Here is a 57,671-nt window from a genome sequence, read left to right as displayed (position 1 = left end):
GTTGCTGACCTCTGACATCTGACCAGACTCAGCTTTGCCCTGTGCATCCACTTTATCTCATCATGGCAACAGTCCCCTGTGAATGTGCTCAGGACGTTTATCCCCATCTCCTCAAAGTATTTTTTCAGGACCCACAGGTCCCCATCGATATTGTACTCCCCTATGAGGTTCACGTCGTATTCTGTGGTTCTCGGGGGCTCCGCGGTTCCCACCAGCTTCTCAAAGAGTGTGTAGTTTGCAACCTGATGACCCTTTGACTGTGTTGGACCCGCAAAGCCCGGAGCGTTTATTGCAACAACATCCTTACCAATCTCCTCTGAGACCTCCCTTGAGATTGCATCAATATCGTCCCCTATGAGACCTGTTGTGCATGTGGCGTAGGTGTAAACTGCATTTGCCTCTGGAAATTCCCTGACCGCCTCCAGGATGCACCTTTTGAGTTTGTCCATACCACCAAACACCACATCAGACTCACTTAGATCCGTGCCGGTTATGTATTTGAGGTTGAAGTTTTCTATTGGGAACATGCTTCCATCAGGCATTTCCTGTGATGTGGGGTATCTCTTTGTACCGTAGCCATATGCTGTGCATCCAACAGGTGAATGGATAACATGAAGCGCATCCTTTATTGCCCCTGTTATCACACCCTTTGCACCTGCAAATGCGCATCCCCTTTCTGTCATGCAGCCGGGGATCGTTGTCGTGTTACATGCGGGTATGTCCTCCTGGGGATCCGCCTCATTCTTTACATAGATGTGCTTTTTTCTATCTGGTATTTCAGCATCGACATCAAACAGTTCAAATGGCATTTTCAATCATCCTTTGATTTATGAAATAACTAAAGCAGCACTTTATCCGCTCATTAACTCAGGATACAGTTTTAAAGCGCTTCAGTCCCTCTATCACCAGTCCTTATCCTCACTGCATCGTCAACCGGGCATACAAAGATCTTTCCGTCCCCAATTTTTCCTGTGTGGTTGACCTTCATTATGGCCTCCACAACCAGCTGGACGTCAGGATCCTCCACGGTTATCTGGATCATCCTCTTGGGAATGTACCTCATTGTTCCCCTCTCCTCCTGAACCTCAGCAGGGGGGGAGGGGATGGTGACCTCATCAATTATTGCCCTCTGCTTGCCCCTCCCGAGGACTCTGGTGGCGTTGAATGAGGGGAATCCCAGGGATTCAAGAACATCCCTGGTCTTCTTCATGCTTTTTGGTCTTATTATGGCGATTATTTCCTTCATTCAGACACCTAAAGGCCTTCTTCTCTTGTTCTGACGGTGTAGGCGTTTTCCACTGGGCTTATGAATATTTTACCATCCCCAATTTTGCCTGTGTATCCGCTTTCACTGATAACCGAGACCACCTTCTCTGCATCAGCATCGTCCACAACGATGAGCAGCATGGTCTTGGGTATCTCATCATAGTAGATTTCATCAAAGCGAATGCCCTTCTGCTTACCCCTCCCTATAACCTCCATCTTTGTGAGGGCCGGGAACCCTGCATCATCCAGAGCATCAGCCACCTCTTCGGACTTTTCTGGCCTTATTATTGCCCTTATCATCTTCATTTTTAACACCTAGTCCAGAACCCCGTATTTTATAACGAGGTCCTCCATTTCATCCATTGTCATGGGTTCTGGTATCACGAAATCCTTGTTTTCAATTATTTTTCTTGCGAGTTCCCGGTATTCCTGTGACTGGTTGCATTCAGGGTCGAATTCTATGACAGATTTCTTGTTGAATTCTGCCTTCTGTACAATGTTGTCCCTTGGCACGAAGTGTATCATCTGTGTCCCTATTCTATCACAGAATTCTTCAAGGAGTTCCCTTTCGCCGTCAACGTTTCTGCTGTTGCATATTATCCCTCCAAGTCTGACTCCGCTCTGTCTGGCATATTTCACCATGCCCTTGCAGATGTTGTTGGCTGCATAGAGTGCCATCATCTCACCTGATGCCACAATGTATATTTCCTCTGCCTTTCCGTCTCTTACTGGCATTGCAAAGCCTCCGCATACCACATCCCCCAGAACATCAAAGAATACAAAGTCCAGGTCATTTTCATATACCCCATGTCTCTCCATGAGGGTTATGGCGGTTATGACACCCCTGCCTGCGCATCCAACACCTGGTTCTGGTCCTCCTGATTCAACACATTTTATACCTCCAAATCCTGTTTCTATAACCTTGTCTGGTGTGCATGCACTCTCCCCAAGTTCACGCAGGGTGTCCATCAGTGTTGTCTGCATTTTACCACCCAGTATCAGGCGTGTACTGTCTGCCTTGGGGTCGCATCCATGGATCATGACGTTCTTTCCATGGAAGTAACTCATTGCCGCTGCAGTGTTCTGCTGTGTTGTGGATTTTCCGATCCCACCTTTACCATATATTGCAATTTTACGTACCATACACCAACCACCATCTCAGTCGGAAGTATGCTTCCTTCTTCCGACACTTCTATTATTGGAGGATACCCTATTTAAATTTTTTGGTGCATGGGTGAAAATTATGCGCTCAGCTATCCTAAACATGAACAGAAACCAAATCAAAAACAGAACTGGTGAAATATTTCAATGTACTTTAAGTATCCATAAAAATGAACAGCAACCAAATCAAAAATTTTAAAATAAATAGGAAAATTAAAGGCCTGAATTACTTTGAGGCCTTGTATTCTCTTACCTTTTCAAGGAGTCTCTCCAGGATCTCCCTGTCTGAGAGGAGGTCTGAGTCAACAACCTTCTTCATCCTTATGGGGACACCCTCCATACGGTAGGCTGTACCCTCAGCCTCCATGCCCACGATGGCCGGTGGAATTATGATATCAGCCATCTCGGTTGTGGGTGTCCTGTGGGGCTCGATTGCAATGACAGGTATCTCAGCCATCCTCTCAAGTGCCCTCTGTGGGAAGTGGGCGCCGGGGTCGGAGGCTATGACCATCATTGCATCGGCCTCCTTATTCTGGAGAAGGTCGTTTGCCCCGGTCTCACCAGGATTGTATCTTGGCTCCCCACCTGAGAAGTCAACACAGTATGGATATCCGCTCTCCCATGTGCAGACCTGGTTGAAACCTGTAACGTTGTAGTGTCCCCTCATGGGTATGAGGGTCCATTTTGCATAGTCATTGAGGTCCTCGACCATCATAATGGCCGTGTCAATGTTCCTGTGCTTACCACGGCTGTGGGTTATACCCATACCGAAGAAGAGTATACCGAACTGGGCCTTCTTGAGGACCTCAACGGCCTCCTCGATCTGCTCCCTTGGTACACCTGCAACCTCATCGTAGAGGATCTCGTTTCCAAGGAGGTATGCCCTCATTGCATCTAAAAGTTCATAGTCATGGTCAAAGTCCAGCTGAAGGTGTATGTCTGCAAGTTTTGCTGTGTCTGTTTTCCTTGGGTCAACCACTATGAGTGTCCTGTCTGATCTTCCCCTTTCCCTGAAGAATCCACGGGCAAATACGTTCCTTGATAGGTGCCTTGGGTGGGCGTGCATGGGGTTGCATCCCCAGTAGACCACAACGTCGGCCCTGTTCTTGACCTCACCGAAGGTACATATGGGGTATCCCACGTCCTGGAGTGCAAGTACTGATGGTCCGTGGCAGACTGAGGCTGTGTTATCTATTACTGCACCTGCCTCCTCCGCAAGTTCCATTCCAACGGCCTGTGCTTCACACTCTGTACAGCTCCACCCGTACATGAGTGGTCTCTTTGATTCTGCAAGGATCTTTGCGGCCTTGTCTATGGCCTCATCGTAGCTTACCTCAACGAATTCGCCATTCTTCCTTATGAGTGGCTTTTTGTACCTCACTGCACCCTCTGCATGCACGAACTTGCTGTGACCTATCCTGCATGCGTTGATGGTCCCGACAATCTCGTTGTCCTCAACCTTACAGATGATGTCATCACAGAGGGTTCCGCAGAAGGGGCAGACCACATTTTTCACGTATTCCATGATAATTACCTCCAGTTAGGGTTCTATGTGGCCGTTGCATCCGACAGCCGCATAGACTATACCCTTAGCTCCCTTAATTGCGTGATCTCCTTCAAACTTGTAGTATGCTCCGGGGAAGGTTTCCCCGTTAACCTCTATGTCCTTTTCAACACCAAGGTACTTGAATCCTGGTAGGAATTCCTGTATCATTCCCTTTACGATTATTGTTCCGCCGGCCATTTCGCCGCCTACCCTTGCAACGGCGTTGCCCTCGATGATTATGAGACCGTTGTTCATGTGTATTCCTGGCATTATGTTGACGTCGCCCTTGATGATGATCTTACCGCCGTTCATGTACTCTCCGATCTCGTTTCCGGCGTTTCCATGGACGGTTATTACGCCGCCACTCATGCCTCTCCAGTCACCACGGTAGGATGATCCAACATAGTCGGCCGCGTCTCCGAGGATTTCGAGTTCTCCTCCCCTCATGTCCTGTCCGGCCCATGATGCTGCGTTGCCTTCCACTGTGATCTTACCGCCCTTCATACCGGCTCCAACGTACATGTTCACGTTACCCTTTACCAGGATTTCGCCGGCTGTCATCTCCTGCCCTATCCTCTTGGTGTTGTATACATCACCGTCGATGATGATTTTGATATCTGCTGCAGACTCTGCTGGTTCTCCGCTGACGTCGAAGAAGTCTCCGAGTTTAACGACCTCGTTACCGTGCATTATCTGGATGTTTTTGATCTCGTCTATTGACTTTCCTGCGAATACATCGGGTTTGATGTTGGGTGCCTCCAGTGGCACTTCGGGCTGTTCCTTTGGAGTTAATATTATTTCACTCATAGCATCACCCCTTTAACTGGAGCGGATTTTGGCAGGTAATCGTCCTGCACAGGGTAGTTTGCAAAGTTGACAGAGTAGTACTGTTTGAATTTGCTCTCCACATTGGCAAGGACCTCACTGTAGATTGACTCATCAACCTGGGTGTCAACCCAGTAGGTTCTTCCGTGTGGTGAGGCCACTACCTCTCCGTCCTTAACCACTATTTCGCCGTCCTTGAGGACGTATGCTGCCCTTGAGAATCCTTCCTCAATTGCCATGTAATCGGCTGATGGGTCGACTGTTTCAGGGTTGATGTCGTATACTGCGATGTCTGCATCTGCACCGACTCCAAGGTGGCCCTTGGTTTCGCTGAGACCCAGGACCTTTGCTGATGTTGCCCTTGTGATCTGGGCTATCTCTGAGAATGTGTATTCCCTGTCAACTGTTGCTATGGTACTCTTCCTCTGGGCCCATTTGTGGAGTTCTCCCTCGATGAGGTTCATCCTGTACTTGTTGCTCATGAGCCAGGCTATGACCCTTGGGTACCTTGTGAATGGTCCGGCGTTTGGGCTGTCTGTTGTGAGACAGACCTTTCCTGGGTCATCGATGAGCAGGAATAACTCCATACCTATTGCCCACTGGACAGCGGGGACTGGTGCCCTTGCTGAGTATATGAATGGGACTACACCTGAACCTGTTTCGAGTTCCACGTCACAGTTTGCCCATTTGAGGCCGTTGAGTGAGTGGAGGTCGTATTCCATTGGACCGTCCGCTGTCATTGTTGTGGTCTCATCGAGGGTTATCTGACCAACGTCTATGACTATGTGGTCGTTTTTGTTGACGTAGTCTGCGATCTTTGGTGCCTCGGATACGAAATCCCTCCAGGTGGTTCCACCGTAGCTGTGGAACTGTACGTGTGTGGCGTATAGAACTGTATCCCTTTCACCTGTTGCAGGGTTTGGTTTAATGTTCTTTGGCACGTCAAAGGATGCCAGGGTTGTCTCGTAGTTTCCTGGGTGTCCCAGGTCGTTACAGTGGAGGTGTATTGAGTGTGGTAGCTGGAGTTTCTCGTTGACCTCTGCGAGTCCCTTTATGATTTCTGCAGGTGTTATGTCGAAGTATGGTGCAGGGTCATGGATGCCGTGGACGTTTCCACCCCATCCCCAGGCCTCTGTACCTGCCGGGTTAACTATCTTTATTGTGTAACCCTTAGTTGCTTTGAGGAGCCATGATGCGTAGGCTGCGCATCCATCCACGTCTCCATCCTTGAGGTACTCCATCACGAACCAGTTGTTACCGAAGAGTGGGTATGCTGCGTGGTCTATTATGGGTGTGTCGTGGAACTCCTCATGGGTGTGCCTTGCAAGGAGTGGTGGCATGGCAGCCTCCATGGCGGTGGTGTAACCCATCTGGGCGTACCTGTAACCTGTCATGAAGGTTGATGGTACTGAGAAACCGCTTCCGGCCCTTCCTGACTTGAACTTTTCAGCGTCCCTTCGGCTGTCTTCTGGCCTGTACATCCTTCCCACGTTGACCTTTGCACCGGCTATGTGGGAGTGTGGGTCGACACCTCCAGGCATCACCATTTTTCCAGATGCATCAATGACCTTGGCGGAGTCACTGACGCTCTCAACTATTTTACCATCCCTGACGCAGATGTCCATTTTTTCTCCATCGACGTTGTTAAGAGGACAGTAAACAAATCCGTTTTTGATTATGTATTCCATTTGAATCCTCCCGCTGAACTAATTAAATCTGACCTACTTTACCGTAGACCTTCATGAGGGTGGGCATGTCAGGAACCTCTTCATCGGTGGGTATGATCTCCACCGGTATGTTCTTAAAGCTGGGTGTTGCTGTTGAATCCGTATCTGGTCTTATGACCCTGTTGGCCCATGGACCCATTGGTATGTAGACCATTCCATCTGGTAGTGGTTCCTTTGCTTCAACAGCCTTTACAACCACATCACCATACTGTGATATGACCTTAACGTTGTCTCCTTCGCTTATTCCCAGCTGCTTCATCATGTCCGGGTTCATCTGAATTATTGCAGCTGCGTCCACGTACATTTTAAGATCCTTACCTGATTCTATGGCCTGTCCCTGCCATATTGTCCTTCCTGTGTTGAGTATGACCATCATTCTAATTCCTCCAGTCTTATTGCATCCACAGGGCAGCTCTCGACACATGTGCCACATTTTCCGCACAGTTCAGGGTTTTTTATGTTTACAACCCCGTCCTCAACTATCATGATGATCTCAACATCATCTGTTGGGCCCTTTCCACCGGCGACTTCCGGGCTTCTGAGGGCATTTACGGGACATGCGATTACGCAGTTTCCGCATCCATGGCAGAGTTCAGGGTATGCCTTAAGTCCAATTGCCATCTGATTACCTCCATTTATTTGAGTAGTGATTCAAAGGCGTTTTTCCATGCCTTTGATTTGATTGGAGTTGTATTTATTTTGCTCCTCTTAACCTCTATGGCGTTCACAGGGCATGATCTTTCACATGCTCCGCAGTATATGCAGAACCTTTCGTCCTTGTAGAGTTTGGTTGGTTTTTCACCGGGTTTCTCTGGTTTCGGGAATGAGAGAACGTTGCATGGACATACCATCACACAGGTTTCACAGGCCTGGCATGTATCCTGGTCAATTATCAGTTCTCCCTCGAATGGCTTCGTCACTGTTGCAGCATCGACAGGGCAGATCTCCTGGCACCAGCCACAGTTTACACAGAGCTCAGGGTCGATGTAGGATGTTCCTGTAACCTCAGGAACCTTTATCTCGTATTCGCCGTATGGACAAATTCTGCAGACCTCCATTATGGCGTCAACAGGGCAGATCCTCTTACATATTCCGCAGTGGACACATTTGTCCTCGTCCACGTTAATGTCAGTTGCTACGGTTGGGCTTGCTGAACTTGGTATCTGGTGTTCTATCTCTATGGCGTCAACAGGACACATTTCCTCGCACATACCACAGTAGATGCAGGTGTCCTTGTCTATTTCGATTTCACCTGTTATTAGGTCCTTCCTTTCTGGGAGTTCTCTTGTTATGGTTATGGCGTCCTGTGGACACGCTGTTTCACATGCCTTGCACTGTATGCATGTTTCATCATCTATCTCGGCTGATTTGAGTATTTTAGGATATTCTGCAAGGTCTTTTATTGATGTTCCGTCAATCTGAAGGTCAAGAGCTTGGAATGGGCAGATTGAGCTGCACATACCGCAGAGGACACATTTGTTTTCATCAATTAGTATCTTGGGTTCATCCTGTTCTGTTCTGACCATTGCACCTGTTGGGTTAACCTCAATTGCATTGACCGGGCATATCTCGCCACACAGTCCGCAAACAGCGCAGAGACAATCCTGGAAGGTCAATTTTCTGTTTTCTTCGCCGGTCCGCTCCACGGTAATATTCTTACCTTCAATTACTTCGGTCGTTTCCATCAATTTCTACCTCCTTTATTTCTATAGAATCAGTTGGACACATATCAACACAGATGAGACACCCGCAGCACCATTCGGAATCCACATGTGCCTTGAGGTCTCGGAGGGTTATGGCCTTCATGAGGCATGTGTCCACACATAGCCCGCACCCAATACATGAGTTCCTGACGTTTCCCTGGAATTTCCTCTGCTGGCATGTCTTCACTATCGTCCTTGTCATCTCCGTGCTCTGTGTAAGGGAGTGGGTGAGAAGAAGGAAATCCCTTGGACACATCTCTGTTATTATCCGTGCAATTTCTATTGACCTCCATGAGAGGTTTCGCCCGTTGAGGTAGTGAGAAACAGTTGATCTGTTTATCTTCAGAGCTTTGGCTATCTCTCTCTGTGAATGGCCCTGTTTTGTTAGGTTTACAGCTGCTATGTATTTGAGTCCAGAAACTATATGTTTCGGCATAGGGTCACCATGTGTGTTAATCACACATTTAACCGCTAGGTATATAATAATTTTCTACAAAAAACAAATAGAAAAATATATATATTAGTGTGTTGTTAGTACACATCCCTGGTCAAGTCAGCAATAGAGAAAATGTATAAATGAGTGTGCTGGTGGCACACATCTTATCTTTAGCTAGACGCGAGACACCTTGACCGGAGTGAACTTGAGTTCAGGCATCCCTGAAAGAGGGTCCCAGTCTCCGCCCGTAAGGACATTTGCGGGGGCATCTGCAAAGTGAAATGTCATGAAGACCACACCTCCCATAACCTCATCTGTAACCCTTGCCCTCATCCTGAGGGAGCCACTCTCTGATGTGACCTCAACGGTATCCCCATCCCTTATACCCAGAGAGGCGGCATCATCGGGGTTCATGAGAAGCTCATCATGGTCTGAGAACGATTCCAGTTCCCTCACCCTTGAGGTCATGGACCTTGTGTGGTACTGGTAGAGGTTCCGCCCCGTTACAAGGACCAGCGGATACTCCTCCGAGACATCCCTGAACTGGTAATCAGGCAGCAGGAACGATGCCCTTCCTGTGGGTGTTGGGAATTCTTCAGAGTGAAGATACCCTGTTCCCTCATTCTCCTCTGATGTGCAGGGCCACTGTATACCGCCATATTTCAGCCTTTCGTGGGAGATGCCAGCATATGATGGTACAAGTTCCCTTATCTCATCGAATATCCTGGACGCTGATTCATAATCAAAGTCCTCCCTTCCCATCCTCCCTGCAATCATGGAGATTATCTGCCAGTCAGGGAGCGCATCCCCCGGGGCATCCAGTGCCTTTCTCAGAAGCTGAACCCTTCTCTCGGTGTTGGTGAATGTGCCATCCTTCTCTGCAAAGGATGCTGCAGGCAGAACCACATCTGCAAGTTCGGCTGTCTCGGTGAGGAATATATCCTGTACCACAAGGAATTCAAGACCCTCAAGGGCCTCCCTGGTCTTTTCAATGTCAGGTTCGCTCATAAGTGGGTTCTCACCCATTATGTACATGCACCTGATTTTTCCGTCTCTTGCGGCATCAAACATTTCAGGAAGCGTCATCCCCGCGGGGGGGATGGGTGAACCCCATTTCTCAGAGAATTTCTCTGCAGCCTCACCAAGGTCCTGATAGCCAGGGAGGAGGTCGGGAAGCGCCCCCATATCACAGGCCCCCTGAACGTTGTTCTGGCCCCTCAGAGGGTTGATACCCCCTGATTTTACACCTAGGTTGCCTGTAAGAAGCGCCAGGTTGCTCAGTGCAAGCACATTGCCCGTCCCATTGACGTGCTGTGTGATGCCCATTGAATATATTATGGATGCAGGGGAATTCGAGGCGTACATTATTGCGGCTCTCCTTATGTCCTCAAGTTTAACACCGGTTACCCTCTCCACCTCATCAAGATCCAGGGCCATGACGGCATCCCTGAACTCCTCAAATTTCTCTGTGCGGGACTCTATGAATTCACCATCATGCAGACCATCCTCCAGTATGAAGCGGCACATTGCCATTAAAAGCGGGATGTCAGATCCCGGTCTATTCTGAAGATGGATATCTGCAAGTTCAGATAGCCGTGTTTTCCTTGGATCCACCACGACCAGCTTTGCACCAGACCTCACGGCACTGATTACGCTGTAGGAGGTTACAGGGTGCGTCTCTGTTGGGTTGGTCCCCACCGCCAGTATACAACTGGCACCCTCCAGTTCAGATATGGAGTTGGTCATTGCACCGCTACCCAGACTCATTCTAAGTGCTGTAAGTGATGGGGCATGGCAGAGCCTTGCGCAGTGGTCAATGTTCCCTGACCCCATAACTGCCCTTGTGAACTTCTGCAGCAGATAGTTCTCCTCATTGGTGCACTTGGCAGATGCAACAGCCGCAAATTCTTCTCCAGTATATTCAGAAAGCCTTTCAGCTACAACTGAGATGGCCTCATCCCATTCTACCTCTACAAACCTTCCATCAACCTTTATCAATGGTTTTTTGAGTCTTTCATGGCTGTTTACAAATTTAAGGGCGAACCTCCCCTTCACACATAACCTTCCCCTGTTAACAGGGCTGTCAGGGGCGCCCCTTGAACTCACAACCCGGTTCCCCCTCACCCCAAGGTAGATCTCGCAGCCGACGCCGCAGTAGGGGCATACAGTCCTCACCTCAGTTGATGGCCTCTCAGTCCTGGGTAGTAGGGCGCCCACCGGGCATGCCTCTACGCATTCACCACATGAGACGCAGCTTGAATCAAGTATATCCTTGTCCATGAAGGTGGCTATCCTTGTCTCATGGCCCCTGTATGCAAAATCAACCGCCTCTGCACCCACTACCCTGCAGATACGGACACATATGCCGCAGAGGATGCACTTATCATGGTTTCTCAGGAAAAACGGGTTGGATTCATCCACATCAATCCATGAAATCTCAGGTCTCATCCTCTCAAGGTCCTCTTCAGATACGTTGAGGTAGGATGAGACCTCCTGAAGTCTGCAGTCACCTGATGCAGGGCACGCAAGGCAATCCCTACTGTGTTCAGCTATTATCAGGGATAAGGTGGTCCTCCTGATCCTGTTTATCCTTTCAGACTCTGATATGAACTCAGCACCATCCTCTGCGGGGGTCTCGCATGCCGTTACCAGACGTCCCTCACTGTTTTCAACCAGGCACAGCCTGCAGCCCCCGAATGGTTCAAGTCCATCCCTGAAACAGAGGTTGGGTATGTAGATGCCGTTTGCAAGGGCTGCCTCGAGGACCGTCATCCCCCTGGCTGCCTCAACTTCCCTTCCATCGATCCTGAATTTTACAGTCCCCTTCATGTTATCTTCAGCTAATTTTTTATACTGAAAATTTATCCCCACATAAAATAAAGTTTATGAAGAGGTGAAAGTATGAGGATAGTAGGGGTGACAGGCACCAAGGACACCGGCAAAACCGTCCTGGTTGAGAAAATCGTCGGAAAACTCGTGGATGCGGGTTACCGGGTCGCGACCCTCAAGCATACTCATGGGGGATTTGATTTTCCAGGCAAGGACACCGACAGGCACCGGAGGGCCGGTGCAGAGATAGTTGCAGGAACTGGCAGGGAAACCTTCTTCCTTATCGACAGGGAAATGGACCTCCCTGAGGTTGTGGGTGTCCTTGAGATGCTGGATGACATCGACTTCCTTGTGGTTGAGGGCTTCAAGTCAATGGAGTATGCCAACATATCAACATCTACACCAGGAGAATTCACCTTGAAGGTTGTTGATCCATTCAAAATCGATGAAGTGGATGACCTGATTGAGCTCATAGAAAAAAGAAGCTACGGCCTCCTTCAGGACCTCAACTGCGGTAAGTGCGGGTTTGAATCATGCAGAGAGTTTGCAAAGGCAAAGGTTCAGGGTGATGCAGATGATACAAACTGTAAGAGCCAGCCTGATAGGGTTCTCCTCAGGGTGAATGGAAAACCCGTCCCCCTGAACCCCTTCGTCCAGAACTTCATAGCAGGTACTGTTCTCGGCATGGTGGGTGCCCTTGATACAGAAAGCCTTAAACATCAAAAGGTTGATCTCATCATAAAAAGACCAGATTAATATCGGGGTAGAGAATGCAGGTTCATGATAACCACAGAAGACCGCTGGTATCACTGAGAATATCTGTAACGGGGCGCTGCAATGTCAGCTGTATCTACTGCCACCGGGACGGAATCGTGCGTTCAGACGAGGAGATGAGCCCAGAGGATATAGAGAACATATGCAGGGTGGCCTCTGACCTTGGTGTGAAGAAAATAAGGCTTTCAGGTGGCGAGCCCCTCATAAGGGATGATATTGTTGAGATAGTTGAGAGGATAGACAGTATTGGATTCAGGGATATCTCCATAACAACCAACGGGACCCTCCTTGAGGATCTGAGTGTCCCCCTGAGGGATGCCGGGCTTGACCGGGTCAATGTCAGCTTCGACACCCTCAACCCTGAAACCTACCGGTTCATAACCAGGAAGGACTACCTTGAGAGGGTTAAGGCGGGGATAGAAGGTGCCGTTATGGCTGGCCTCGACCCTGTCAAGATAAACATGGTGATACTGAGGGGTGTCAATCACCACGAAATATGGGACATGTTTGAGTTCTGCCGTCAGCAGGGCGCGGTGCTGCAGATAATAGAACTCCTGAAAACCGACAGCTGCCCTGATAATGGAGTGGAGAGGTACCACTTCGACATAACCCCCATTGAGGCTGAACTTGCAGAGATGGCTGACCGTACAATGACAAGGAAGTTCATGCAGGACCGCAAGAAGTACTTCATCGGGGACGGGGAGGTGGAGGTTGTGAGGCCCATGGATAATACAAGGTTCTGTGCAAACTGCACAAGGCTTAGGGTAACCCCTGATGGGAAGCTTAAGCCGTGCCTCCTCCGTAACGACAACCTGGTGGACACCAGGGAAGCCCTCAGTTCCGGTGACCTTGAGGGTCTCCGTGAACTTTTTCTTGAGGCCATCAGAAGGAGGTCTCCCTACTATCAGTCCTGATTGGCCGGGGAATATGGCCCTGGAACCCTCAAAACAGCGTCCCTCTTACATGTTTCAAGGCAGGACCCGCACTTGAGGCAGCTCTCCTGATCTATAACATGCAACTCATCCTTTGAACCCTCAATGGCGTCCGCGGGACATGTCTTCAGACAGGCCATACATCCGTCACATTTTTCTGAATCTATGAGGTAGTGCATGAGCTGGCTGCATGATGCTGCGGTGCATTTTCCGTTTATGTGGTCATGGTATTCGTTTTCAAAGTACCTGAGGGTGGTTAGAACAGGGTTTGGGGATGTCTGGCCCAGGCCACAGAGGGATGCTGCCCTGACGGTTTCTGCGATGTCCCTGAGAATCTCCGGGTCCTCCTCTCTTCCTGAGCCCTCAACTATATCATTGAGTATCATGAGCATCTGCCTTGTACCCACACGGCACGGGACACACTTTCCGCATGATTCCCGCTGAGTGAACTCAAGGAAGTACCTTGCAAGTTCAACCATGCATGTATGGTCAGATAAAACCACGAGGCCCCCTGAACCCATTATTGCGCCGGCAGATGTCAGTGAATCATAGTCTATGCCTGTGTCAACAAGTTCAGCCGGGAGGCATCCGCCGGATGGTCCTCCTATCTGGACAGCCTTGAGCTCACCGTCCCTTACACCCCCACCAATATCATGGATGACCTCCCTCAGAGTTGTGCCCAGGGGAACCTCTATGAGGCCGGTTCTCCTCACATCCCCCACAAGGGAGAAGGTCTTGGTTCCGGGACTCCCCTCAGTCCCCAGGGTGTTGAAGTACTCTGGGCCCTCCTGCATTATCATTGAGACAGCTGCAAGTGTCTCCACATTGTTTATAACAGTTGGCTTCCCCCAGAGGCCGCTTGTTGTTGGGAATGGTGGTCTGGTACGGGGCATCCCCCTTTTACCCTCAATGGATGCTATGAGGGCTGTCTCCTCTCCACATACAAATGCCCCTGCCCCCTCCTTTATCCTTATATCAAGGCTGAACCCAGAGTCCAGGATGTCCTCGCCGAGGAGTCCTAGATCCCGGAGGTCAGATATTGCGGTTCTCAGTCTTTCAAGGGCAAGGGGGTACTCTGCCCTGCAGTAGATGTAGGCCTCCTCTGCACCCACAGCGTATGCTGCTATAAGTATCCCCTCCAGGAGGGAGTGGGGGTCCCCCTCTATGAGTGAACGGTTCATGAAGGCACCCGGGTCGCCCTCGTCGGCGTTGCATACCAGGTACTTCACATCGGATTCCTCCTGGCGGCAGAGGCTCCACTTGAGCCAGGTGGGGAATCCTGCCCCCCCACGGCCCCTGAGTCCAGAATCCTTCACCTCTTCAATGATATCCTCAGGTTCCATCTCCAGTGCCCTGAGGAGCCCCTGGTATCCCCCTGTCGCCAGGTAATGGTTGATGTTCTCTGGGTCTATGAGGCCGCATCTTCGGAGTATCCTCCTTGACTGTTTCTCCATGAAGTCAATGCTGTAGGAGGGTTCAAATGAGTCGCCACTGAAGGCCACGTTAACATGACCAATGGCTGAGGATTGCTCACCATCAGCGAGCTCCTGAATTATCCTCTTTGCAAGTCTCCTGTTCAAGGATCCGTAGATGGCTCCACGGGTATCACCGTTGAAGACGGTCACCATGGGTTCGGCATAGCAGAGACCCATGCAGCCTGTGTGTACGATGCGACATTCAACTGAGAGCTCAGAAGCCCTCTCAAGCAATACTCTCTCTATTTCATGAGCCCCCGCGGATCTTCCACAGGTTGCTGAACCAAGGAATATAACCGGCTCGTCCCTGAAGAGGGACATATATTCATCCAGTGCCCTTCCTGCAATATCTTCAAACATTTTAAACACTCTAAGACTTTTTTGGGAAAATTTTGCTTACCCTCGATGGCTTTATGCGTGATACAACATCATCGTTTACCATGGCACATGGAGCCAGGGAGCAACAGCCAATGCATCCCACCGATTCCAGGGAGTACTCCATATCCTCTGTGACGTCACCCTCACCGATGCCAAGGTGCCTCTTAAGGGCATCCAGAACCTGTTCAGCCCCACTCACATGGCACGCTGTTCCGGTGCAGACCATTATGTGCTTCCTTCCCTTCGGTTTGAACCTGAACTGGGCATAAAAGGTTGCAACCCCGTATACATGTGTTTTACTGACCCCTGTGAAACCAGCAACCTCCTCCAGGGCATGCTCCGGCAGATAGCCGTAGACATCCTGAATATCCTGGAGGATGGGTATGATCTCTGAGGCATGGCCAGTGTAGCCAGAGAATATCCTCTTCAATTCCTTATCCATCAGAAACCTCCACCTAAATGTGAGATCCATTCTAGTGTCGCATTCATATTAATTAGGATGAATGATTAAACATCTGTTTAACTGTTAAACCAGGGTGAATATATGTTTTTAGATGAGAGGTGTGGATGAATGTCACTTTACAGAGAGGTTGAAGCATTCCGTGTGGATGATGGGATGCGGAGGGTCCCTGAAAGAATCGTGAATGACCTTGAGGTGCGTATCCGAATAAATGGGGGCTTGGAACAGCGCTTCACCACAAGTCCCGCTGCCCTTAGGGAATTCGCAACAGGCTACCTTCTCGGCGAGGGACTCGTGGACTCGGTGGATGATATAATATCCATGGATATCACAGAGAACCTCATCGACGTTGAGATAGAATCAGAGGACCTTGAGATAAGGCGTGAGCTTGTGATGGGCTCTGATTGCTTCGGTGGATGGAGGCAGAGGGCTGAGATGGTGGAACCAGTTGACTCAGACTTCACGGTAAGGGCTGAGGACATATTCAATGCTTTCAGGCGTATGGTGAAGGCAGCGACAGTTTGGAGGATGACTGGAGGTACCCATGTTGCCGCCCTTGTGACCGGGGATGAATTCAGGGTATTTGAGGATGTCAGCAGGCACGTGGCGGTCGATAAGGCCCTGGGCTCCGGTGCCATGGACGGTGTTAACTTCTCCAGGAGCTTCATGGTCTACAGTGGCAGGATGCCCGCGGATATGCTTATAAAGGTTGTGCGTGCCGGGGTTCCCATAATAGCATCGAACGCCGCCCCAACATCATCAGGGTATGAAGCTGCAAGGAAGACTGGTCTTACAATGCTGGGATTTGTAAGGGGGAGGAGGTTCAACATATACAGCAACCCTGAGAGGATAATACTTGATTAGGGTATTGCCGCTGATTCTGATCATTTCAGATACCTCCTCAAAAGCAGATTTTATTCAAAAACGCTGTGCCTCTCGTTGAGGTCCTCCTCCCTCTTATCAAGCCTGTGCATGAGTTCAGCTATGAGGCCGTCCAGAAAGACAAGGGCTGATATCTCAAACAGTGTACCCAGCGGTGTCCTTGAGTGATGGTTGCCCCGTATCTGCCTCTTCATATAGTTCTTCTCGCCGTCGATCTTTGTCCTGCCCCTCACGGTTACGGTGAGGTCAGCTATCTCTCCAAGTTCTGATTCTGGATGTGAGGTTACAGCAACGACCTGGGCACCCCTTTCCTTGGCTATCCGGGCAGCGTTGACTATGTAACTTGTAGTCCCTGAGCCTGATATTGCAATCAGCGCATCACCCTCATTTATGGCTGGTGTTATGGTCTCACCCACCACGAAGACGTTTATCTCAAGGTGCATGAGTCTCATGGCGAAGGCCTTTGCAACAAGCCCCGACCTCCCCAGTCCAAGAACGAAGACGTTTCCTGCGGATGTGAGGGTCTCTATGAATCTGTCAACTGTTTCAGCGTCAATCTCATTTTCCATTTTCTGTAGATTATCCACTATATCCCTGATGGCCTCTCTCATTATCATTGCAACACCTGTAATCTAATATATGGGTCATGAGATATAAGAGTAAAAATTTCCTCATGTACTCATCGATTAATTAATAGACCTAGTCAAGTAAAGTAAAAATAATAATTCCAATAGTAGAGATACCCATGGATATTGAACCCCTCCCTGGAATGAAGATCAACGGCCATGAAATGGATCACAGATTCCTTGAGACCCTCCGTACAATCGGGGAAACCTTCTCCCAGAGGAAGGCTGCAAGGATACTTGGTGTGACACCACAGGTTTTAAACAGGAGGATTCTTAGGGCAGAATCCCTTCTGGGGGTTAAACTCGTAAAAAGCAGTGGTGCTGGATCAGAACTCACGCCTGAGGGTATGGATATCCTCAGAACCTACATGCGCCACCTGAAAATCCTCAGTGGGTCAGGAAGGCTCATGGTTGCTGCGGGTTATGTCTCATCAAACCTTGCCGAGGTCCTCATCGAGAGGTTCGGAGTGGAGGCATCCCTGTTTTCATGCTGTGATGATGACCTCTTCCACCTTGCAGAAAGAAGCATCCTTGATGTGATCTTCCTTGACGATCCCCTCCAGGCCTACCAGAGGGGCCTCGACTTCGTGCCGGTTGCATACGACCACCTGGTGCTTGTGGGTGGTGATGCGAGAACCATGAGGGAACTTGATGGCTCATCATTCGTTGGGGTTGAGGGTTCAGCTCAGAGGCTGGCCTGGGAGGTGCTCTCAGATTCGGGTGTCAGTTTTGAAATTGTGAGGAATGTCCGGTCCCCATACCATGCCCACAGGATAGTAAAGAGTGACCAGGAGCTCAGGACATTCCTCAGTGCAAGCCAGTTCAGTGGCTCTGAAATCCTCCAGAATGAGACCAGGCACGTTATAAGTGCCGTGGTCTGCCGGGAAAGGGAGGGGGTTGAGGAATTCATGGATTTCATAAGGGGGGAGGGCCAAGAGGCTGTCCTGGAGGCGGGTTTTGAACCATTACACCGATCTGTTTAACGAATAATCAATGGTGTTATAAGTCGCCGGGGCAGAGTTAATTTATATTTTCAGGGTGATTCCATGAATGAAGACAGAGACCTTCTTGCTGTTGGACATACCGCCTTTGACTACATAATACAGCTTGATAAATTTCCCGAACCCAACTCATCAACGGCCATAAAGAGGATGAGGAACCTTCATGGTGGAGCTGCCGCCAACGTCGCCCTCGTGGGGTCAAAGCTGGGGCTTAGAACATCACTTGTATCAGCCGTTGGCGGCGACTTTGAGGGATCAGAGTACAGGAGGATACTTGAGGCCAGCGGCATAGATATAAGTTCCATGATTGTTGTGAAAGCTGAAACAACACCAACCGCCTTTGTGATGACAGATGCCGAGCATAACCAGATAAGCTACTTCTACTGGGGTGCCGCGGCACACTTCCGGAAGAGTGAAATCCCGCGCAGAGTAATAGAATCTGCCAGGGCAGTCCACCTTGCAACAGGAGACCCTACCTTTAACTGCAGATGCGGTGAATTTGCAAGGTCGCTGGGGAAGATCATATCCTTCGATCCCGGACAGGACCTCCACATGTACTCCAGGAGCCAGCTCGAGAGGGCTGTGGGGATATGTGACATCCTCTTCGGCAACCACCACGAAATAGACCGCATATGCTCCAGACTGGAGGTTGATGTTGAGGGTCTCAGAGACATGGGCCCTGATGTGGTGGTTAAGACCTACGGCAGTGATGGAAGTGTTATCTATGCCGATGATGTGATTAAAATCGATGCAATACCCCGGGAGGCTGCCGATCCCACAGGGGCCGGTGACTCATACAGGGCAGGGTTCATGAGGGCCTACCTTGCCGGTGCAGATCTCATGAACTGTGGCAGGTTTGCATCGGCGGTTGCATCCTTCATAGTGGAGGAGGAGGGGACTCAGACAAAAATTCCAGATCTGGAATCTGCTTTGAGTCGCTTTAAGAGGCACTGGGGCTATGAACCCCCCATATAAATTTAGCAGGAAAGGACCCTCATCGGTTCAGATAAACTATGAATGTTCCAATATCTTAAATGAAGGATCCCCTGACATCAGAGGCCATGAATTTTTATTAAGAAAATTAAAACCCCATAGTTTTTATAACTGGATTGGACAATATAAAATGCGCATGAATCTCATTCCAGCTGATCCCAATCATACCCTTACGGGTTAAAGGGTCAAACCAGACGGTGATTGTATGACTCAAATGGATGAAGCTAAAAAAGGTGTTATAACAGAAGAAATGAAGGCGGTGGCAGAGGCGGAGAACGTCACCCCAGAATTTATAAGAAGAGGAGTTGCCAGTGGAAGAATAGCCATCCCAAGCAACCTGAACAGGGACGATGTTGCCCCTGTCGGTATAGGCGAGGGTTTAAGGACCAAGGTCAACGCCACCATAGGGACATCCACCGACATCGTGGACTTCGAAATGGAGGAAGAAAAGGCCCGTGTCGCCATTGAAAACAAGGCAGACACCCTCATGGAGCTCTCAGTGGGAGGGGACCTCGATGAGATAAGGAGGCGTATACTGGACCTCTCACCAATACCCGTTGGAAGCGTGCCCGTGTATCAGGCAGCCATCGAAACCATAAGGAAGAAGGGCGCTGCCATTTACATGGACGAGGACGTCATGTTCAAAGCCATTGAGAAGCAGGCAAAGGATGGTATAGACTTCATGGCCATCCACTGCAGTGTCAACAGGGAAACCCTCAGGAGACTCAAAAGGCAGGGCCGTGAGGGTGGCCTTGTGAGCAGGGGAGGGGCCTTCGTATCAGCCTGGATGGTTGAAAACGGGCTGGAAAACCCCCTATATGAGAACTTTGATTACATACTCGAGATAGCCAAGGAACACGACTTTGTCATGTCCATGGCCAACGCAATGAGGGCCGGTGCCATTGCAGACTCAACCGACCGTGCCCAGGTCCAGGAACTCATAGTGCTGGGTGAACTCATCGACAGGGCCAGGGAGGCCGGTGTCCAGACCATCGTTGAGGGCCCGGGCCACATACCCCTCAATGAGATAAAGGCCAACGTTATACTCCAGAAAAAACTCTGCCGTGGAGCCCCATTCTACATGCTGGGACCAATAGTCACGGATATAGGGGCCGGTTATGACCACATAGTCTCATCGATAGGAGCCGCTGCATCTGCGGCTGCAGGTGCGGACTTCATCTGCTATGTTACACCTGCAGAGCACCTTGCACTCCCCTACCCTGAAGATGTGAAGGAGGGGGTCATTGCAACAAGGATCGGAGCCTACGTGGGTGACATGGTCAAGGGAATCCACAGTGGGGAGAAGGACCTTGAAATGGCCAACGCCCGTAAGAAGCTCAACTGGGAGGCCCAGTTCGATGCAGCCATGTGTCCTGCAGAGGCAAGGCGCATAAGGGACGAGCGTCCCCCTGAGGATCCAGACACCTGCACCATGTGCGGTGAGTACTGCGCTGTTAAGATTGTCAACGAGTGGCTTGACAGTGCAGATACCAGGATCTTCGACTGAACCTCCACTCCTTTTTTAGAGAAGGATTAATATATTTTGAAGTTCACACACTTTTTTACTGCACTGATTCTATCACGCTTTTTACAGGTGATCTGCTTGAAGCACTGGATTGAAAGGATAGCCGATGAACTTAAGGACAGGGATGTTGATGAGCACGTTGTTGCAAGCGGAACATCCATATCAGGCTCAATACACATAGGGAACTCCTGCGACGTTTTCATAGCAAGCTCAATATCAAAGTCACTTGAAAAGGATGGGTTCAGATCAAGGACCGTCTGGATAGCAGACGACCATGACCCCCTCAGAAAGGTCCCCTATCCACTCCCAGAAAGCTACGAGAAGTACCTGGGAGTACCCTACTCCATGATACCCTGCCCTGAGGGCTGCTGCGAGAGTTTCGTGGAACACTTCCAGAGACCCTTCCTGGATGCCCTTGAAAGGTTCAGGATAAAGGTGGAACACCATTCAGGGGCCCAGATGTACAGCGAGGGCGTCTACAATGACTACATAAGAACCTCCCTGAGGAGGGCCGGTGAGATAAGGGAAATATTTAACAGGTTCAGGGAAAGGCCCCTGAGGGAGGACTGGCTCCCCTACAACCCCATCTGTGAAAGCTGTGGCCGTGTGAACACCACAGAGGCATATGACTTCAGCGGGGACACCGTGAGGTACCGCTGTGAATGTGGATTCCATGGGGAGATGGACATAAAGTCAGGGCTCGGTAAACTCACCTGGAGGGTTGAGTGGGCCGCTAGGTGGAAGATCCTCGGCGTCACCTGTGAACCCTTCGGTAAGGACCATGCCGCGAGCGGCGGCTCATATGATGTGAGCAGTATAATCTCAGAGGAGATATTCGATTACCCGGCCCCCTACCCGGTTCCCTATGAGTGGATAACCCTCAGGGGGGAGGCCATGTCCAAGTCAAGGGGCGTATTCTTCACACCAGGCCAGTGGCTTGAGATAGGACCCCCCGAGAGCCTCAACTACTTCATATTCCGGAGCAAGCCCATGAAACACAAGGACTTCAACCCCGACATGCCATTCCTGGACCTCATGGACCAGTTCGACCGGACAGAGAGGATCTACTATGGTATGGAGGAGGCTGCCTCAGAGAAGGAGGAGCAGAAACTCAAGAGGATCTACCGGGTCTCAATGATAGACGGCGCTGATCTTCCACTGAGACCATCCTACCGCTTCATGACCGTGGCCTACCAGATCGCCGGGGACGACCTTGAAAGGCTCTACGGTATCCTCAAAAGGAACTCACAGATTCCAGATGAGTTCATGGACAAGGAACTTGAAGATTTAACAGACAAACAGTTAACCCAGCTGAGGGAACGGGTTGAAAATGTTAAAAACTGGCTCAGACTCTATGCCCCGGACTTCTTGAAGTTTCATGTCCAGGACGAACTCCCAGAGGTTGAACTCTCAGAGTCCCAGAGAAAATTCCTCGGGGAACTTGCAGATGTCCTTGAGTCCACGGATATGAGCCCGGAGGAGCTCCACGACGAAATGTACATTATACTCAGGAGGCATGGGCTCAAACCCCAGAAGGCATTCCAGGCCATATATAAGGTCCTGATAGGTAAGAAGATGGGGCCGCGGGCTGCATCATTCCTACTTTCACTTGAAAGGGACTTCGTGGTAAAAAGGCTCCGCTTAAAAGCCTGACAGTATGGTGGTCAGATGAAGGTGAAAATCATTGAAAGGGAGGTTATGGACCCCCTGGCAGATACCAGCATGGAGGAGATCCCCGTTAACAGCATAGGTGATGTCAGGACCATATCACTCTTTGATAACACAAAGCCCGGTGCAGACATCATACTGAGAATTCTGGAATCAGGGCTCAGTGGCTTCAATTTTATCTGGTCAGAGAAACCTGCAGGTGCACCTGCAAAGCCTGAACAGATAGAGATGGCTGCCAGGGGTGACCTCTGCATCCTTGCCCTGGGTGACTGTGGCTCCTGCACCACATGGGTGATCCTTGACGCCATCCGCCTGGAGGGTATGGGCGTCCCCACCATCTCCATCTGCTCAGACCGCTTCAGTGAATACGCCAGGAGACTGGCATCAGCCCACGGCATGCCCGGTCTTCGAATAGTTGAGGTGGAACACCCCATAGCGGGTCTGGAACCCGAAGCTGTGAGGAAAAAGGCCGAGAACCTGATACCATCCATACTGGACCATCTGAGGTGATAGATTGGTTAAAATCGATAAATCATGCGGATGCCTCATAGAGGACCTCCTGGAGGATGAAAGACTGTGCAGCTCATCCCCCAAGGATATGAAGGTCATGGTCGACCCTGACCCAGAGAGGATCAGCCTGGAATTCTATGAGAAGAGGATGACCGATGGACTACCCATCATACCGCCCACAGAGGCCCGTGTCAGAAAATTCTACAGATACACTCCCAGGAAACCAGAGGACGTTATAGCCACACTCCCCCCGAGGATGGGGATCGCCACCGTTGAGAAGGTGGCTGTGAATGCGGTGATGGCCGGCTGCATACCCCCAATGATGCCGCTCATAGAGGCATGCATCGAGGGTGTCGGACGGGAGGAATTCAACCTTGCAGGTATAAACGCCACGACACACCCCGTGGCTGTTGCTGTCCTGGTCAACGGCCCCGCTGCAGAGGAACTCGGCTTCAACTCAGATGTGGGATGCCTTGGACCCGGCAACCTTGCCTGTGCCACCCTTGGGCGTGCCCTGCGGCTCTCCCTCATCAACATTGCAGGTGCGGTGCCCGGGGTGGGTGACCATGCCACTATGGGTTCACCTGCAAAGTACAGCTACTGCTTCGCGGAGAATGAGGAGGAAAGCCCCTGGGAGCCCCTACACGTTGAGAGGGGTTTCGGCGCTGAAGAGAGCGCGGTGACCGTGATTGGAGCTGAGGCGCCACACAATGTGAATGACCACAGGAGCAGGACCCCCGAGGACCTCCTTGACACCATCGTACACACTGCATCGACGGCCGGCTGCAACAACAGCCACGTTCCAGGGGAGCTACTGGTTATAATGAGCCCCGAACATGCAGAGACCGTTGCATCACATGGATGGTCCAGGGAGGATGTTAAAAATTATATACATGAAAATGCAACCGTGGAGGCTCGCCTGGCTGACCGTGGTGGGAGGAAGCTGGATGAGGACCTCGTGACCGATGGGATGGTCCATATAACTAGAGGTCCCGAAGATGTCATCCTCGTGGTTGCCGGTGGTCCCGGGAGACACACCATGATAGCCCACGGTTTTGGAGGATCATCAGAGTCCCAGACGGTGCCCGTGAGGTTCAATGAAGACTAAAGTGTATAATTCAGTGCAATAACTCCATTTTACTACTTTTTCTGTCTTTAGACGTCCTCTTATGAGAAATCATTGCTTCCATTTCTGATGAAATACTCAGAAAGGGAAAAGGCTATTTATCTCCAGACACTGAGAGACTCCAAGGAGTTTCAGGGTAGATTTTAGTGTTATTAAAAAGAAAGCTCTTCAAATTTGAAGGAAATTCAATTAAAAATTGCAGACAGAAAAATACAATTCTGGATAGAGAACTGAGCTACTTAGGCTCAGATATTTATTCTCCTCCTATCCAGAAGTTCCTGCTGTTTACCCCTGTTCCAGCCACCGCTTGAGGACTTGGCCCTTCCGACCTGCTGCACGTAACCTGTGATCCGGTCATACCATTCAACATCATCCCTTTCACCGCAGCGGGCACAGGAATCCTGAAGCCCCCTCATGAGGGTCTTGCACCTGAGACAGAAGCTAAGGGCGTTGCTGTAGGCCCAGAATCCTATGTCACTGCTTCTGCAGATTTTTCGTGTGAGGCCCTCAAGTGCGGCCGGGTCGGGTTTTGCCTCGCCGAGCCAGGCGTTGAATATGTGGCCTCCCGGTGTGAGGGGGTGGTACTTCTCCTCGATCTTTATCTTCTGTACAATATCCACCTCTGCATCCACGGGTGTGTGGCTTGAATTGGTGTAATAGTATGCACCCTTGGTACCCTGGAGCACCGCCTCCTCAGGGTAGTGCTCATGGTCCAGCATCGCGAACCTGTGGGCAGTGGACTCAGCAGGTGTCTGGAGCACGCTCCACCTCCAGCCTGTCTCCTTCTTGAGTTCAGCTGCGCGTTCATTTATGTGTTCCACAACCCTCAGGCCGAACCTGTTGGATTCAGGGTCCTCTATACCGGAGCCCAGGTGGTACTCCAGCATCTCATTGAGTCCTGTGAATCCAAAGCTCATTGTGGCATTCTCTATCCTGTAGTAGCGCTCACCATCTATCTCCTGGGATAGGAATGGTAGAAGGTGGTAGTCATCCAGACAGTGGAGTGCCTGTTCCCTCCTTATCTTCAGGACCTCCACCGCCATGTCAATGTACTCATCAAGGTACTCGAAGAGTTCATCGTCATCCCTGGACTGGTATGCCACCCTTGGGAGGTTCAGGGTTATGTAGGCAAGGTTACCTGTCCTGAGGCAGTCCTCCTCCCAGTTACCTGTCCAGTTATCCGCCAGGCTCGTCCTGCAGCCCATGTAGTTGGCCATCTCACCCCGGTAATCTGCCAGCATGTTTATGAAGTAGGCTGTCCCGTACTTGGATGCCAGTTCATGGACCAGTCCAAGTTCCTCATGGAATTCACCCTTCAGTGTCTCCCGCCTTATGGTGTAGATGGTGTTGGGGAAGAGGTGGGGTTTGCCATCTGCATCCCCCTCAAGGAGTACCTCTGTGAACGCCCTTGTCAGTAACCTCGCCTCCTCTGCAAAGTCACCGTACACACCCACATGCTCACCCCTAGGTCCATAGGCGGGTTCATCCTCAAGGAACTCAGGGACCCCGAACTCAAGGTTTATACTTGTGAATGGCACCTGGCTGCCCCTAGCAGCGTAGGCCATGTTGAGGTTGAATATGAACATCTGGACAGCCTGTTTGATCTTCTCATAGGGAAGTCCAGAGGCGAAGGGTGCCACGAAGACGTTCCAGAGGCTCATTGCCTGGCCCCCTGACATGTTCTGCTGGGATGCCAGCATTATCTCCCCTGCATGGTTCATGAGTGTCTCCAGATGCTTTGGTGGTCCTGCCACCGAGGTATGGTCACCTGTACCGTCCACCCGGAGGCCGTGCCTTATGAAGAGCCTGAGGTCATGCTGTAGACAGTTAAGGGGCCTTGCAGCGAAGAATTCAAGGTCATGTATGTGTATGTCCCCTGACATGTGGGCGTCTGCAAGCCTCGATGGTAGTATGTGGAGAAGTGCATACTGTTTGAGGGCCTCGTCAGCCACGTACTTATGGACGGTCTCGGGGTTGTGGATCATGTTGGCGTTGTCCCTGGAGCCATTCTCTATGAGGTTTGTTATGTTGTAGACGGGGATACCGAGACGTGTGTACCTCCTCCGGAGGGTTTCAAGGCCGTGTTCTATGAGTTTGGTGTTCACGACCTCCCTTATCATCGGGGCTGTGAGGTACTCCACGTTGAGTTTCTTGAGTTCCCTCCAGACATCAGATGCTATTTCCCTTGCAACCTCCTTAGAGGCCCCGGCCTCCCTTACAAGGTTCTCCTCAATCTTTTTCTGGTCAAAGGTTTCTATCCTGTCCCTGGATGTTCTCACCCTCATTCTGTTGGCTGCAAGGTACCTGTCTGCCAGTTCCTCATCAACCTTCTTGAGGGCATCATAAACCAGGATCTTTATCTCCTTAGTGGTTATTCCATTATAGACTGACCTTGCAACCTCTGAGGCCACATTTTCGGAGGTCCATAGGCTGGCCCCCAGGTTCAGGAGGGATTTTACAAGTTTTTCATGGCTGAATTTTTCCCTTATACCATTATTTTTCAGTACGCATGTTTCTGCCTTTGTTGGTATGGCAGCCAGAAGACGTGAATCATCAATCACAGGATCACCATATAGCTCCTTTTGAAGTAATCAGATGGTTATTTATTATGTTTCTCATCATATAAAAAAGTGTCATTAGAGCTAAAAAATGGTTTTTTCCGATATTAGATACTCTAAAGTACTCAATTAAAGTATTAAAGCCTTTAAATTTTGAAACTGTTCGTATGAAAGAAAAAGGAATGGTTGTTTCTACTCCATTCTTATCTGCACGGCACCTATCCTTGGTGCCAGGACATTGTAGAACAGTGCTGTCAGTGCATAGACTATGAAGGCATAAAGGAATGCCCCAATGGTTACAATCACCAGTAAGATGAGCCCAACACTGTATTCTCCGCCGATAGCTGAAACTATGAATGCTATGATACCTATGATGAGACCTACAACCGCGAAAATTGACCCTGTTATGAGTCCAAGGGGTATTGCCTCGATCCTGTCTATGCTCATAAAGCCATCGCCGGTCTCTGTGAGTTTCAGTTTTATCATTGTGATCTTCCCTGAGAGGAAGTTGTAGAGGAGCAGTACAATGGCCGTTAATATGAAGGTAACTATGAATGTCATTATAGGTGTTATGACGATGTTGACGACGGTGCCGAGTGCCGTTGCAGAGCCTACCGCGGCCATGCTTGATACTGCTGAGGGTTCAACCGTCCTTGCAATGCTGAGGATTGCATTGAAGAATACCCACTGAAGGGGGGATACCAGGAGCTGGTATATGAATGTGAGAATTGCGCTGACGGCTGAGAGTATGAGTGCTGTGTTCACGATGTCAAATGATTCTATCTGCTCCATGTCAATGAAGCTGAGCCTGATACCGCCAAGCCGGGGCGTGAGGCCGTTGTAAATGAATGCCCTCAGGAATGATTCGACTATGCTAAGCAGGAACACTCCAACAGGTAAAACAACCAGTCCAACAACTGATATTCCAGTGATCAACCCCTTCAACACTTTCATCTCAGCTGGAAGTGCTGACCCTATTGCACCGGCAAATATCAGAATCAGGAGGGCGAAGAGGAATGCCCATACTGCCCCTATCGATGAGTTCATAATGGTGTAGGGGACAACCCTTACAGATTTTATTTCCTTTGGCTGCATATTATCACCAGCCATATCTATATGGTTATTGAACATATAAAACTTATGAAAACTTCATTCCGCCATATTAAACATTTTATATCTCTATGGTCCATGAATGGTTCAGAGCCAGTTCTCTGACTCCTCAAGGACCCGCTGAACTATCCTTGAGGCCGAACCAGTGTAGGTTTCAGGGTTCATTATCTCCTCAAGGTCATCCTCTGTAAGGTGCTCCATGATATCTTTCCTTTCAAGGACCACATCCTTTAGGTTCATTCCCTTCTGGTTTGCCTCGATGGCGCACTGGCGTACAGCGGCGTATGCTGTCTGCCTACCCATTCCCCTCCTTGTGAGCTCCGCCATTAACCTTTCAGCCATTATAAGACCACCTGTGAGCTCAAGGTTTCTTTTTATGTTTTCAGGGTAGAATACCAGGTTATTGAGCACGTCAAGTGTCAGTTTAAGTATGTAATCTGTGAGTATGCAGGCCTCAGGGAGGATTATCCTCTCAGAGGACGAATTTGTGAGGTCCCTTTCATGCCAGAGGGGATTGTTCTCAAGTGCAGCCACAACGTAGGACCTTATAACCCTTGCTATACCGCAGATCCTCTCGGCTGTTATGGGGTTCATCTTATGAGGCATTGTACTGCTTCCCACCTGTTTCTCAGGATCGAATTTTTCACCCACTTCCATTATCTCCGTCCGCTGGAGGTTCCTTATCTCCAGGGCTATCTTATCGAGGGTTGTGGCTATGTTTGCAAGGACCATTATGAACTCTGCATGGTTGTCCCGCTGGACAACCTGGTTGGATATGAGGACAGGTTCTAGTCCAAGGATCTCAGATACCCTCTCATGGACCTCGAGGCCATCCTCGCCCAGGGCGGCTGTTGTACCAACAGCACCGGTCATCATCCCCACGCAGAGCCTTTTTCTGCAGGCGTCAAGTCTTTCAATCTGTCTGTGTATCTCATCCGCCCACAGGGCGAATTTCATGCCATAGGTTGTTGGGAGGGCATGCTGGCCATGGGTTCTCCCCATGCACACCAGGTCCCTGTTCTCATCTGCCAGTTTCAGGAGTACCCTTAAAACCTTAACCAGTTTATCCCTCAGAACATCTATGGATTCCCTCAGGAGGAGGGAGTTGGAGGTGTCAACAATATCATTGGATGTTGCGCCGAAGTGCACGTATTCCCCTGCATCTCCCTCGCACTGCTCTGCCAGTGCCTTCACAATGGAGGCTATATCGTGTTTTGTCTCCCTTTCGATTTCGTTAACCCTTTCAGGGGTAACGAACTTGGTGCTGGCCTTCCTTGCGATCTCGGTTGCAGCCTCCTCTGGTATGATTCCCAGTTCACCCTCTGCCCTTGCAAGGGCGGCCTCCACATCGAGCATCCGCTGGAGTTTGTTTTCGGCCTCCCAGATAGCCTTCATTTCAGGGGTCCCGTACCTGAACTCAACAGGATGAATGGCCATTTTAACACTCCTCAACCAGAGAACCTGAGCACCAGGCAGAATACAGCCAGTATTATGCTCATCACGACGACCTGTTCAGGTGTGAGTTTTGGTCCCTTCGTTTCCTCTTCAAAGTACCTTACAAGACCTGCTCCGCTTGGTGGAAGTGTCTTTTTATCCTTCTTTGCCATGAAAAATCACCATGAGTACCGATAGATATCTATTATATCTCTGACAGTACCATATAATATAAGTTTAAGTTTACCGCCTGATGATAAGGAGGAACTGCACCCCTGTGGATGCGTGATTGACCATGATTGATTACTTCAATGAGCTTGAAAGGGAGACCGAACGCCTATATGAAATTGCAGGAAAAGCCAGGGCCAAGGGCCTTGATGTGAGAACCAAACCTGAGATACCCCTGGCCAAGGACCTTGCTGAACGTGTTGAGGGGCTCGTGGGCCCTGAAGGTATAGCTGAGAGGATAAAAGAACTTGAAAGGGACAGGGGTCGTGAAGAGGTTGCGTTCCAGATAGCTGCAGAGATAGCATCCCAGCCAGTCCCTGATGATGAGCCTGCTGAAAGGGAGAGGCTTGCAGATCAGGCCCTCAGAACCGCCCTTGCAATACTGACAGAGGGTGTGGTGGCAGCCCCCCTTGAGGGTATAGCGAAGGTCAGGATAAAAGAGAACTTCGACCGTTCAAGGTACCTCGCAGTCTACTTTGCAGGACCCATAAGGAGTGCCGGGGGTACCGCAGCAGCCCTTTCAGTCCTCATAGCCGATTACATACGCCTCGCCATAAACCTTGACAGGTACAAACCCATCGATAGGGAGATAGAGAGATACGTGGAGGAGGTTGAACTCTACGAATCAGAGGTTACAAACCTCCAGTACAGCCCCAAACCCGACGAGGTGCGCCTTGCAGCCAGCAACATCCCTGTGGAGGTTACGGGGGAACCAACAGACAAGGTGGAGGTATCCCACAGGGACCTTGAGAGGGTTGAGACAAACAACATACGGGGAGGGGCCCTCCTCGCCATGGTTGAGGGGGTCATACAGAAGGCCCCAAAGGTCCTCAAATATGCCAGACAATTAAAACTTGAGGGCTGGGACTGGCTTGAGAAATTCTCAAAGGCCCCCAAGAAGGATGAAGGTGAAGATAAGGTTGTTGTGAATGCCGACAGCAAATACGTGGAGGATATAATCGGCGGCAGGCCCGTTCTGGCTTACCCCTCACGGAAGGGGGCATTCAGGTTAAGGTATGGGAGATCACGGAACACGGGGCTTGCAGCCATGGGGGTTCACCCCGCCACCATGGAGCTGCTGGAGTTCCTGGCGGTGGGGACACAGATGAAAATCGAAAGGCCAGGTAAGGGAAACTGCGTTGTCCCTGTGGACACAATAGAGGGCCCCATAGTTAAACTCAGAAACGGTGACGTCATCAGGATTGAGGATGTTGAGACCGCCAGGCGGGTGCGACCCGAGGTTGAGGAGATACTCTTCCTCGGGGATATGCTGGTTGCCTTCGGGGAGTTCCTCAGGAACAACCACGTCCTCATGCCCGCAGGCTGGTGTGAGGAGTGGTGGATCCAGACCCTGCTCTCATCAGAGGAGTACCCTGAGAGCGACCCCCTGAACCTCGCCCGCCACAGACACAGCTGGAATGACCTCCGGGTGGGGGCTGAGGAGGCCTTCAGGATTTCAGAGGAGTACGGTGTGCCCCTCCATCCACGCTACACCTACTTCTACCATGACGTGACTGTTGAGGAACTCAACAGACTCAGGGAATGGTTAAACACTGGCAGATTAGAGGATGAACTGGTTCTGGACCTTAAACCTGAGAAGCGAATACTGGAGATCCTTGGTGTGCCCCACAGGCAGGAGGAATCAGGGGTTATCATTGGATACGATGATGCCTTCGCACTCCTCAACACCCTCAGGGGGTCCCTTGAAGATTCAGATGACACCCTGGAGGCCCTTAACAGGGTCTCGGGTGTCAGGATAATGAAGAAGGCCCCCACCTACATAGGTACACGTGTTGGTCGGCCAGAGAAGACCAAGGAACGCAAGATGAGGCCCGCACCCCATGTACTCTTCCCAATAGGAAAGTACGGTGGAAGCCGGCGTAACATACCTGATGCAGCAAAAAGGGGTTCCATTGTGGTTGAGGTGGGGAGGGCCACCTGTCCATCATGCAGGGTCAGTTCAATGCAGTCCATATGTCCCAGCTGTGGTTCAAGGACGGTGATAGGTGAACCCGGGAAGAGGAAGATCAACCTTGCATCCCTCCTTAAAAGGGCCGGTGAAAATGTATCCGTCCGTAAGATGGATGAGATAAAGGGGGTTGAGGGGATGATATCCGCTGATAAATTCCCTGAACCCCTTGAGAAGGGTATACTGAGGGCCAAGAACGACGTATACACATTCAAGGATGCGACAATCCGCCATGACTCCACTGATCTTCCCCTCACACACTTCACCCCCAGGGAGGTTGGTGTACCTGTCAGCAAGTTGCGTGAGCTCGGATACACCCATGACTACAAGGGGGAGGAACTTGAGAGGGAGGACCAGATACTTGAACTCAAGGTCCAGGACGTGGTCATATCAGAGAACTGCGCCGATTACCTTGTAAGGGTCGCGGGTTTCGTCGATGACCTCCTTGAAAGGTTCTATGGCCTTGAAAGATTCTACAACGTTAAAACAAGGGATGACCTTGTGGGGCACCTCATAGCTGGGCTCGCCCCCCATACATCCGCGGCTGTTCTTGGAAGGATCATAGGATTCACAGAGGCCTCTGCATGCTACGCCCACCCCTACTTCCATTCAGCCAAGAGGAGGAACTGTGACAGCGACGAGGACTCGGTCATGCTCCTCCTGGATGCCCTCCTCAACTTCTCAAAGTCCTACCTCCCGAGCACCCGGGGGGGTAGCATGGATGCCCCCCTTGTTCTCTCAACAAGGATAGACCCTGAGGAGATCGACGATGAGTCCCACAACATAGATACAATGGAGATGATACCCCTTGAGGTCTATGAGAAAAGCTTTGAGCATGCTAAACCAACAGATGTGCTTGATGTTATAGATAACGTTGAAAAGCGCCTCGGAAAGCCTGAACAGTACAGTGGACTCATGTTCTCCCATAACACCTCCAGCATACATGCAGGTCCCAAGGTGTGCCTCTACAAGTTACTCCCCACCATGAAGGAGAAGGTGGAATCCCAGATAAGCCTCGCAGAGAAGATAAGGGCCGTGGACCAGAGGGCTGTGGTTGAGGGGGTCCTCATGTCCCACTTCCTCCCCGATATAATGGGTAACATCAGGGCATTCTCCAGGCAGAAGGTGAGGTGCACCAAGTGTAACCGCAAGTACCGCCGCATACCCCTCAGCGGGGAGTGCCGTTGCGGTGGTAACCTCGTCCTCACCGTTTCAAAGGGTTCGGTTATAAAGTACCTTGAAATATCAAAGAACCTCGCATCGAGGTACCCCATAGACCCCTACCTCATGCAGAGGATAGAAATACTGGAGTACGGTGTGAACTCCCTCTTTGAGAGTGACAGGTCAAGGCAGAGTTCCCTAGACGTATTCCTCTAATTTTTTTTAATCTCCCTCAACCTTCTTGCAGGTGGGGTGTATCCCCTGAGTGAAAGTGAAAGTGAAACCACGGTGACTGAACTTAGGGCCATTGCAAGGCCAGCGTACTCTGGCCTGAACACCACCCCAAACGGGTAAAGGGCGCCGGCAGCCACAGGGATGAGTATCACGTTGTAGGCGAAGGCCCAGAAGAGGTTCTGCTTTATCCTTGATATGACTTTACCTGCAAGCTGAAGGGCGGCTGCGGTATCAAGGGGGTCATCACCAACAAGGACCACCTCACCGGCCTCCTTTGCTATATCAGTTCCCCCTCCCAGTGCAATCCCGAGATCTGCCTCTGAGAGGGCGGGTGCATCATTTATACCATCACCCACAAAGGCAACTCCCAAACCACGTGATCTGAGCTCAGAGACCCTTGATGCCTTATCCTCCGGCAGGACCTCCGCGATGACGGTGCTGATTCCCACTTCCCCTGCCACCTTCTCAGCCGTCCTCCTGTTATCCCCAGTGATCATTGCCGTTCTGATTCCCATCCTCTCAAGTTCCCCTACAGCGGCTGCTGCGCCAGGTTTTATCCTGTCAGAGACCGCTATAACTCCCTTAAACTCGCCGTCAACTGCAACCATGACCACAGTCTTTCCCTCTGATTCTAATTCATCGGCATCCCCTGGAATCTCCACGCCGAATTCATCCATGAGGGCCCTGTTACCTGCAATCACATGCTGGGAGTTGATTTTACCTTCAAGACCCCTTCCCGGGATGGCCCTGAAATCTTCAACCTCTGGTATCTCCAGGCCCTCCATCATGACCCTCTCTGTGACAGCAACTGCTATGGGGTGCCTTGATCTGACCTCAAGGGCAGCTGCATACTCCAGCACCTCCCCAACGATGTCTGTGACCTCGGGTTTCCCCTCTGTAAGTGTGCCTGTCTTATCAAAGAGTACGCAGGATATCCTATCTGCAACCTCAAGTGCCTCGCCCTTCTTTATGAGTATTCCAAGTTCAGCCCCCCTTCCTATACCAACAGTCACCGCAGTTGGTGTTGCAAGTCCAAGGGCGCAGGGGCAGGCCACGACTAGTACCGAGATCAGTACTGTGACCGATATTAGAAGACCGGCCCCCTCAACAAGGTACCAGAATAGAAATGCTGCCAGTGCAACTGTAAGAACAGCTGGAATGAAATAGGACACCGCCCTGTCGGCGATCCTCTGAACCGGTGGCTTTGATGCCTGGGCTTCATCAACCAGCCCTATGATCCTGGAAAGGAAAGTATCATCTCCTGTTCGCTCAACCCTGAACCTAAGAACCCCATCGGTGTTTATGGTCCCTGCGATAACCTCAGATCCCCTGGTTTTAAGGACGGGGAGCGGTTCCCCCGTGATCATGGATTCATCAACATAGGATTCTCCATCCAGAACCCTGCCATCCGCGGGTATCCTGTCACCAGGCCTCAAAACAACCTCGTCACCCTCAGCCAGGTCATCAGCCCTGATCTCAACCTCCTTCCCTTCCCTGAGGATGGTGGCGGTGTCGGGCTGGAGTTCCATGAGCCTCCTTATCGCCTGTGATGTCTTTCCCTTGGCCCTTGCCTCAAGGTACCTTCCAAGTGTCAGGAAGGATGCCAGCATCAGGGCTGTCTCATAGAACATGAAACTCGATGGAAGAACCCCCACAGTGCCAAGTAAACTTGAAAGGAAAGCCACCCCTATACCCATGGAGTACATAACATCCATGTCAAGTGTTCCTGATCTCAGGGACCGCATTGCACCCCTGAATATCGGTTCTGATACATATGCAAATGGTATCACAGAGATCAGGAGCATGAAGAGGCCCGCATTTACCGGTGGCTGTATACCAAGGTACATCATGGCCATGAGTGGCAGTGAAACACCAAAACCCACAGCTATTCTTCTCAGCTTTGGGCCCTGGTCCTCCTGAATCTCCTCATCACCCTCTGTTCCCATGAATTTATAGCCGAGGTCCTCAATGGTCCTTTTGAAATCCTCTGCTGATGCAAGGGATGGGTTGTAGGATATGTATGCCTTTTCAGCTGCAAGGTTGACCGCTGCATCACTCACACCCTCAAGTTCCTTCAGGGCTGATTCTATCCTCTGTGCGCACATTGCACAGCTCATACCCCCTACTAGAACAGTCAGGTGTTCATTGATTACACTGTAGCCTGCCTCCTCTATGGCGGCCTCCATTGAGGGGAGCCCCACAGTTTCAGGGTCATATTCAACAGAGACCGTGCCCTCCACAAGGTTAACCACGGCATCGGATACTCCCTCAAGCTTTTTAAGTGAGTCCTCTATCTTGAGGGCGCATGCTGCGCACCCCATTCCACCTATACGTATCGTTATCCTCTTCATCCAGGACACCTTCAAAGTAAGCAGATATCAGTCGCCGGTGGGTGACACCGCAGGGTGGTCAAGCACCTCCCCCACATTAAGAAGATATCAGTCGTCCGGGGACCTGTAGATTACACCATCCCGTATAACCCACTGAATATTCCCCGGGTCTGAAAGTTTTTCAATCTCCTCAACCGGATCGACACCGGTTATAACAATATCCGCGATCTTACCCCTATCCAAAGTCCCTATACGGTCTTCCCAACCCATACACTCTGCTGCATGCACATTTCCAGCCCTCAATGCTTCCAGTGGCTCCATTCCGATTTCTGTCAGATAAGAGAGTTCCATGAGATTCCTACCGTGTTCAATAACCCCTGAATCGGTTCCCATGACCATCCTAACCCCCTTTTCATGGGCTGTTTCCATGTTGTCCCTGTGGACTCTGGCGACTTCAATGGCGTCCTTTCTGCTGTATTCCGGGAGTTCACCGCGTATTGCCCTTCTGCAGTTAAGGCGGGTCACAAGGAATGTTGGTACAAGGTAGACACCCCTTTCAGCCATCTCAGCTGCTGTTCTTCCATCGATGTATGTACCATGTTCAACAGAATGCACCCCTGCCCTCAGGGAATTCCTTATCCCCTGAAGTCCATGTGCATGTACCATCACCCTTTTCCCTCTGAATGATGCCTCCTCCACCACTGCGGCAAGTTCTTTAACCGTGAACTGTGTGTCAGATGGGGAGTCGGTGCTGCTCATAACACCGCCAGTTGCCATGACCTTAACAACATCTGCCCCTGCCCTGAGGACCTCCCGGGTCTTCCTCCTCACCTCAGGAACTCCATCGCAGATACCTGAGGGAAGGCCAGGGTATGTTCGCTCAATGTTCAGTCCTGAGGGGGTGTGAAAGTCAAAGTGTCCTCCGGTCACTGATAGGGGTGTAACGCTTATCTGCATTCGGGGTGACTGGATCAGGTGGGCTTCAGAGGCCATTCTAACACCCAGGTCAGCCAGCCCTGCATCCCTTACCGTTGTAACACCCGCATGGAGTGTTCTCCTCATGTTCTCAAGTGCCCTGTAGAAGTATAGTGAGAGGGGATCCTCAAGTTTGCTCTCCACCCTGAATCCATCCTCCATGATATGCACATGGAGGTCTATGAAGCCTGGTAGAATGAATCTGTCTGAGGCATCAACCAAATCAACGCCTTTTATGTGCCTCTCAACAGACGCTATTTTTCCGTTGTCGATCAGAATGTATCTTCTCTCATGATCCCCTGATTCAAGGTCTACAAGTTCCCCCTTTACCGCGAACCTCATTGAAACACCTGTTAGAATAATATGAACCTCGGAAAAATTATATATTTTGATTGGAGCTTATTAATATATGACAGGATATGACAGGGGGTGATGTTACGGGTCTTGCCTCATTAGTTGTTGATGAAGAAGGGCAGGGTGCAGCCGAGTACATCCTCCTCTTGGGGGGTGTGATTGTCATTTCAATTGTGGCGATACTGATTTACAGGTCATACTTCCAGAGAAGCACTCTGAACTCTGCACAGGATATTCAGGATGTCAGAAAAAATATTAATGGCTCAGATGCCGCTAAAAATGCCAGTGCAAATAATTCAACATCCCCGAAACCTGTTCCCGAACCAAAACCCATAGAACCACCGGTCAAACCCATAAAACCTCCAGTGGTTCCTCCTGTTGAACCTAACCCAACGATATAGGTGTTAAATTGATTAAGGATAAAGCAGGACAGTCATCATCAGAATATATACTTCTATTTGGGGCCATAATAGTGGTTGCTATCCTGACGCTTGTTTACAGGTCATACTTCCAGAGAAGCACCCTGAACTCTGCACAGGATACCGCTGAGGTTCGAAATAATACTGACACCGGTGACACTGGAGGGGGTGGTGCTCCACCTGTAAAACAACAGTTCAGAGCCGCCTGTGCCGCCATCGGTCCCCTGATCTGCTATCATACCATGTGGTGATAGATGCTGTCATTACCGCCCCTGCAATGTTCATGGAAAGATCCCTCATGGTATCAGAGTAGAGGATGGCGGATGGCTCATAGTAGACCGCATAGCCAGTGATCTCATATAAGAGACAGAAGAGAGCCGCTGCTGATACCATGAATGCAAGTTCATCCCACCCATCCAGCTTCTCAAGTGCTCTCTCAAGAACCACGGATGCTGCAAGAGCAGCCAGAACCCCTGCAATGAAGTGTTCAGCCATATTAACTGCTACAGAGTCGATAAGGGTCACTGAAAATTTCAGTGCAAGCTCAGCTGGAGGGTAGAGTATCGCAGCAATATAAAGTGCTTCTTTTTTAGGGGATCTTTTAGCGAATCCTGAAATAAAGAGGAATATGATAAGGCCGGCATGAGTTTAAATCTGAGGTAGGGCACCGCCCCTGCAATTAGAAATACTGCCATCCACACCGCAAGGAAAATTGAGAAGTATTTTCTGCCCATTTGAATCTCCTAAGTCCTGAATAACAGAGATACATCTCCTTTCATGCCAAAGATTATATATAGCCGTAAATTTATTATCTCTGGGTGATTAGTAATGGAATTGAGATTCAGCTGGAAAGCAGTTGCTGCAGGCATAGTACTCACAGCAGTCCTTGGACCCGTATTCAGATTTGTGATTCCATCATTTACAGGTATCCTATCAATAATCGTGGCGGCATTGGTATGTGGCTACATTGCAGATACTGAATATCCTGGGGGTGCCCTCAATGGGGCTATGATGGGAGCTACTGTAGGATTGATAAATATCCTGATTGTTTACCTTAAAACTGGGTCAATGAATGCGGCTATCCTCTCAATACTCCTCTACGCCCTTGCAGGGGATGTGAGTCTCGGAATACTTGGGGGAGCTTCAGGTAGTGTCCTGAGATCCGCCCTTGAATCAAAATCCTTCTAGGTGAAACACAAGGATTCTGATTTTTTCCATCACGCAATTTACAGCTTCTCAATAATGTCAATGTGGAAAAACCTAAACCCTGATTTTTCCCTCCACTGCGTCCACCTCAACCTCCACTGAATCCTCTAGTATCTCATAAAGATCAACCTCTGGCCTGTCAACCATTGGTATGCCTGCCATTATGGCTCCAGTTGCAATTATTGGCTCTGCATTTGAACATATTATGGCTGCTGGCGCCGTTTCATTCTTTGACATCTGGAATATAACATAGGATCCAACCGTTGAACCCTTACCACCCGGTATCACAAGGACTTTCCCTCTCATGCTCCTCCCATGGAGTGGATGCCTGGGGTCAATAACGATACCTGTCCCTGGGTCAACACCGCCAAGGAAACTCAGGGGCTTATCTGAAATTATCACAGGACCCTTCCCCTTTCCCCTTGAAATGATTCTGCAGCTGATCTCCAAATTAATCATCTCCATAAGATCTAACAGTTCAGACAACGTCCTTTTTCATTATTTCCCTTAAAACAGAGGTTGCATAGCATCCCTTCGGTATTGAAAACTCAACTGTGATCCCCTCAGGGCTACTGCTGGCTGAAACATCCCATATCATGAACCTTATGGACCTCCGCATGCCGTGGCTCCCAAGTTTAGGAACCTTTATGGAGTTAAAGTCTGTGGGTGAAACCCCCTCCTCCTCCAGTATTCTTCTCTCGATCTCACCGGCTTTTCCATCTGCCAGTGGCACCTTGCTACCGTATAGTGGTGCTGTGGGGTGTGCCTCAAAGTTGAGGATCATCTCCTCCACTTCCCCTGGATCCGGATCATGGATTATGTGCTGATCATTGTCTACTATGATGTCCCCTTCCAGATACCTGTTTATGCCAAGGGCCGCCCTTTCACTAACCGCACGGTTAAAGAGGTAGGACTGGTAGGCATGGACGAACATCCTCTTGAGGGGCTTGGGGAGTGCATGCACTGCATTTATATAGGATTTTTCAGAGAGTTCTCCCTTTCTAAGATCCTTGATGAGGACTCTGAGCATCATCCTCTCATACCTTAGAGAGGCCGGCATGAGTTCATAGGCACCCTCAAGGTCCCCCTTATCATATGCCCGTCTAGCCAGGGATACAAGCTCGGATTCCCCCTCAATTGGGTTTCCAATGTAGATGTCAACTGCGCCCTTCACATCACCATGCACCAGTGCCTTCCCAACGAGGTGTGTGATCGCCCTGGGGCTTCCGAATCGTTGCCATCCGTAGTAATTTGGAACACCCTTCTCCTGGAGCTCATCCAGGGTCTCCCTTGTCTTCTCGAGAGGGTCATCAGCTTCAGGATCCCTTATGAGAATCCTGAATCTGTTACCTCTTAGCTGACCCATTCTGAGCTTTTTTTCATTGGATGTGACCTTCAGGAACCTGACATTCTTTATTCGATCCTCTATTCTCTTAACATCCTCGGGGTCTGTGTTGCTGATGCATATCCACTGCCTTGTGACTGCGTTCCTGTCCTTCATCCCTGCGAATCCCATTCTCCTCCGGTCAAGGTGCAGTTCCCTTGCAATGTCCAGGAGGACATCCAGGGTTGTTCTGTCCTCCTTCTCCATCCATATCCACGTGTTGGGTCCGCTTCCGCTTGGCTCTGTGAGGGGTAATTCCTCAACCTGGAAATCCCTGTTATGTACACGGATCCTTCCGCCAATTCCCTCTGTTGATGTGACGTAGGTTTCTGCGTTAAGCATGGTTGTACCCCAAGCTGGAGGCTAATTGAGTTCTATCCAGTTATCTTCTATCAACGATGCGTTTTGGTCTTCCCTTGACCTTGTAGAATTCAAGCTCCCCTGGACCTGTGAAGTTGAAAAGTATCTCAAAAAGACCCTCTGCATATGCTTCGTAGAGTTCCCTCTTATATTTGAAGAATGCCTTTATAAAGTTCTCCTTTATTATGTCCACGGCACAGTTTTCAGGGTCCTCACACTCCAGTGAGACCCTCATTGTTATTGGCCCCTCATCCTCGTCACCATAGAGGAAGGCCTCGTATTCACCTGTTAGATAATCCATGTTCTCCCTCTGGAACACTGCGGCCTCAACATCTACCCTGTTGAAGGGGTGCCCTGCCACCCAGAAGGTCTCAGCCTCCCTTTCAGGGTTCATTATCCTCATGTGGGTCCTTCCACATTTGCACTTCTCCCTTGAGATTACAACCGTGGTGTCCTCGGTGTCATAGTTGAGGAGGAGGGTCCCTGTTTTCTCACCCACGGGCAGGAGTGTTGTGAGGACTATTCTGCCGCACTCCCCATCATCAACAAAGTCCCTCATGGTTGGATCATAGACGTCCAGGTGCACCAGGTCCTCAGGGACATGCAGGCCCTCCTTGATGTGGCATTCTCCACACATTGTCCCCTCGGTGCTCCCATAGGTGTTGTAGACTTCCACACCCCATATTTCCTCCACATACTCCCTTGATTCAGGTGCGAAGCTTTCACCACCCACAACCAGTCTCCTTATACTTGACTCTCTGGGATCAAGCCCATGCTCCTTCATGCGTCTCGCAAGTCTCAGGAGTTTGAATATGCTTGCAACTATACCTGTGGGACGGTAGCTCTCTATTATCCTCACTGGAAAGGTGCATTTGCCCTCGGGGATTATGGTCATCCCTATCTTCTGTGCTGCCAGGGTCATGGTATTTGCACCCACATTCATGCCATAGGAGGCGCAGACCACAACCCTGTCACCCCTCTCAAATCCCTGGGATACGAATGACCTTGCGTACTTCTCTGCGTATCTCTGCCAGTCCCCCCATGTGAGGAAGAAGGACTTCGGTCTTCCGCTTGTACCGCTGGTCTCATGTATTGTGTATATGTCCTCCCAGGGGGCGCATCTGAATTCGAAGTCATCCTTTTCAGGGGGCTGGTTCTCCCTAACGGTTTCACCGGTTATTATCGGGAGTTCCCTGAGGTCCTCATGGCTCCTTATATCTGAGGGTTTGATACTGTTTTTCCTGAACCATTTACTGTAGAATGGGGAGTTTTCGTAGGCATAGTTCACTGTATACCTTATCCTCTCCTCCACGAGGGCATCCAGGTCCTCCCGTTCCATGGTCTCTATTTCAGGGTTGAAGTAGTTCCCCATGACAACCACACCTCAAGTTATAGATTGGAGTGCATGGAATAAAGTTTTAATGGGGTGCATGATGATGAACCATGAAAAAGTCATGCGGAGGTGAAAGGAGTCATCAGAATTCATTTGAAAAAAAACTTAAAATAGATGCCCTGACCGGGACTTGAACCCGGGTAATAGGATCCGCAGTCCTACGTGATATCCGCTACACTATCAGGGCAAAATGAGATCAATAAAAGATTGGAAAATCAACTATTAATATTTTTCCATACCAGCATTCATCTCCACACATAAAGCCTGAAGATCACAGTGCCCCAGCAGGCCACAGAGGTATCTATGTTTTCTGCATCCCCCATTGAACCGCGGGAGGCAACTGTAACCTCCCCTGAACCATTATCCATGGTCAGATTGTAGTTCATCCCCTCAAGGGTTCCGTTGAGGAATCCTGATGCCAGTGTAGAATTCGGGGACTCTGCAAGTTCCTCGAGTAGCGGTTTATCTGCGGGATAGGATGCCATTGCATCAAGGACATCTGAAGCTTCCAGGGTGTCATCCACAGGAGCTGTGCCGGTGTTAATAAATGATGCCGTAAGTATGAAGACCACTGCAAGTCCAAGGACCGCGTCCAGGGTTGATATGTAGCCCCCATCATCCATATGGACACCATTCACTTCCCTATGAGTTTAACAATCATATCCTTCTTCTCTATGGCCCTCCTTGCGGCCTCCTCAACCTTCCTCTTCATCTCCTCAAAGTCCTGGGGTGTTTCATCGCCAACCATCTTCTTTATCTGTGTGTAGGCGGCCTCACGGAAGAGGGGTCTGAGCTCCTCCATCTCACCATCCCTTATTAGAAGGGGAACACCTGAATCGGTGACCCTTCCGACCTCTGCTATGGGGACACCTGCACCTTCAACTGCCCTTATGATATCATTGGAGGCATCCTCAGGTGCTATTATCATGAGGGAGTCAATTGAAACCCCCAGGGGATCAATTTCAAGTTCTTCAAGCATTTCAAGTACCCTTGGGTTTACCATTGACCTCACAGCCTCGGCATCGAATTCAAGGCCCACCCCTGTGGTTGATGATATCTCATGGGCATCGCCCCTGAGCCCGCCATTTGTGACGTCGGTCATTGCATGGATCACCTCAAGGAGCCCTGCCTCCATTATGGCCCCAGATGCCCTTATGAAGTTCACATCAAGGGTCTCCCATACAACATCAAAGAGTCCATGGTAGATGGCCGCTGTGGTGATGGTGCCCCCTCCTGAGCCCTCTGTGAGGAGTATAATATCGCCTGGCTCGGCCCTCTTCCTGGCCGTTGGTGGTGTCCCTGAAACCCCAATGGCGCCCACCGCGCTCACGAGCCTGTCACCGAGGACCATGTCGCCACCGACCCTCAATGTGCTTCCTGCAACCACGGGTACATTAACTAGTTCCGAGACCGCCGCGACACCTGCTGTGAAGTCAAAGAGTTTGCCAACATCCCCATCATCTGCAAGGTGCAGGTCGCTTATGAGTGCAACTGGCCTGGATCCCATGACGCAGACATCCCTGAGGGCGGCCCTTGTAACATGGAAGCCCCCCAGGAAGGGGTACTCGCTGAGCCTGGAGTGGATTCCGTCAACTGCGGTTGTTATGTAGACCTCTCCCTTAGCGGTGTCAGTCCTTACAACCCCACCATCATCCTGGGCCTCGGGATTTATGAATGCCCCGGTTTCTGTGCTTGATACTATATCGGCGATTTTTCTGTGGACAAAGAAGTCCCCCTCTCCACGGGATCCCACCCCCATCTCGCCCATTCCAACACCGGCGAGGGGATATGATATTATCTCCCTCAATCCATCGTCCAGACCATCCGTCCCAAGTGTATTTTTAACCTCATATATCACGGCATCTGCCATCCTCAGGGACCTCTCGGTGTCGATATTCTTGAATTCCCGTATCCTATCTGCCAGGATGCTTCGCAGGGATTCCTCGTCCATCTGGTCTATGTTGCGCCTTACAAATCCCTCTATGTCCATTAAAATTTACCCCCTGATTATTTCCCTGAAGTTTCTCAGGATATCAAGTCCCGCCTCACCGCTCTTTTCAGGGTGGAACTGGGTTGCATATACGTTATCTGACTCAATGGCCGCTGTCATCTCAATACCATACTCGGTTGTTGCCGCCACAACGTCCTCTGCCGGTTCTGCATGGTATGAGTGGACGAAGTAGAAGTACTCATTCTCGACGCCTTCAAGGAGCGGGGAGTCCCTCCTGGGAACCAGCTGGTTCCATCCCATATGTGGCACCTTGTTTCCGGGGGGTATCCTCACAACCCTGCCGGGTATCACATCAAGTCCCCTGACGCCAGGTGATTCCTGGCTCTCGGATAGGAGGACCTGGAGTCCCAGGCATATGCCCAGGAAGGGTTTACCATCCTCTATGTTCCTGATTATTGGGTCCCTTAAATTCTCAAGTTTATCCATTGCACTTCCAAATGCCCCTACCCCTGGAAGCACGAGGGCTTCTGAGTCATTGAGGGATTCTGGACTTGATGTTACCTGAACCTCAGCTCCTATCTTCCTGAAGGCGTTGGATATGCTCCGGATGTTCCCGCTTCCATAGTCTATGATGGCTATCAATGGATCACCTGGCGTAGTAGTCCTTCACCCTGACGGTGTCATCGAGGTGGGGCGTTGATACCTCATGGAGTACCGTGTTCTCCATTGCCACGATGGAGTGCTTCTCACCGGGCTCAATTCTGATGGTGTCATTCTTGCTGAAGTACTCCTTCCTGTCCTGGAATTCAATGTACCCTGACCCTGATATTATGTACATGGTCTCATCCTTCTTCTCATGGTAGTGGAAGGATGTCCTGTACCCCTCCCTTATGAACAGCTCCTTTGTGAGGTACTTCTCCGTATTTATGAGCACCTTCTCATAGCCCCACGGCTTGTCCTCCCTGTTACGGTACTCCTTACGTATCTCCTCCAGCTCCTTGGAGGTGTCTATTGCCATCCAGAAGAGGCCGTCCTCCCGGTAGTAGCCGAGTTTGTTTTCACTGGCCATGAGCGGGAAGAGTGTTTTCTCAATATCACCTGACTCGAAGTCCCCGAAGTCCAGCTGCCCCTTGGAGAAGTACACACCTGCATTTATGTAATAGTCAAGGAGGGGTTTCTCCCTGAAGCTGATTATCTTGTCCCCGCTGAGTTCCACTATACCGTAGGGTGACTGCATCTTGGTTATGAAGATTGTGAGGGGATAATCAGACATCTCCCCAAGGTGTATCATCTTCCTTATGTTCAGGTCCGCCACCACATCCCCGTTACGTATTAGGCACTGTTTATCTCCATCGATGGCCTCCATACCCAGCCTTATTGCGTTTAGTGTCCCCAGGGGTTTCTCCTCCCTCACATATTCCAGTTTAAGACCCTTGTACTCATCACCATATCTCTCCTCTATCTTATCCCCAAGGAATCCTGTGAGGAGGTAGGTCTTCTTTATACCTGCATTTTTGAGGTCAAAGAGCTGTTTATCCAGGATTGTGTAGCCCTCTTTTATTTCTATGAGTGGTTTGGGTATCTTCTCGGTTAGGGGTCTCAGTCTCTTTCCAAATCCTCCGCAAAGTATCATTCCAACGGTTTCAGCCAATTAAATCACCTTCTCAATGTTTCGCCTAAGGGCATCTCCAAAGTCTGATGAAACAATGGTGCTCTGCCCCAGCGTCCTTGCATGTGCATCCAGTTCAGCCACCACATGGGTGTATCCAAGTTTATGGAGTGGTTCCACGAGCCTTGGCCCGTCTGTAACGGCGACGGACTCAAGTTCAAGTTCCTCAACCGGCAGGGCATGGGGGACACCTGATACGACTGCAAATTTTATCTCCTCATCCCTCAGTATCTCCGCTGCCCTTTCACCTGTTACAGGGTATTCGTCTAGGCCCCCTGTTATGTAATCAACACGGTTGCCTGCCCCCTCTATTTCTGCGAGTATGTTCGCTGCATGTCTGCGTATCCTTGGAAGACCTGTGTTCCTGTCAAGATTCGCGATTATAAGAGGAGGGTTATCAGGGTTTATTGAGTGAAATGGAAGTGTCAGGGGATCTGCAAAGAGGTATGATGTCTCTTTCTTGGCGTTAAGCACAAATGCAACTTTTTCATCATCTTTTATGGCCTCGAGGACCCTTAATGCCACCTCATTCTTATCATCACCATGGGATGGGCGTATGTAGTCGCCCTGTGCCATTCCCCTCGTCTTCTCAATCTCGGTTGCAAGTTTGAGCATCTCTATCTGCCTTTCGGCCTCCTCATGGGGGATTATTCCCTGTTCTGCAGCCGCTTCAAGGACTATTATTGCCCCCTCTGTGTTGTCACCCTCACCGAATCCCCCATGGGATTCAACCGTCAGGACCCTTGCAGGTATGTCTGCCCTCTGGACCGCCTCCCTGAGGTCCTCGCCTATTATCATACTGGCACAGGTTCCAACAACACCCACAAGTTCAGGTGAAAACATTTCATAGGCCTTTCTGAGTGTCTCTGCCAGTTTATCTGAGGCCCCGAATATGAAGTCCTGCTCTGACATTGCAGTGGTCAGCACCCTGACCCCGTCGGTTTCAAGGAGCCTTCCTGTTCTGAAGCAGCACCCATGGGGGCCATGGAGGATTATAACATCAGCATCGAGGTCTCTGAGTGTGTAGAGTGATGCTGCTATTGGGCTGGGTCTTGGATGCAAATTCTCTCACCTCATAGTTCATATCGGGGAGTGATTGATATCCATCAACACACGAATTCACTAACCCCACAGTTCATATCCATGGACTGATTGATATTCATTTAAGTCAAATTAGTATATAAGGATGGTTACCATGATCATAGATAATCCCCTTATGGGAAGATACCTTGAAAGACCCAACAGGTTCACCATGGTTGTTGATGTGGGTGGTGAAAGGAGTCTGGCCCACCTCAAGGATCCCGGTAGGCTCAGGGAGCTTCTTATACCTGGAAATGAGGTCATTGTTAGGAAAGCCGCTGGAAAAGAAAGGAAAACCAAATTTGATGTCATAGCACTCAGAAGGGGGGATGAGTGGGTCCTTGTGAATTCCGGTTTCCACAGTGACATCGCAGCCAGCCTTATAGAATCAGAGCTTGTTGACGAATTCCGTGGTTTCAGGGTGAAAAAAAGAGAGTGCAGATTTGGAAGAAGCAGAATTGATTTCCTTCTCTCATCGGGAACTGAAGAAATGCTTGTTGAGGTTAAGGGCTGTACCCTTGTAAATGGTGAGATGGCACTCTTCCCTGATGCCCCCACAGTGAGGGGAAGGAGGCATGTTGAGGAGCTTGCATCTGCGCTCTCCATGGGCTATAAAAGCAGCGTCCTTTTTCTGGTTTTTGGTGAAAATGCACGTTATTTCTCTCCAAATACTGATATGGACCCTGAATTTTCATATGCACTGAAAGAAGCCCATGGTAAAGGTGTGAATGTGATAGCATATTCCTTCCGCACACTTCTTGATGATTCTGTGCGTGTTGAGCCCCTAAGGCGGATACCTGTTATATGGCCGTGATTCCAGTTATCATGACCCGATGTATTCCATCAGACGATCTATCTCATGATTTTTCCCTATACCAAGGATTATATCACCCTCTTTGAATACATAATCCCTGGGTGGGTCTATTATGAGTTCATTACCCCGTCCCACACCGATTACTATCACACCAGTCCTCTCATGGATGTCCGCTTCAAGGACCGAAATGCCCTCAATGGGACTTTCAGGGGGTACTGGAACTTCAACCATTCTCCGTGTAGATTCCTCTGCAAGAACGTCCTGTACAAACATTGCCTCATAGCCATCATCGATACTCTTTGACATAAGCCTGCCTGATATAACAAATGGTGAGATTACCTGGTCGGCGCCGGCCATCCGGATCTGCTCGATGTTCTCATAGCGTTCGGCCTCGGCTATTATCCTCACACTGGAGTCAATTTTCCTTATCCCCAGTATACAGTGTATTGTCTCTGAATCAGACTCCATGTCAACTATAACTGCCCTTGCACCCTTTACATTGGCCTTTTCAAGGTCAGATATCCTTGTTGGGTCTCCATGCACAAAGTTGGCACCATTCTTGAGGACAGTCTTCCTGACACCCTCATCATCAGCGAGCACAAAGACCTCGCTTCCACCGAGTTCCCTCAGGCACTCCAGTGTGCTCTCACTCCACCCACATATAACCACATGTTTTGATTTAACCACGTCTATCAGCCCCATAAGCCTCATCTGCTGTCTCTTTATCAGGAATTCAAGGAGTGTCTCAACTGCAATGGCAAATGTCCCTATACCCAGGACTATGAGGGTCACGGTGAAGTACATCCCCAGTGGTGTTGATGGGCTGTAGTCTCCATAACCCACGGTCCCTATGGTTACAAAGGTCCAGTAGAATGAGACCGTCCATGATTCACCCTCAATGAAGTGGAATCCAAGGGTTCCATAGGTGATGACCCCCGCTGCAAGGAGGAATATCCGTGCAGCAGGTACCCTCATAACCCGTGGTAGGTGTTTCCTTATTATCTCAACTATGAGCACCATATTACCCTGCCCTTTATGGGGTTCCACGCCTTGTGAAGAATATGTAGGCCAGGACCATCCCAACAATCAGAACAATCACAATAGCTGCAAGAAGCCACCAGCTACCGGAGCCCCCATCATCGTCATCATCGTCAAGATCTGTTTTGAGCTTCTTTGATGAACCCTTAAATCCGCTGAATCCACCCCTCTTGATTTTGGGTTTCATGGGATCTGAGTCTTGTGCAGCGCATGCTTCAATGGCGCCGGCAATAAATACCATTAAAAGCAAAAGTGCAATCCATCTCATTAAGGCACCTCCTCTGCAATACGTTTCTAATTTGCATTATTAAAAAATTTCTGAAAGATTCTGATACCAGATGAGGATTAAGTTCCCGGTCCCATGTCTGAAAATATCTGATCAACCAAGCCTTCTCTGAATTAACTTCCTCGCCTCATCTGTAAGGAAAACCAGTGGAGCAAATAGGATGATCATCAGCCATTCAACCGGTTTCAGTGGCTGTGTCCCGAAAACCGGCTGCAGTGGGGGCAGGTATATGACCATCAGCATCACAATGACTGCGAATATCATGCCAGCGGGTACCCACCTGTTCCTCAGAAGCCCCACTTTCAGTGCTGAGGAGCGGGTGGTCTGTGATGAGAGGAGATTGCCCATCTGGGCCATCACTATACCTGCAAAGACCACAGTTGTGGCCCTTAGGTAGAGGGGGTCATCTGCAGGGAGGCTCTGGCCTGGCACCCATCCTCCCCCTGAGAGCACAAGGAAGTATGCCATCATCACAAGGAATGCCTCAATGGATCCTGTGAACAGGTACCCCCTGAGGAGGACCTCGAGGTTAAGTAGTCTCTCCTTAACCGGTCTTGGCGGCCTCTGCATCACATCAGATTCAGGTGGGGATCTTCCCAGAGCAAGGGCAGGCAGTGTATCGGTACCGAGGTCTATTGCAAGTATCTGCATTATTGTTATGGGTAGGGGTATTCCAAAGAGCACCATGAGGACGAAGGGAACTATCTCTGCGGTTTCATGTGAAAATATGTAGGTTATGAATTTTCTTATGTTCTCATATACCGTCCTGCCCTCCCTCACCGCAGTTACAATGCTTGCAAAGTTGTCATCGGCGAGTACTATGTCAGCGGCCTCCTTTGCAACGTCGGTGCCGCTACCCATTGCAACGCCAATATCCGCCTTCCTGAGGGCAGGGGCATCATTTACCCCATCACCTGTCATTGCAACTATCTCCTCGGCGCCCTCAAGGACCGATGCTATCCTCATCTTGTGTTCAGGGACTGCCCGGGCAAATATTATGTTCTCCTCCTCAGAAAGTATCCTTAAAAGTTCAGGGTCTTCCATTTCATCCAGTTCCCTTCCCTTTATCACCCTGTAGCTATCGCCCTCTATTATTCCAAGTTCCTTTGCTATGGCTGCGGCTGTTAGACCGTAATCCCCGGTTATCATTATTATCCTTATACCTGCAGTTCTGCACTGCCTCACAGCCTCCTTCACACCCTCCCTAGGCGGGTCATGCATTGCAGCCATTCCAACCAGTGTCAGTTCCCTTTCAACATTCTCCGGTGTGTAATCCTCAAGGTCCTCCGGGAGTTCCCTGTAAGCGAATGCAAGTACCCTGAGACCCTCAGAGGCCATTCTGTCATGTATTTCTATGATCTTCCTTTTTTCATCATCATCCAGTGGTCTGGGTCTCCCATCAACTGATATCCTCTCTGATAAATCTATTATCTTTTTCGGGGCTCCCTTTACGTAGGCCACCCTTTTACCTGATTTTTGATGGATTGAGGTCATCGACTTTCGCTTTGAATCAAAGGGAAGCTCCATTACCCTGGGCATCCTCTCAAGTTCACCCTCAAGGTCAAAGCCTATCTTCTCTGCAGCCACAAGTAGTGCGCCCTCTGTTGTGTCCCCAATCACGTGCCAGCCCTTTTCGTCTCTAACAAGTTTTGCATCGTTGCAGAATGACGCCGCCCTCATTAAGAGTCTTATCTCCCTTACCTCCCGGTGGGTTACGGGGTTTCCGTTGCAGAGGAATTCCCCCTCTGGCCTGTAGCCTGAACCTGTGACCTCCACGACCCTGTAGGGTATCCAGATCTTCCTTACTGTCATCTCACCCCTTGTGAGGGTCCCGGTCTTATCTGTGCAGATTATTGTTGTGGATCCCAGTGTCTCCACACTGGAGAGTCTCTTCACAAGGGCGTTCTCCCTGGCCATCTTCCTTGCTGATGCTGCAAGCGCCAGTGTTACGCTTGGTAGAAGGCCCTCAGGTACATTTGCAACCATGAGCCCTATTGCAAAGATGAGCGCAGTCTCGAGGGGGAGTTTAACAATGTAGAGGTTGACTGCAAAAAGAACAATGCCCATTGAAACTGCGAGAATGCTTATGATACTGGCAGCCCGGGATATCTGCCTCTGAAGTGGGCTTGGCTCCTCTCGCACTTCCTGTGTAAGGGATGCTATCCTGCTGAATTCTGTATCCCCTCCTGTTGCAAATACTATGGCCCTTCCTGTCCCTGATACCACCTGTGTACCTGCAAATACGATGTTATCGATATCTATGTAATTATCGAATTTTTCAACTGGATGCGACACCTTTCTGACAGGTTTTGATTCGCCTGTAAGGGTGGATGCGTCAATCTTGAGCTGGCTTGATTCAACAAGCCTTGCATCTGCCGGAACCGTGTCACCCTCCTCAAGAAGGATCAGATCCCCAGGAACCACCTCAGCCGCAGGGATAACAGTTTCATTTGAGCCCCTCAGAACCTTAACCATAACCGGCAGAATATCCTTCAGGGCCTCTGCAGCCTTCTCGGCCTCATATTCCTGCCAGAAACTGAAAACCGCGTTTATGATTATTACAAGTACAATCGCAACTGCAAGCTGGGTGTTGCCTGTGATGAGCGACAGGGCAGCTGATACCCAGAGGAGGATCGCCAGTACATTGTAAAGGTTGGATAGAAAGACAAGTATGTGTGGTTTACCCCTGACCTCCTCAAGTTCGTTGGGACCATATTTCTTAAGGCGCCTTTCAGCCTCAGGGGGGTCAAGGCCAGAGGGTGACGTCTCAAGCCTCCTGAAAACCTCTTCCTCATGAAGCTCGTGTATACCCCCCATCGTCCTCACCATCAATTACACTTGAAATGTACCACTCAATTTAATAAATTTCAGTAATATCATGGTTTCCAGCCACATATTTATTCGCGCAGCAAATACCACGACACTTACACTTGAAACTGACCACCCATGTTATTAACTTTATGTAATACTATCTGCCGCATATTATGCTTATTATGTCCCCGTCCTCAAGTTCATGGTCCGCAGCAACCCTCATCCCCCTCCTTGCATCCACGGCGTGCATGAAGGAGTCCCCGATCTCGGTGTGTATCATGTAGGCGAGGTCCCTGGGGCCTGAACCACGGGGCACCAGGAGTGCGTCGGGGAGAACGTTACCCCTCTGGTCAGTGTAGTGGTGTTCGTCCTCAACCGGGAAGACAACTATCATGTCCAGGAGATCAAATACCGCCCTGTTGATTGCCTCCTGGACACCGGTGCTTCCATAGACCTCAAGGACGTTTTCACGGATATAATCAAGGGCCGCTCTCTGCCTGTCGTTGAGCCCTGATCCATCAATGATCTCAAAGTCCCCTGCTCCCGGTGTGTAATTAATAAGTCCGGCCTCTGATGCCCTCCTTAGGGCAATTTCAGCCTCTGCAGATGCCGGCACCACGTATGGGTAGGAATCCATGAGGCGTTCAATGTTTTTCCGCGCCTCTGGAATGTCTGCCTTGTTTGCAACTATCAGCATTGGCTTCGCTATCCTGAGGAGTTCATCGAGAAATTCCAGGAGTTCATCCTTACCCCAGGAGTAGATATCTGCCTCCACCTTCCTTGAGGCCTCGATGATATCCTCTGGAGTTATCCCTGTACCTGAGAGTTGTTCATGGATTATGCGATTCATATCAAGCTTCTCTGATGCTGCCTTCCTTAAAAGTCGGTCCCAGTTCTTCTCAAGGATGCCATAGAGCCACATGGTTATTTCATCCTCAAGGAACTGCACATCCTCCAGAGGGTCATGGCTCCCTGGCTCAACAGGCCTTCCCTCCTCATCTGTCGAACCTGATGCATCTATTACATGCAGAAATGCCCTGGCCTGTCTGAGGTCATCCAGGAACTTATTTCCAAGACCTCTTCCCTCATGGGCCCCCGGGACAAGACCCGCCACGTCGATGAGTTCCACCGGGATCAGTCTGGTGCCATCAATGCATCGTGAGTTTTTGGGGTTGCACTGAACTCCAAGCTCCTGACAGGGACATCTGCAGGATGCATAGGCAACTGCATGATTGGCGTCGATTGTGGTGAAGGGGTATGATGCCACCTCCGCTTCAGAAAGTGTGGCTGCATTGAAGAAGGATGATTTTCCAACATTGGGTTTTCCTGTGACTGCAATCTGAATCATTGTTACCACATTAATAAATGGTCATGAAACAATTATATATGTTGGTCCTGAATAAGATCCAGTGAAACTGAATTCACAGGTTTGGATGGTCATGGTGCTCTATATAGTGGGGATAGGTCCCGGTTCATCTGATTATATCACACCTGCCGCAGCTGTCGCTGTGAAGAATTCTGATACTGTATTTGGGAGTAAAAGGGCCCTTGAACTGTTTCCTGATGTGAATGAAGCTATCGTGCTGGGTGCTGGGGATATGAATGAAAAGCTTGAAATGGCAGCCGGGCTTGCAATTTCACGTAAGGTGTCGGTGCTCTCAACAGGTGACCCCGGGTTTTCAGGTGTTCTGAAACCAATTAAGAGGATAATATCAGAAAAGAAGCTTGATGTTGAAGTCCAGGTTATCCCCGGTGTGAGTTCCGTGCAGCTCTGCGCTGCAAGGCTACTTATACCCTGGGATGATGCTGACATAGTCACGTTTCACGGGCGCGACGAGGAGGACATGGTGGATATCATTAATAACGGAAGGCCGACAATAATTCTCCCATCAAGGACACCCTCTGAGACCGCCAGGTTCCTTATTGAAAGTGGTGTGAATCCAGAAAGGTGTGTTGCTGTCTGTGAAAGACTCAGCTACCCTGATGAAAGGGTTGTTGAAGTGAAACTAAGGGAACTGCTGGAATCTGAATTCAGTTACATGTCAATAATAGTCTTAATTTAGCGAAAACTTCTGAACTACGTCAAAGTTTTAATCCATACAAATTTTTTCACATATGATATCTGTTGCCTGTCTTCTCAACTATTGCGTTATCGATTAGGGGTACTGTTCTCTCAGAGCCAAGAACAGTTACATATGAAGAGGGACCTCTGAATATACCCCACACAATAACCTCCTCATTTTCATAGAAGGCCTGGAAATCGCCTTCAACCATTATATCTCTGTCATAATCTAGTGTCTCTCCAAATTCATCCCGGGTCGTCTGGCAGATCCTCATTGTTCCATCCTGCGAATCAATAACATAAGCCCTTATCCTCACTGGAGTCCCCTCTTTTATAGAGTTACTGTATAGTTCAGCGGCTGAAACTTCAATCGCCTTTTCTTTGATTTCTGTGGGGTCATATTCGGGTGAAGAAAACCCTGCAAGAACTATTAGAATAAATGAAATGCAACAAATCCCTGCGATCTGTAAATTTCTGTTTTTAGTTATTTTATCTGATAGGGAACCACCGATTCTCCTGAGGGAGCCGCCACACTTACATTCATATTCATCAAGCCTTTCCCCGGCTTGAAGTTCGAATTCATATGTCCTGCCACATTCAGTGCAACGAGCCTTCATGACAACACCCCTTATTCACTATTTAATAATAGACATGGATAAATTTATATTTTTCGTGAATATGCAGCTAAACGTTAGATAAATTAGAATGAAAGGTGAGTAAGAGTTATCTAATTCAAAAATAATTTAATAATATAAAAAATGATTATTTTAATAATAATCGGCCTTATCGTCGCTTTTTGATTCTTATATAAATTCCCCGTGTTTTTCTAAATGAACAAGGCAAAATCCACACATTCCCCGTGTTTTTCTAAATGAACAAAGCAAAATTTAAATGTTATTATCAAAATTAAAACGTAAACTATATTCATTATAAGTAAAATATAAAATGTAATGTTTTTGGGAGGTGATAATCATTGATCCATATAAAAAGTTTTCTGCTCTGATCTGCGGCTTCCTTCTCATGCTCGTCCTTCAGGGCTCAGCCTTTGCTGAATCAAATTACACCATGGACTACTCAACCTACCTCGGTGGTGATGTGGTTGATGAGGCACGTGACGTTTACGTTGATGAATCCGGATACATCTATGTAACCGGTTCAACGCATGTCAGTGGATCCAAGAACGTCTTCGTGGCCAGATTCAACACATCAAGACAGATCATATACTACATGAACTTCGGCGGACCTGGGGACGACTGGGGACACAGGATAATAGCAGATGCAGATGGATACGCCTATGTTGCGGGCGAAATAAGTAGAGATGGTGTCGAGAGTAAGGATGCGTTCTTGGCACGAATAGACCCCCTCGGTAAACTCGAAGGGATCAAATATATCGGTGGATCTAAGTATGACGTTGCAAAGGGTCTTGCAATGGACGGCTTGGGAAACCTCTATGTGAGTGGCTACACCATCTCAGAGGACCTTCAGGTGACAGATGACGCTTACCAGAAAAACAATAAGGGTGGTTATGATGCATTCATCGCCAAACTTGACCAGAACCTCACCGTTACCTACCTCAGCTACCTTGGAGGGTCCTGGGACGACTACTGCCAGGGACTTGCCCTTGACAAGAACGGGAACATCTACTTTGCAGGGTACACCTACTCTGATGATTTTCCAGTAACCTTCGATGCGGTTTTACAGTATAAGAGGGGTACGAATGATATCTTCATATCAAGATTCACACCACAGATGAGCTTTGACTACTCAACCTACCTTGGAGGCTCAGGACAGGACATGTGCCACGCCATTACCTCCTATGGTGGTCTCATATACGTTGCAGGTAAAACAAACTCCACGGACTTCCCCATAACCCCTGTGAGTGCATACCAGAGGACAAAGAAGGGTCTTTCTGATGGATTCATCGCTGCATTCGATGGTGAGGAAGTGACATACTCAACCTACTTCGGTGGAAGCGGTGATGACGCAGTATATGGAATTGCAGCAGACAAGTATGGGAACCTTTACCTGACAGGTACAACATCCTCATCTGACTTCCCCCTCACAGATGGAGCATTTGACAGGTCACTGAATGGTGTGGATGCCTTTATCACAAAATTCAGCACCCCGCGAAGTGTCCTCTACAGCTCCTATCTCGGGGGTATAGAAGCGGATCAGGGTTATGCTGTTGCTGTTGACCCCTACCAGAATGTCTATGTTGCAGGAAAGACCTGGTCAAACAATTTCCCTGTAACATCGGATGCCATCAAAATGAAACTCACAGGACTATCAGATGGTTTCCTCACAAGGTTCACACCCTTCTTCATAAGTAACCTCAGTGTAACACCGGTAAATGGAACAGCACCCCTATCAATTACAGTTAACGGTAAAATCACCAACTACGGGGATGCCAGCGGATGGTACCGCCTCGGGCTCTACGTTAACGGATACGAGGTCTTATGGCAGTGGATAGAGGTGGCCTCAAAAGCAACAAGGGACTTCAGCTTCGAATACCTTCTCAGGAGCAGCAGGACATATTCTGTTACCGTGAACAACTTCCAGCCATTCACTGTAAGGGCATTCAGCGGGCCGCTCATAATCCCTGAAAATCTCACAGTACTGCCACGGGCCGGCACAGAACCCCTCAGGGTTAACGTGACTGCTGATATTGTGAACTACGGTGATCTACCTGACACATACACAGCTGGCCTCTACATCGATGGAATCCTCATTAATAGCACGGTTGTGACTGTTGATGCAAAATCAAGGGTCAGAGTATCCTTCAACAGCATCCTTGGCGCCGGTGTGCATGAAATAACCATCAATGACCTTGAACCCCTCACCGTCAATGTGATGGAAGGTGAAAAGTTCCTTGTAGACGGTTTCAGGCTGACACCGGAAAGTGGTCTTGCACCACTGAGTGTGATGGTCACTGCGAATATCACCAACATAGATTCAAGGACGAGGAGTTACACGGCTATAATATATGTCAACGGAGAGGAGGTCAGTTCACACACCTTAAATGTTCCAGGCGGAAGTACACTACCATTCTCCACCATGGTAACACTTCCAGAAAGTGGAATCTATACAATATCACTCAACAACGCCACTTCAGGTACAGTCAGGGTCCTCAGTGCAGCCAGCTTCACCCTCACCAATGTAACAGTAACGCCACTTGAGGGTAAGTCACCCCTGAATGTCACCGTGAACGCCACAGTAAGGAACCAGGGAGACCTTCCAGGTGATTTCACCGTCACCGTCTACCTTGACGGTGTCGCATGGGACAGCAGGACGGTTACCGTCCCGGGAAGGTCAAGTGTTAAGGTTTCAATTAAGAACCAGATCATTGTCCCTGGTGAGTACAACATCCGTGTTAACTCGGGTGAAGAGATCAAAATCAGGGTGCTTGACCCTGACCCTGTATTTGGAGGCTTCAGTGTTACTCCCGTAACAGGAGTTGGTGCACTGAACGTCACAGCACTCCTTAATGTTACAAACCCCTATGATATGGTCATAGGTTTCACAGCAAGGCTTCATGTCAACAACCAAACTGTGCAGGAGAACACAGTAAGCCTCAGCCCCGGTGAGACAAGGGAAATCTCAATGAAAACAACACTGTTACCCGGAAACTACAGTGTTGGAATCAACGGATTCGCAAGGAATGTCAGGGTTCTTAAACCGGCGAATATAACCGCCTCAGATTTAATCGTCACCCCCACATCAGGATTCAGTCCCCTTGACCTTGCAGCATCCGCTAAACTCAGAAATACTGGGGAGGTTGATGGAGAGTACACCGCAACCCTCTACATAAATGGTGCAGCTGTTGATACAAGAACCGTGACAGTTCCCGCAGGCGGAACATCTCAGGTCAGGTTCAACCACACCCTTAATGCTCCAGGGACATACCTTACTGGCATAGGGGCACTTGCACCTGTAACCGTGAGGGTACTCAATGAACCATTAGTCTCAAACCTCAACGTAACTCCAAGTTCAGGTGTTTCACCGCTCATATTCAACGTGACAGCGAAAATCAGCACCAATGAGGCTGGAAGCGGCAACTACACCGCAAGGCTCTACATAGACGGAGTGAATGTTCAGAATAAGACAGTGCAGCTTAGCGGCCCCGGCTCCTCCACGGTGATCTTCAGGGTGGAGCTCGGTGAACCTGGAACCCATGACGTCACAGTTAATGGCCTTGCACCGGTGACTGTGAGGGTCCTGAGACCCGCCACATTCATAGTGGACAAGCTGATGGTTTCACCACACGAGGGGGTTCTTCCCCTAAGCATTGAGGCATCTGCAAGGATCTTCAATGTGGGTGACGTTCCAGGCAACTACACCGCAAGGCTTTACATAGACGGGGTACCGGTTGCATCAAGGACCGTGAACGTGGCTGCCTCTGGAGAGACCACCGTAACGTTCAGATACACCATAACACAGCGGGGCAACCATACCGTTACCATTGACACGCTACCCGCTGCAAACATCAATGCACTGAAACCTGCCACACTTGAAATAGGGTCCCTCAATGTAACACCATCCAGTGCCGTGGGATCAGCCACTGTGGAGGTTGAGGCAGAAATCCAGAACACCGGTGACGTTGAAGGTAGCTTTACAATTCCAGTGTACCTCAACGGCAACCTCATAGGTACTTACACGGTGAGGGTGGGGCCTCATGAGGGTGCGGTGCTGAGATTCCAGAGGTACATCTCATCTCCAGGTGTATACACATTCAGCATCAACAACCTGAAAACCGCAACCGTTTACGTGAACCCCCCAAAAAGGACCTACAGATTCACATTCAAAAACACAGGAAGTTACACTACAACGGTGACCTACTATGCCACAGTTTACTCATCAGACGGTTCAAAACTTGCATACAAAACCTACAAATTTACACTGAAACCCGGAGGATCCTACACTGCAACCATCGGCTACTACCCCTATGATGCAAGAATCGTTACAACAAGGAAGATCTACAACCCAAGCAGGTACACAAGGACCA

50 protein-coding genes and 1 tRNA gene (2 of these 51 cut by a window edge) are annotated in these 57,671 nt (G+C 49.7%); 15 read left to right on the top strand and 36 right to left on the bottom strand.

The genetic code is table 11. The features are described 5' to 3' along the window. From QFX30_RS02650 to fdhF, 12 genes are all read right to left on the bottom strand, one after another. Positions 1 to 809 carry the 5' portion of a nitrogenase subunit alpha gene (locus tag QFX30_RS02650; RefSeq protein WP_300487842.1) on the bottom strand. The gene continues 604 nt to the left of window position 1, outside the view, so the window shows 809 of its 1,413 coding nt (coding positions 1-809); the start codon lies at positions 807 to 809; its stop codon lies beyond the left edge, outside the window. A gap of 71 nt (positions 810 to 880) precedes the next feature. Then, a complete protein-coding gene (locus tag QFX30_RS02645) occupies positions 881 to 1,246 on the bottom strand; it encodes a P-II family nitrogen regulator (RefSeq protein ID WP_300487837.1) in 366 nt (121 codons plus the stop codon). Between the two features lie 8 nt (positions 1,247 to 1,254). Beyond that, entirely contained in the window at positions 1,255 to 1,572 is a 318-nt protein-coding gene (locus QFX30_RS02640) for a P-II family nitrogen regulator (protein WP_300477458.1), read from the bottom strand. Between the two features lie 9 nt (positions 1,573 to 1,581). Continuing rightward, positions 1,582 to 2,409, bottom strand: a complete 828-nt coding sequence (gene nifH, locus QFX30_RS02635; protein ID WP_300487834.1) for a nitrogenase iron protein — start codon at positions 2,407 to 2,409, stop codon at positions 1,582 to 1,584. A gap of 244 nt (positions 2,410 to 2,653) precedes the next feature. Continuing rightward, positions 2,654 to 3,955 carry a formylmethanofuran dehydrogenase subunit B gene (locus QFX30_RS02630; RefSeq protein WP_300488239.1) on the bottom strand — a complete coding sequence of 434 codons (1,302 nt, stop codon included), beginning with the start codon at positions 3,953 to 3,955 and terminating at the stop codon, positions 2,654 to 2,656. 12 nt (positions 3,956 to 3,967) lie between these two features. Continuing rightward, positions 3,968 to 4,780 (bottom strand): tungsten-dependent formylmethanofuran dehydrogenase subunit FwdC, encoded by an 813-nt coding sequence (gene fwdC / locus QFX30_RS02625; protein WP_300487832.1) that lies wholly within the window; start codon positions 4,778 to 4,780, stop codon positions 3,968 to 3,970. After that, a complete protein-coding gene (gene fwdA / locus QFX30_RS02620; RefSeq protein ID WP_300487829.1) occupies positions 4,777 to 6,486 on the bottom strand; it encodes a tungsten-dependent formylmethanofuran dehydrogenase subunit FwdA in 1,710 nt (569 codons plus the stop codon). Before fwdA ends, fwdC begins: the two co-directional genes overlap by 4 nt. Positions 6,487 to 6,508: 22 nt before the next feature. Continuing rightward, on the bottom strand, positions 6,509 to 6,901 hold the full coding sequence (gene fwdD, locus QFX30_RS02615) for a tungsten-dependent formylmethanofuran dehydrogenase subunit FwdD (protein ID WP_300487826.1): 393 nt from the start codon (positions 6,899 to 6,901) through the stop codon (positions 6,509 to 6,511). Further along, a complete protein-coding gene (locus tag QFX30_RS02610) occupies positions 6,898 to 7,146 on the bottom strand; it encodes a 4Fe-4S binding protein (RefSeq protein ID WP_192961650.1) in 249 nt (82 codons plus the stop codon). Before QFX30_RS02610 ends, fwdD begins: the two co-directional genes overlap by 4 nt. A gap of 14 nt (positions 7,147 to 7,160) precedes the next feature. Further along, positions 7,161 to 8,210, bottom strand: a complete 1,050-nt coding sequence (gene fwdF / locus QFX30_RS02605) for a tungsten-dependent formylmethanofuran dehydrogenase subunit FwdF (protein ID WP_300487817.1) — start codon at positions 8,208 to 8,210, stop codon at positions 7,161 to 7,163. Further along, positions 8,188 to 8,664 (bottom strand): 4Fe-4S binding protein, encoded by a 477-nt coding sequence (locus tag QFX30_RS02600; protein ID WP_300487814.1) that lies wholly within the window; start codon positions 8,662 to 8,664, stop codon positions 8,188 to 8,190. Before QFX30_RS02600 ends, fwdF begins: the two co-directional genes overlap by 23 nt. A 174-nt stretch (positions 8,665 to 8,838) precedes the next feature. Further along, positions 8,839 to 11,493, bottom strand: a complete 2,655-nt coding sequence (gene fdhF / locus QFX30_RS02595; RefSeq protein ID WP_300487811.1) for a formate dehydrogenase subunit alpha — start codon at positions 11,491 to 11,493, stop codon at positions 8,839 to 8,841. A gap of 72 nt (positions 11,494 to 11,565) precedes the next feature. Between fdhF and mobB the strand changes: the two genes are divergently transcribed. Both mobB and moaA read left to right on the top strand, forming a co-directional pair. Beyond that, complete coding sequence (mobB, locus tag QFX30_RS02590) at positions 11,566 to 12,249, top strand: molybdopterin-guanine dinucleotide biosynthesis protein B (protein ID WP_300487808.1); 684 nt, start codon at positions 11,566 to 11,568, stop codon at positions 12,247 to 12,249. Positions 12,250 to 12,263: 14 nt separating this feature from the next. After that, positions 12,264 to 13,181 (top strand): GTP 3',8-cyclase MoaA, encoded by a 918-nt coding sequence (gene moaA / locus QFX30_RS02585; protein WP_300487805.1) that lies wholly within the window; start codon positions 12,264 to 12,266, stop codon positions 13,179 to 13,181. Here moaA and QFX30_RS02580 read toward each other — a convergent pair. Both QFX30_RS02580 and nuoE read right to left on the bottom strand, forming a co-directional pair. Continuing rightward, entirely contained in the window at positions 13,172 to 15,034 is a 1,863-nt protein-coding gene (locus QFX30_RS02580) for an NADH-quinone oxidoreductase subunit NuoF (RefSeq protein WP_300487802.1), read from the bottom strand. The genes moaA and QFX30_RS02580 overlap by 10 nt on opposite strands. Positions 15,035 to 15,044: 10 nt before the next feature. Next, entirely contained in the window at positions 15,045 to 15,494 is a 450-nt protein-coding gene (gene nuoE / locus QFX30_RS02575) for an NADH-quinone oxidoreductase subunit NuoE (protein WP_300487801.1), read from the bottom strand. Between the two features lie 129 nt (positions 15,495 to 15,623). Here nuoE and fdhD point away from each other — a divergent pair, with 129 nt between their 5' ends. Further along, positions 15,624 to 16,376, top strand: a complete 753-nt coding sequence (gene fdhD, locus QFX30_RS02570) for a formate dehydrogenase accessory sulfurtransferase FdhD (protein ID WP_300487798.1) — start codon at positions 15,624 to 15,626, stop codon at positions 16,374 to 16,376. 50 nt (positions 16,377 to 16,426) lie between these two features. Here fdhD and hxlB read toward each other — a convergent pair whose 3' ends face one another. Further along, positions 16,427 to 17,011: a 6-phospho-3-hexuloisomerase gene (gene hxlB / locus QFX30_RS02565; protein WP_300487795.1), complete on the bottom strand. Its 585-nt coding sequence runs from the start codon at positions 17,009 to 17,011 to the stop codon at positions 16,427 to 16,429. A gap of 128 nt (positions 17,012 to 17,139) precedes the next feature. Here hxlB and QFX30_RS02560 point away from each other — a divergent pair, with 128 nt between their 5' ends. The 6 genes from QFX30_RS02560 to QFX30_RS02535 all read left to right on the top strand — a co-directional run bounded on the left by QFX30_RS02560 (position 17,140) and on the right by QFX30_RS02535 (position 23,825). Further along, positions 17,140 to 18,003: a LysR family transcriptional regulator gene (locus tag QFX30_RS02560; protein ID WP_300487792.1), complete on the top strand. Its 864-nt coding sequence runs from the start codon at positions 17,140 to 17,142 to the stop codon at positions 18,001 to 18,003. Positions 18,004 to 18,066: 63 nt separating this feature from the next. Continuing rightward, complete coding sequence (locus tag QFX30_RS02555) at positions 18,067 to 18,996, top strand: carbohydrate kinase family protein (protein WP_300487789.1); 930 nt, start codon at positions 18,067 to 18,069, stop codon at positions 18,994 to 18,996. 223 nt (positions 18,997 to 19,219) lie between these two features. After that, positions 19,220 to 20,521: a phosphomethylpyrimidine synthase gene (thiC, locus tag QFX30_RS02550; RefSeq protein WP_300487786.1), complete on the top strand. Its 1,302-nt coding sequence runs from the start codon at positions 19,220 to 19,222 to the stop codon at positions 20,519 to 20,521. 96 nt (positions 20,522 to 20,617) lie between these two features. Further along, positions 20,618 to 22,192: a lysine--tRNA ligase gene (lysS, locus tag QFX30_RS02545; RefSeq protein ID WP_300487783.1), complete on the top strand. Its 1,575-nt coding sequence runs from the start codon at positions 20,618 to 20,620 to the stop codon at positions 22,190 to 22,192. Between the two features lie 15 nt (positions 22,193 to 22,207). Beyond that, complete coding sequence (locus QFX30_RS02540; RefSeq protein ID WP_300487780.1) at positions 22,208 to 22,717, top strand: UGSC family (seleno)protein; 510 nt, start codon at positions 22,208 to 22,210, stop codon at positions 22,715 to 22,717. Between the two features lie 4 nt (positions 22,718 to 22,721). After that, entirely contained in the window at positions 22,722 to 23,825 is a 1,104-nt protein-coding gene (locus QFX30_RS02535; RefSeq protein WP_300487776.1) for a hypothetical protein, read from the top strand. Positions 23,826 to 24,088: 263 nt separating this feature from the next. On the opposite strand, the gene nrdD is transcribed toward QFX30_RS02535, so the two are convergent. From nrdD to QFX30_RS02515, 4 genes are all read right to left on the bottom strand, one after another. Then, positions 24,089 to 26,404 carry an anaerobic ribonucleoside-triphosphate reductase gene (nrdD, locus tag QFX30_RS02530; protein WP_300487774.1) on the bottom strand — a complete coding sequence of 772 codons (2,316 nt, stop codon included), beginning with the start codon at positions 26,402 to 26,404 and terminating at the stop codon, positions 24,089 to 24,091. A 189-nt stretch (positions 26,405 to 26,593) separates the two neighbouring features. Beyond that, positions 26,594 to 27,496, bottom strand: coding sequence for a hypothetical protein (locus tag QFX30_RS02525; protein ID WP_300487771.1), 903 nt, complete (start codon positions 27,494 to 27,496; stop codon positions 26,594 to 26,596). 102 nt (positions 27,497 to 27,598) lie between these two features. Further along, positions 27,599 to 28,948, bottom strand: a complete 1,350-nt coding sequence (purB, locus tag QFX30_RS02520) for an adenylosuccinate lyase (protein WP_300487769.1) — start codon at positions 28,946 to 28,948, stop codon at positions 27,599 to 27,601. A gap of 11 nt (positions 28,949 to 28,959) precedes the next feature. Next, entirely contained in the window at positions 28,960 to 29,118 is a 159-nt protein-coding gene (locus QFX30_RS02515) for a preprotein translocase subunit Sec61beta (RefSeq protein ID WP_013294958.1), read from the bottom strand. 122 nt (positions 29,119 to 29,240) lie between these two features. On the opposite strand from QFX30_RS02515, the gene polC reads away from it, so the two are divergent. Beyond that, a complete protein-coding gene (gene polC, locus QFX30_RS02510) occupies positions 29,241 to 32,519 on the top strand; it encodes a DNA polymerase II large subunit (RefSeq protein WP_300488236.1) in 3,279 nt (1,092 codons plus the stop codon). Here the strand turns inward: polC and QFX30_RS02505 are convergent. Both QFX30_RS02505 and QFX30_RS02500 read right to left on the bottom strand, forming a co-directional pair. Further along, positions 32,516 to 34,888, bottom strand: a complete 2,373-nt coding sequence (locus QFX30_RS02505; protein WP_300487764.1) for a heavy metal translocating P-type ATPase — start codon at positions 34,886 to 34,888, stop codon at positions 32,516 to 32,518. The genes polC and QFX30_RS02505 overlap by 4 nt on opposite strands. Positions 34,889 to 34,975: 87 nt before the next feature. Continuing rightward, entirely contained in the window at positions 34,976 to 36,184 is a 1,209-nt protein-coding gene (locus QFX30_RS02500; protein ID WP_300487761.1) for an amidohydrolase family protein, read from the bottom strand. A gap of 77 nt (positions 36,185 to 36,261) precedes the next feature. Between QFX30_RS02500 and QFX30_RS09055 the strand changes: the two genes are divergently transcribed. After that, complete coding sequence (locus tag QFX30_RS09055) at positions 36,262 to 36,597, top strand: hypothetical protein (protein WP_367186123.1); 336 nt, start codon at positions 36,262 to 36,264, stop codon at positions 36,595 to 36,597. Positions 36,598 to 36,810: 213 nt separating this feature from the next. Here the strand turns inward: QFX30_RS09055 and QFX30_RS02485 are convergent, their stop codons facing one another. Continuing rightward, complete coding sequence (locus tag QFX30_RS02485) at positions 36,811 to 37,110, bottom strand: hypothetical protein (protein ID WP_300487758.1); 300 nt, start codon at positions 37,108 to 37,110, stop codon at positions 36,811 to 36,813. Between the two features lie 333 nt (positions 37,111 to 37,443). Between QFX30_RS02485 and QFX30_RS02480 the strand changes: the two genes are divergently transcribed. Next, a complete protein-coding gene (locus QFX30_RS02480; RefSeq protein ID WP_300487755.1) occupies positions 37,444 to 37,803 on the top strand; it encodes a DUF5518 domain-containing protein in 360 nt (119 codons plus the stop codon). 72 nt (positions 37,804 to 37,875) lie between these two features. Here QFX30_RS02480 and QFX30_RS02475 read toward each other — a convergent pair whose 3' ends face one another. From QFX30_RS02475 to cfbD, 9 genes are all read right to left on the bottom strand, one after another. Then, positions 37,876 to 38,280 (bottom strand): DUF126 domain-containing protein, encoded by a 405-nt coding sequence (locus QFX30_RS02475; RefSeq protein WP_300488233.1) that lies wholly within the window; start codon positions 38,278 to 38,280, stop codon positions 37,876 to 37,878. Positions 38,281 to 38,299: 19 nt separating this feature from the next. Beyond that, on the bottom strand, positions 38,300 to 39,547 hold the full coding sequence (gene truD, locus QFX30_RS02470) for a tRNA pseudouridine(13) synthase TruD (RefSeq protein ID WP_300487752.1): 1,248 nt from the start codon (positions 39,545 to 39,547) through the stop codon (positions 38,300 to 38,302). 40 nt (positions 39,548 to 39,587) lie between these two features. Further along, positions 39,588 to 40,937, bottom strand: a complete 1,350-nt coding sequence (gene ftsA / locus QFX30_RS02465; RefSeq protein ID WP_300487750.1) for a coenzyme F390 synthetase — start codon at positions 40,935 to 40,937, stop codon at positions 39,588 to 39,590. A gap of 136 nt (positions 40,938 to 41,073) precedes the next feature. Next, positions 41,074 to 41,145 (bottom strand) — tRNA-Arg (locus tag QFX30_RS02460). A 58-nt stretch (positions 41,146 to 41,203) separates the two neighbouring features. Then, positions 41,204 to 41,581 (bottom strand): hypothetical protein, encoded by a 378-nt coding sequence (locus QFX30_RS02455; RefSeq protein WP_300487748.1) that lies wholly within the window; start codon positions 41,579 to 41,581, stop codon positions 41,204 to 41,206. Between the two features lie 11 nt (positions 41,582 to 41,592). Beyond that, complete coding sequence (locus QFX30_RS02450; protein ID WP_300487745.1) at positions 41,593 to 42,948, bottom strand: AIR synthase-related protein; 1,356 nt, start codon at positions 42,946 to 42,948, stop codon at positions 41,593 to 41,595. A gap of 6 nt (positions 42,949 to 42,954) precedes the next feature. After that, entirely contained in the window at positions 42,955 to 43,551 is a 597-nt protein-coding gene (hisH, locus tag QFX30_RS02445; RefSeq protein ID WP_300487743.1) for an imidazole glycerol phosphate synthase subunit HisH, read from the bottom strand. 4 nt (positions 43,552 to 43,555) lie between these two features. Continuing rightward, on the bottom strand, positions 43,556 to 44,560 hold the full coding sequence (locus QFX30_RS02440) for a sugar phosphate nucleotidyltransferase (protein ID WP_300487740.1): 1,005 nt from the start codon (positions 44,558 to 44,560) through the stop codon (positions 43,556 to 43,558). Further along, positions 44,561 to 45,640, bottom strand: a complete 1,080-nt coding sequence (gene cfbD / locus QFX30_RS02435) for a Ni-sirohydrochlorin a,c-diamide reductive cyclase catalytic subunit (RefSeq protein ID WP_300487737.1) — start codon at positions 45,638 to 45,640, stop codon at positions 44,561 to 44,563. Between the two features lie 133 nt (positions 45,641 to 45,773). On the opposite strand from cfbD, the gene sfsA reads away from it, so the two are divergent. Continuing rightward, complete coding sequence (gene sfsA / locus QFX30_RS02430) at positions 45,774 to 46,472, top strand: DNA/RNA nuclease SfsA (RefSeq protein WP_300487735.1); 699 nt, start codon at positions 45,774 to 45,776, stop codon at positions 46,470 to 46,472. Positions 46,473 to 46,481: 9 nt separating this feature from the next. On the opposite strand, the gene QFX30_RS02425 is transcribed toward sfsA, so the two are convergent. The 4 genes from QFX30_RS02425 to QFX30_RS02410 all read right to left on the bottom strand — a co-directional run bounded on the left by QFX30_RS02425 (position 46,482) and on the right by QFX30_RS02410 (position 51,955). Beyond that, on the bottom strand, positions 46,482 to 47,492 hold the full coding sequence (locus tag QFX30_RS02425; protein ID WP_300487732.1) for a potassium channel protein: 1,011 nt from the start codon (positions 47,490 to 47,492) through the stop codon (positions 46,482 to 46,484). Positions 47,493 to 47,505: 13 nt separating this feature from the next. Continuing rightward, positions 47,506 to 47,778 carry a hypothetical protein gene (locus QFX30_RS02420; protein ID WP_300487729.1) on the bottom strand — a complete coding sequence of 91 codons (273 nt, stop codon included), beginning with the start codon at positions 47,776 to 47,778 and terminating at the stop codon, positions 47,506 to 47,508. Between the two features lie 111 nt (positions 47,779 to 47,889). Further along, the gene (locus QFX30_RS02415) at positions 47,890 to 50,625 is read right to left on the bottom strand and encodes a cation-transporting P-type ATPase (protein ID WP_300487726.1); all 2,736 of its coding nucleotides are present in this window, start codon (positions 50,623 to 50,625) and stop codon (positions 47,890 to 47,892) included. A gap of 139 nt (positions 50,626 to 50,764) precedes the next feature. Continuing rightward, positions 50,765 to 51,955: a redox-regulated ATPase YchF gene (locus QFX30_RS02410; RefSeq protein WP_300487723.1), complete on the bottom strand. Its 1,191-nt coding sequence runs from the start codon at positions 51,953 to 51,955 to the stop codon at positions 50,765 to 50,767. Positions 51,956 to 52,040: 85 nt separating this feature from the next. Between QFX30_RS02410 and QFX30_RS02405 the strand changes: the two genes are divergently transcribed. Beyond that, complete coding sequence (locus QFX30_RS02405) at positions 52,041 to 52,670, top strand: cobalt-precorrin-7 (C(5))-methyltransferase (protein ID WP_300488230.1); 630 nt, start codon at positions 52,041 to 52,043, stop codon at positions 52,668 to 52,670. A gap of 46 nt (positions 52,671 to 52,716) precedes the next feature. Here the strand turns inward: QFX30_RS02405 and QFX30_RS02400 are convergent, their stop codons facing one another. Further along, the gene (locus QFX30_RS02400; RefSeq protein ID WP_300487720.1) at positions 52,717 to 53,286 is read right to left on the bottom strand and encodes a hypothetical protein; all 570 of its coding nucleotides are present in this window, start codon (positions 53,284 to 53,286) and stop codon (positions 52,717 to 52,719) included. Positions 53,287 to 53,689: 403 nt separating this feature from the next. On the opposite strand from QFX30_RS02400, the gene QFX30_RS02395 reads away from it, so the two are divergent. Further along, positions 53,690 to 57,671 carry the 5' portion of an SBBP repeat-containing protein gene (locus QFX30_RS02395; protein ID WP_300487717.1) on the top strand. Its footprint extends 134 nt past the window's final position, so 3,982 of the gene's 4,116 nt are visible here — the first part of the coding sequence; the start codon lies at positions 53,690 to 53,692; the stop codon falls past the right edge of the window.

Origin of the sequence: Methanothermobacter sp., from assembly GCF_030055435.1 — an archaeon.
Lineage (GTDB): Archaea > Methanobacteriota > Methanobacteria > Methanobacteriales > Methanothermobacteraceae > Methanothermobacter.
This window is presented reverse-complemented; position numbering and strand designations above follow the sequence as displayed.

Excerpts from the sequence above, each read along its gene's own strand:
- QFX30_RS02645 (WP_300487837.1), bottom strand. The coding sequence starts at position 1,246 with ATGAAGGAAATAATCGCCATAATAAGACCAAAAAGCATGAAGAAGACC.
- QFX30_RS02640 (WP_300477458.1), bottom strand. The coding sequence starts at position 1,572 with ATGAAGATGATAAGGGCAATAATAAGGCCAGAAAAGTCCGAAGAGGTG.
- nifH (WP_300487834.1), bottom strand. The coding sequence starts at position 2,409 with ATGGTACGTAAAATTGCAATATATGGTAAAGGTGGGATCGGAAAATCC.
- fwdC (WP_300487832.1), bottom strand. The coding sequence starts at position 4,780 with ATGAGTGAAATAATATTAACTCCAAAGGAACAGCCCGAAGTGCCACTG.
- fwdA (WP_300487829.1), bottom strand. The coding sequence starts at position 6,486 with ATGGAATACATAATCAAAAACGGATTTGTTTACTGTCCTCTTAACAAC.
- fwdD (WP_300487826.1), bottom strand. The coding sequence starts at position 6,901 with ATGATGGTCATACTCAACACAGGAAGGACAATATGGCAGGGACAGGCC.
- QFX30_RS02610 (WP_192961650.1), bottom strand. The coding sequence starts at position 7,146 with ATGGCAATTGGACTTAAGGCATACCCTGAACTCTGCCATGGATGCGGA.
- fwdF (WP_300487817.1), bottom strand. The coding sequence starts at position 8,210 with ATGGAAACGACCGAAGTAATTGAAGGTAAGAATATTACCGTGGAGCGG.
- QFX30_RS02600 (WP_300487814.1), bottom strand. The coding sequence starts at position 8,664 with ATGCCGAAACATATAGTTTCTGGACTCAAATACATAGCAGCTGTAAAC.
- fdhF (WP_300487811.1), bottom strand. The coding sequence starts at position 11,493 with ATGAAGGGGACTGTAAAATTCAGGATCGATGGAAGGGAAGTTGAGGCA.
- mobB (WP_300487808.1), top strand. The coding sequence starts at position 11,566 with ATGAGGATAGTAGGGGTGACAGGCACCAAGGACACCGGCAAAACCGTC.
- moaA (WP_300487805.1), top strand. The coding sequence starts at position 12,264 with ATGCAGGTTCATGATAACCACAGAAGACCGCTGGTATCACTGAGAATA.
- QFX30_RS02580 (WP_300487802.1), bottom strand. The coding sequence starts at position 15,034 with ATGTTTGAAGATATTGCAGGAAGGGCACTGGATGAATATATGTCCCTC.
- nuoE (WP_300487801.1), bottom strand. The coding sequence starts at position 15,494 with ATGGATAAGGAATTGAAGAGGATATTCTCTGGCTACACTGGCCATGCC.
- fdhD (WP_300487798.1), top strand. The coding sequence starts at position 15,624 with ATGTCACTTTACAGAGAGGTTGAAGCATTCCGTGTGGATGATGGGATG.
- hxlB (WP_300487795.1), bottom strand. The coding sequence starts at position 17,011 with ATGATAATGAGAGAGGCCATCAGGGATATAGTGGATAATCTACAGAAA.
- QFX30_RS02560 (WP_300487792.1), top strand. The coding sequence starts at position 17,140 with ATGGATATTGAACCCCTCCCTGGAATGAAGATCAACGGCCATGAAATG.
- QFX30_RS02555 (WP_300487789.1), top strand. The coding sequence starts at position 18,067 with ATGAATGAAGACAGAGACCTTCTTGCTGTTGGACATACCGCCTTTGAC.
- thiC (WP_300487786.1), top strand. The coding sequence starts at position 19,220 with ATGACTCAAATGGATGAAGCTAAAAAAGGTGTTATAACAGAAGAAATG.
- QFX30_RS02540 (WP_300487780.1), top strand. The coding sequence starts at position 22,208 with ATGAAGGTGAAAATCATTGAAAGGGAGGTTATGGACCCCCTGGCAGAT.
- QFX30_RS02525 (WP_300487771.1), bottom strand. The coding sequence starts at position 27,496 with ATGCAGCCAAAGGAAATAAAATCTGTAAGGGTTGTCCCCTACACCATT.
- purB (WP_300487769.1), bottom strand. The coding sequence starts at position 28,948 with ATGGCCATTCATCCTGTTGAGTTCAGGTACGGGACCCCTGAAATGAAG.
- QFX30_RS02515 (WP_013294958.1), bottom strand. The coding sequence starts at position 29,118 with ATGGCAAAGAAGGATAAAAAGACACTTCCACCAAGCGGAGCAGGTCTT.
- polC (WP_300488236.1), top strand. The coding sequence starts at position 29,241 with ATGATTGATTACTTCAATGAGCTTGAAAGGGAGACCGAACGCCTATAT.
- QFX30_RS02505 (WP_300487764.1), bottom strand. The coding sequence starts at position 34,888 with ATGAAGAGGATAACGATACGTATAGGTGGAATGGGGTGCGCAGCATGC.
- QFX30_RS02500 (WP_300487761.1), bottom strand. The coding sequence starts at position 36,184 with ATGAGGTTCGCGGTAAAGGGGGAACTTGTAGACCTTGAATCAGGGGAT.
- QFX30_RS09055 (WP_367186123.1), top strand. The coding sequence starts at position 36,262 with ATGACAGGGGGTGATGTTACGGGTCTTGCCTCATTAGTTGTTGATGAA.
- QFX30_RS02485 (WP_300487758.1), bottom strand. The coding sequence starts at position 37,110 with ATGGCTGAACACTTCATTGCAGGGGTTCTGGCTGCTCTTGCAGCATCC.
- QFX30_RS02480 (WP_300487755.1), top strand. The coding sequence starts at position 37,444 with ATGGAATTGAGATTCAGCTGGAAAGCAGTTGCTGCAGGCATAGTACTC.
- QFX30_RS02475 (WP_300488233.1), bottom strand. The coding sequence starts at position 38,280 with ATGATTAATTTGGAGATCAGCTGCAGAATCATTTCAAGGGGAAAGGGG.
- truD (WP_300487752.1), bottom strand. The coding sequence starts at position 39,547 with ATGCTTAACGCAGAAACCTACGTCACATCAACAGAGGGAATTGGCGGA.
- ftsA (WP_300487750.1), bottom strand. The coding sequence starts at position 40,937 with ATGGGGAACTACTTCAACCCTGAAATAGAGACCATGGAACGGGAGGAC.
- QFX30_RS02455 (WP_300487748.1), bottom strand. The coding sequence starts at position 41,581 with ATGGATGATGGGGGCTACATATCAACCCTGGACGCGGTCCTTGGACTT.
- QFX30_RS02450 (WP_300487745.1), bottom strand. The coding sequence starts at position 42,948 with ATGGACATAGAGGGATTTGTAAGGCGCAACATAGACCAGATGGACGAG.
- sfsA (WP_300487735.1), top strand. The coding sequence starts at position 45,774 with ATGATCATAGATAATCCCCTTATGGGAAGATACCTTGAAAGACCCAAC.
- QFX30_RS02425 (WP_300487732.1), bottom strand. The coding sequence starts at position 47,492 with ATGGTGCTCATAGTTGAGATAATAAGGAAACACCTACCACGGGTTATG.
- QFX30_RS02420 (WP_300487729.1), bottom strand. The coding sequence starts at position 47,778 with ATGAGATGGATTGCACTTTTGCTTTTAATGGTATTTATTGCCGGCGCC.
- QFX30_RS02415 (WP_300487726.1), bottom strand. The coding sequence starts at position 50,625 with ATGGTGAGGACGATGGGGGGTATACACGAGCTTCATGAGGAAGAGGTT.
- QFX30_RS02410 (WP_300487723.1), bottom strand. The coding sequence starts at position 51,955 with ATGATTCAGATTGCAGTCACAGGAAAACCCAATGTTGGAAAATCATCC.
- QFX30_RS02405 (WP_300488230.1), top strand. The coding sequence starts at position 52,041 with ATGGTCATGGTGCTCTATATAGTGGGGATAGGTCCCGGTTCATCTGAT.
- QFX30_RS02400 (WP_300487720.1), bottom strand. The coding sequence starts at position 53,286 with ATGAAGGCTCGTTGCACTGAATGTGGCAGGACATATGAATTCGAACTT.